General features: G+C 54.6%; 48 protein-coding genes and 1 pseudogene (1 of these 49 cut by a window edge). 24 read left to right on the top strand and 25 right to left on the bottom strand.

What is annotated here, in order from left to right:
* Positions 1–59 precede the first annotated feature (59 nt).
* From narI to ACMYSL_RS11850, 4 genes are read right to left on the bottom strand one after another with little or no spacing between them, the layout of a single operon-like run.
* Positions 60–737 carry a respiratory nitrate reductase subunit gamma gene (gene narI / locus ACMYSL_RS11865; RefSeq protein ID WP_182239430.1) on the bottom strand — a complete coding sequence of 226 codons (678 nt, stop codon included), beginning with the start codon at positions 735–737 and terminating at the stop codon, positions 60–62.
* Complete coding sequence (gene narJ / locus ACMYSL_RS11860) at positions 737–1,447, bottom strand: nitrate reductase molybdenum cofactor assembly chaperone (protein WP_304259786.1); 711 nt, start codon at positions 1,445–1,447, stop codon at positions 737–739. Before narJ ends, narI begins: the two co-directional genes overlap by 1 nt.
* Entirely contained in the window at positions 1,444–2,982 is a 1,539-nt protein-coding gene (gene narH / locus ACMYSL_RS11855; protein WP_112213388.1) for a nitrate reductase subunit beta, read from the bottom strand. Before narH ends, narJ begins: the two co-directional genes overlap by 4 nt.
* The gene (locus tag ACMYSL_RS11850; protein ID WP_434663002.1) at positions 2,979–6,722 is read right to left on the bottom strand and encodes a nitrate reductase subunit alpha; all 3,744 of its coding nucleotides are present in this window, start codon (positions 6,720–6,722) and stop codon (positions 2,979–2,981) included. Before ACMYSL_RS11850 ends, narH begins: the two co-directional genes overlap by 4 nt.
* Before the next feature lie 353 nt (positions 6,723–7,075).
* Here ACMYSL_RS11850 and ACMYSL_RS11845 point away from each other — a divergent pair, with 353 nt between their 5' ends.
* A complete protein-coding gene (locus ACMYSL_RS11845; protein ID WP_434662999.1) occupies positions 7,076–9,487 on the top strand; it encodes a patatin-like phospholipase family protein in 2,412 nt (803 codons plus the stop codon).
* Here ACMYSL_RS11845 and ACMYSL_RS11840 read toward each other — a convergent pair.
* Entirely contained in the window at positions 9,466–10,854 is a 1,389-nt protein-coding gene (locus tag ACMYSL_RS11840) for a NarK family nitrate/nitrite MFS transporter (protein WP_434662997.1), read from the bottom strand. The genes ACMYSL_RS11845 and ACMYSL_RS11840 overlap by 22 nt on opposite strands.
* A gap of 310 nt (positions 10,855–11,164) precedes the next feature.
* Here ACMYSL_RS11840 and narX point away from each other — a divergent pair, with 310 nt between their 5' ends.
* A complete protein-coding gene (narX, locus tag ACMYSL_RS11835; protein WP_182239441.1) occupies positions 11,165–12,943 on the top strand; it encodes a nitrate/nitrite two-component system sensor histidine kinase NarX in 1,779 nt (592 codons plus the stop codon).
* A gap of 10 nt (positions 12,944–12,953) precedes the next feature.
* Positions 12,954–13,604, top strand: a complete 651-nt coding sequence (gene narL, locus ACMYSL_RS11830; RefSeq protein ID WP_110274181.1) for a two-component system response regulator NarL — start codon at positions 12,954–12,956, stop codon at positions 13,602–13,604.
* Here the strand turns inward: narL and ACMYSL_RS11825 are convergent.
* From ACMYSL_RS11825 to nasR, 7 genes are all read right to left on the bottom strand, one after another.
* The gene (locus tag ACMYSL_RS11825) at positions 13,601–14,980 is read right to left on the bottom strand and encodes a YchO/YchP family invasin (RefSeq protein WP_434662993.1); all 1,380 of its coding nucleotides are present in this window, start codon (positions 14,978–14,980) and stop codon (positions 13,601–13,603) included. The genes narL and ACMYSL_RS11825 overlap by 4 nt on opposite strands.
* 101 nt (positions 14,981–15,081) lie before the next feature.
* Positions 15,082–17,682 carry a nitrate reductase gene (locus ACMYSL_RS11820; protein ID WP_434662990.1) on the bottom strand — a complete coding sequence of 867 codons (2,601 nt, stop codon included), beginning with the start codon at positions 17,680–17,682 and terminating at the stop codon, positions 15,082–15,084.
* Positions 17,682–21,752 carry a nitrite reductase large subunit NirB gene (gene nirB, locus ACMYSL_RS11815; RefSeq protein WP_434662987.1) on the bottom strand — a complete coding sequence of 1,357 codons (4,071 nt, stop codon included), beginning with the start codon at positions 21,750–21,752 and terminating at the stop codon, positions 17,682–17,684. The genes ACMYSL_RS11820 and nirB overlap by 1 nt, the downstream gene beginning before the upstream one ends.
* Positions 21,753–21,762: 10 nt before the next feature.
* Positions 21,763–22,551 carry an ABC transporter ATP-binding protein gene (locus tag ACMYSL_RS11810; protein ID WP_182239449.1) on the bottom strand — a complete coding sequence of 263 codons (789 nt, stop codon included), beginning with the start codon at positions 22,549–22,551 and terminating at the stop codon, positions 21,763–21,765.
* A gap of 10 nt (positions 22,552–22,561) precedes the next feature.
* Positions 22,562–23,446 carry a nitrate ABC transporter permease gene (gene ntrB, locus ACMYSL_RS11805; RefSeq protein ID WP_434662984.1) on the bottom strand — a complete coding sequence of 295 codons (885 nt, stop codon included), beginning with the start codon at positions 23,444–23,446 and terminating at the stop codon, positions 22,562–22,564.
* 1 nt (position 23,447) lies between these two features.
* Positions 23,448–24,704, bottom strand: a complete 1,257-nt coding sequence (locus tag ACMYSL_RS11800) for a CmpA/NrtA family ABC transporter substrate-binding protein (protein WP_434662982.1) — start codon at positions 24,702–24,704, stop codon at positions 23,448–23,450.
* A gap of 246 nt (positions 24,705–24,950) precedes the next feature.
* A complete protein-coding gene (gene nasR, locus ACMYSL_RS11795) occupies positions 24,951–26,141 on the bottom strand; it encodes a nitrate regulatory protein NasR (protein ID WP_434662979.1) in 1,191 nt (396 codons plus the stop codon).
* A 68-nt stretch (positions 26,142–26,209) separates the two neighbouring features.
* Here nasR and ACMYSL_RS11790 point away from each other — a divergent pair, with 68 nt between their 5' ends.
* On the top strand, positions 26,210–26,563 hold the full coding sequence (locus tag ACMYSL_RS11790; protein WP_110274188.1) for a DsrE/DsrF/TusD sulfur relay family protein: 354 nt from the start codon (positions 26,210–26,212) through the stop codon (positions 26,561–26,563).
* 239 nt (positions 26,564–26,802) lie between these two features.
* On the top strand, positions 26,803–27,045 hold the full coding sequence (locus tag ACMYSL_RS11785; protein ID WP_110274189.1) for a DUF1883 domain-containing protein: 243 nt from the start codon (positions 26,803–26,805) through the stop codon (positions 27,043–27,045).
* A 35-nt stretch (positions 27,046–27,080) separates the two neighbouring features.
* On the opposite strand, the gene ACMYSL_RS11780 is transcribed toward ACMYSL_RS11785, so the two are convergent.
* Together ACMYSL_RS11780 and chaB are read right to left on the bottom strand one after the other, a co-directional pair.
* Positions 27,081–27,761: a gamma-glutamylcyclotransferase gene (locus ACMYSL_RS11780; protein ID WP_181485863.1), complete on the bottom strand. Its 681-nt coding sequence runs from the start codon at positions 27,759–27,761 to the stop codon at positions 27,081–27,083.
* A 150-nt stretch (positions 27,762–27,911) separates the two neighbouring features.
* Positions 27,912–28,142, bottom strand: coding sequence for a putative cation transport regulator ChaB (chaB, locus tag ACMYSL_RS11775; RefSeq protein ID WP_112213375.1), 231 nt, complete (start codon positions 28,140–28,142; stop codon positions 27,912–27,914).
* 265 nt (positions 28,143–28,407) lie between these two features.
* On the opposite strand from chaB, the gene chaA reads away from it, so the two are divergent.
* On the top strand, positions 28,408–29,508 hold the full coding sequence (gene chaA / locus ACMYSL_RS11770; protein ID WP_110274192.1) for a sodium-potassium/proton antiporter ChaA: 1,101 nt from the start codon (positions 28,408–28,410) through the stop codon (positions 29,506–29,508).
* A gap of 86 nt (positions 29,509–29,594) precedes the next feature.
* Here chaA and kdsA read toward each other — a convergent pair whose 3' ends face one another.
* From kdsA to hemA, 6 genes are read right to left on the bottom strand one after another with little or no spacing between them, the layout of a single operon-like run.
* Positions 29,595–30,449 carry a 3-deoxy-8-phosphooctulonate synthase gene (gene kdsA / locus ACMYSL_RS11765; RefSeq protein ID WP_110274193.1) on the bottom strand — a complete coding sequence of 285 codons (855 nt, stop codon included), beginning with the start codon at positions 30,447–30,449 and terminating at the stop codon, positions 29,595–29,597.
* 39 nt (positions 30,450–30,488) lie between these two features.
* Positions 30,489–31,301, bottom strand: coding sequence for an invasion regulator SirB1 (gene sirB1, locus ACMYSL_RS11760; protein ID WP_112213372.1), 813 nt, complete (start codon positions 31,299–31,301; stop codon positions 30,489–30,491).
* A gap of 3 nt (positions 31,302–31,304) precedes the next feature.
* Entirely contained in the window at positions 31,305–31,697 is a 393-nt protein-coding gene (sirB2, locus tag ACMYSL_RS11755; protein ID WP_434662972.1) for an invasion regulator SirB2, read from the bottom strand.
* Positions 31,684–32,535 carry a peptide chain release factor N(5)-glutamine methyltransferase gene (gene prmC, locus ACMYSL_RS11750; protein WP_434664043.1) on the bottom strand — a complete coding sequence of 284 codons (852 nt, stop codon included), beginning with the start codon at positions 32,533–32,535 and terminating at the stop codon, positions 31,684–31,686. The genes sirB2 and prmC overlap by 14 nt, the downstream gene beginning before the upstream one ends.
* On the bottom strand, positions 32,535–33,617 hold the full coding sequence (prfA, locus tag ACMYSL_RS11745) for a peptide chain release factor 1 (protein ID WP_110274197.1): 1,083 nt from the start codon (positions 33,615–33,617) through the stop codon (positions 32,535–32,537). The genes prmC and prfA overlap by 1 nt, the downstream gene beginning before the upstream one ends.
* A 42-nt stretch (positions 33,618–33,659) precedes the next feature.
* Positions 33,660–34,916: a glutamyl-tRNA reductase gene (gene hemA, locus ACMYSL_RS11740; protein ID WP_304259812.1), complete on the bottom strand. Its 1,257-nt coding sequence runs from the start codon at positions 34,914–34,916 to the stop codon at positions 33,660–33,662.
* A gap of 273 nt (positions 34,917–35,189) precedes the next feature.
* Here hemA and lolB point away from each other — a divergent pair, with 273 nt between their 5' ends.
* The 4 genes from lolB (at position 35,190) to dauA (ending at position 39,710) form a co-directional block, all read left to right on the top strand.
* Positions 35,190–35,801, top strand: coding sequence for a lipoprotein insertase outer membrane protein LolB (gene lolB / locus ACMYSL_RS11735; RefSeq protein WP_182239462.1), 612 nt, complete (start codon positions 35,190–35,192; stop codon positions 35,799–35,801).
* Positions 35,801–36,649: a 4-(cytidine 5'-diphospho)-2-C-methyl-D-erythritol kinase gene (gene ispE / locus ACMYSL_RS11730; RefSeq protein WP_185930844.1), complete on the top strand. Its 849-nt coding sequence runs from the start codon at positions 35,801–35,803 to the stop codon at positions 36,647–36,649. The genes lolB and ispE overlap by 1 nt, the downstream gene beginning before the upstream one ends.
* A 183-nt stretch (positions 36,650–36,832) precedes the next feature.
* Entirely contained in the window at positions 36,833–37,780 is a 948-nt protein-coding gene (gene prs / locus ACMYSL_RS11725) for a ribose-phosphate diphosphokinase (RefSeq protein ID WP_110274385.1), read from the top strand.
* A gap of 250 nt (positions 37,781–38,030) precedes the next feature.
* Positions 38,031–39,710 (top strand): C4-dicarboxylic acid transporter DauA, encoded by a 1,680-nt coding sequence (dauA, locus tag ACMYSL_RS11720; RefSeq protein ID WP_181485859.1) that lies wholly within the window; start codon positions 38,031–38,033, stop codon positions 39,708–39,710.
* Here the strand turns inward: dauA and ACMYSL_RS11715 are convergent, their stop codons facing one another.
* Entirely contained in the window at positions 39,711–40,757 is a 1,047-nt protein-coding gene (locus ACMYSL_RS11715; protein ID WP_434662969.1) for a MerR family transcriptional regulator, read from the bottom strand.
* Positions 40,758–40,961: 204 nt separating this feature from the next.
* Positions 40,962–41,237 (bottom strand): stress-induced protein YchH, encoded by a 276-nt coding sequence (gene ychH, locus ACMYSL_RS11710; RefSeq protein WP_004103160.1) that lies wholly within the window; start codon positions 41,235–41,237, stop codon positions 40,962–40,964.
* 272 nt (positions 41,238–41,509) lie between these two features.
* On the opposite strand from ychH, the gene pth reads away from it, so the two are divergent.
* From pth to ACMYSL_RS11685, 5 genes are all read left to right on the top strand, one after another.
* Positions 41,510–42,094 carry an aminoacyl-tRNA hydrolase gene (pth, locus tag ACMYSL_RS11705; RefSeq protein ID WP_110274203.1) on the top strand — a complete coding sequence of 195 codons (585 nt, stop codon included), beginning with the start codon at positions 41,510–41,512 and terminating at the stop codon, positions 42,092–42,094.
* Between the two features lie 117 nt (positions 42,095–42,211).
* Positions 42,212–43,306 (top strand): redox-regulated ATPase YchF, encoded by a 1,095-nt coding sequence (gene ychF / locus ACMYSL_RS11700; RefSeq protein ID WP_110274204.1) that lies wholly within the window; start codon positions 42,212–42,214, stop codon positions 43,304–43,306.
* An 859-nt stretch (positions 43,307–44,165) separates the two neighbouring features.
* Complete coding sequence (locus ACMYSL_RS11695) at positions 44,166–45,605, top strand: sugar porter family MFS transporter (protein WP_304259820.1); 1,440 nt, start codon at positions 44,166–44,168, stop codon at positions 45,603–45,605.
* A complete protein-coding gene (locus ACMYSL_RS11690) occupies positions 45,602–46,036 on the top strand; it encodes a PTS sugar transporter subunit IIA (RefSeq protein ID WP_112213362.1) in 435 nt (144 codons plus the stop codon). The genes ACMYSL_RS11695 and ACMYSL_RS11690 overlap by 4 nt, the downstream gene beginning before the upstream one ends.
* Before the next feature lie 231 nt (positions 46,037–46,267).
* Positions 46,268–46,795: a lipocalin family protein gene (locus ACMYSL_RS11685; protein ID WP_434662965.1), complete on the top strand. Its 528-nt coding sequence runs from the start codon at positions 46,268–46,270 to the stop codon at positions 46,793–46,795.
* Positions 46,796–46,883: 88 nt separating this feature from the next.
* Here the strand turns inward: ACMYSL_RS11685 and ACMYSL_RS11680 are convergent, their stop codons facing one another.
* On the bottom strand, positions 46,884–48,458 hold the full coding sequence (locus ACMYSL_RS11680) for a diguanylate cyclase (protein WP_434662962.1): 1,575 nt from the start codon (positions 48,456–48,458) through the stop codon (positions 46,884–46,886).
* Positions 48,459–48,646: 188 nt separating this feature from the next.
* Between ACMYSL_RS11680 and ACMYSL_RS11675 the strand changes: the two are divergent.
* Positions 48,647–48,739 (top strand): annotated as a pseudogene (locus ACMYSL_RS11675) (LysR substrate-binding domain-containing protein); the annotation flags it as partial.
* A 154-nt stretch (positions 48,740–48,893) separates the two neighbouring features.
* Here the strand turns inward: ACMYSL_RS11675 and pckA are convergent.
* Complete coding sequence (pckA, locus tag ACMYSL_RS11670) at positions 48,894–50,534, bottom strand: phosphoenolpyruvate carboxykinase (ATP) (RefSeq protein ID WP_434662960.1); 1,641 nt, start codon at positions 50,532–50,534, stop codon at positions 48,894–48,896.
* Between the two features lie 310 nt (positions 50,535–50,844).
* On the opposite strand from pckA, the gene ACMYSL_RS11665 reads away from it, so the two are divergent.
* Together ACMYSL_RS11665 and ACMYSL_RS11660 are read left to right on the top strand one after the other, a co-directional pair.
* The gene (locus ACMYSL_RS11665; RefSeq protein ID WP_110274211.1) at positions 50,845–51,738 is read left to right on the top strand and encodes a LysR substrate-binding domain-containing protein; all 894 of its coding nucleotides are present in this window, start codon (positions 50,845–50,847) and stop codon (positions 51,736–51,738) included.
* Between the two features lie 59 nt (positions 51,739–51,797).
* Entirely contained in the window at positions 51,798–52,475 is a 678-nt protein-coding gene (locus ACMYSL_RS11660; protein WP_434662957.1) for an RluA family pseudouridine synthase, read from the top strand.
* Here the strand turns inward: ACMYSL_RS11660 and ACMYSL_RS11655 are convergent.
* Positions 52,472–53,248 carry an AraC family ligand binding domain-containing protein gene (locus tag ACMYSL_RS11655; RefSeq protein ID WP_182240816.1) on the bottom strand — a complete coding sequence of 259 codons (777 nt, stop codon included), beginning with the start codon at positions 53,246–53,248 and terminating at the stop codon, positions 52,472–52,474. The two genes, ACMYSL_RS11660 and ACMYSL_RS11655, sit on opposite strands and share 4 nt — an antisense overlap.
* A 178-nt stretch (positions 53,249–53,426) precedes the next feature.
* On the opposite strand from ACMYSL_RS11655, the gene ACMYSL_RS11650 reads away from it, so the two are divergent.
* The 6 genes from ACMYSL_RS11650 to ACMYSL_RS11625 all read left to right on the top strand — a co-directional run.
* On the top strand, positions 53,427–54,167 hold the full coding sequence (locus ACMYSL_RS11650; protein WP_434662954.1) for an AzlC family ABC transporter permease: 741 nt from the start codon (positions 53,427–53,429) through the stop codon (positions 54,165–54,167).
* Between the two features lies 1 nt (position 54,168).
* Positions 54,169–54,489 carry an AzlD domain-containing protein gene (locus ACMYSL_RS11645; protein WP_181485848.1) on the top strand — a complete coding sequence of 107 codons (321 nt, stop codon included), beginning with the start codon at positions 54,169–54,171 and terminating at the stop codon, positions 54,487–54,489.
* Positions 54,490–54,642: 153 nt separating this feature from the next.
* Entirely contained in the window at positions 54,643–55,731 is a 1,089-nt protein-coding gene (locus ACMYSL_RS11640; RefSeq protein WP_434662952.1) for an ABC transporter ATP-binding protein, read from the top strand.
* Complete coding sequence (locus tag ACMYSL_RS11635; protein WP_434662951.1) at positions 55,724–56,353, top strand: ABC transporter permease; 630 nt, start codon at positions 55,724–55,726, stop codon at positions 56,351–56,353. Before ACMYSL_RS11640 ends, ACMYSL_RS11635 begins: the two co-directional genes overlap by 8 nt.
* Entirely contained in the window at positions 56,353–57,021 is a 669-nt protein-coding gene (locus ACMYSL_RS11630; protein WP_434662948.1) for an ABC transporter permease, read from the top strand. The genes ACMYSL_RS11635 and ACMYSL_RS11630 overlap by 1 nt, the downstream gene beginning before the upstream one ends.
* Positions 57,022–57,066: 45 nt before the next feature.
* Positions 57,067–57,671 carry the 5' portion of an ABC transporter substrate-binding protein gene (locus ACMYSL_RS11625; RefSeq protein WP_434662945.1) on the top strand. 292 nt of this gene lie beyond the right edge of the window, so only the first 605 of its 897 coding nucleotides appear in the window; it begins with the start codon at positions 57,067–57,069; its stop codon lies off the right edge, out of view.

The following is a 57,671-nucleotide window of genomic DNA, read 5'->3' as shown; positions in this document are numbered from 1 at the left end:
ACAGGCCGCACAAACAAAAAACCCCGCCGAAGCAGGGTTTAGCATCACACAAAATGATATCAGTGACGCGCACGAACAATCTGATACTTGCGGGTCAGATACTCAACCGGCACGCTCCAGATGTGAACCAGTCGCGAGAACGGGAACAGCAGGAACAGCGTCATCCCCAGCACCAGGTGCATACGGAAAATAAACGCCACGCCGTCCAGGTATTGAGAAGCGCCGCCGTGGAAGGTCACCACGGACTGCGCCCAGTTCACCAGTTTCATCATCTCGCTACCGTCCATATGCTGGGCGGAGAACGGAATGGTCAACAGACCCAAAGCACACTGGATAACCAGAATCGACAGCACCAGAATATCTGCACCGGTGGTTGTCGCACGCACGCGTGGGCTGAACAGACGGCGTTTGAGCAGCAACACTCCGCCTACCAGACACATCACACCCGATGCGCCACCGGCAAACATCGCCATCTTCTGTTTCACGTCCAGCGGCAGCCACGCTTCATACATCCAGTGTGGTGTCAGCATACCCAGGAAGTGACCGGCAAAAATACCCAGAATCCCGATGTGGAACAGGTTAGACGCCAGGTTCATCCCCTTACGATCCAGCATCTGGCTGGATGCCGCGCGCCAGGTGTACTGACCGTAGTCGTAGCGCAACCAGCTGCCAATCAGGAAGACAGCACCCGCGATATACGGATAGATGTCGAAGAAGAACATATTCAGGAAGTGCATTATTGCTGTCCTCCGTTAGAGATATTCAAATATTGCGGGGCTACGGCTCCGGCAAAACGACGCTGGTGATTGGAAATTTCCGACTCACCGCAGCCCTGGTCAGCAAAGAATTTGACCTGCTCTTCTTCCCAGACCGCATCCAGCGCCTGCGGCGTGTCATCACGGGCTTCGTCCGCAATTTTCTCCGCCACTTTTGCTTCGTCTACTGCGCTATTGGCCAGCTTCAGCAACTGCTCAAACAGCACCGCATAACGACTTTCACGCTGTTGAAGACGGGCGCAGAGCAGCGCCAGAATCGGCGCGATATCCTGCAAGCCGCCAATCGCTTCGCTCTCCGGCAGCTGCGCCAGATATTCCAGATACAGCGGCAGATGATCCGGCAGCTCGCGGCTGTCGAGGACCAGACCATGCTGTTCGTACTGGTTCAGCAGATCGACCATCGCCTGACCACGGTCACGAGACTCGCCGTGCACGTGTTCGAACAGCAGCAGCGACGTTGCGCGGCCACGGTCAAACAGTTCGCTGTAGGCGGCCTGCGCATCCAGCGGATCCTGTGCGGTTAGCTCGCGCAGGAACATGCCCAGCATCTGAGCATCCCCTTTATCCAGTTTCTCTGATGAAGCCAGAACGTCGAAGAGTTCGTCCTGATGCTGCCATAAGGCAATATCAGGGTACTCGAGCAGGCGTGACACAATCACAAGTTCAATCATGCGTGCGGCTCCGTTTTGCTGCTCACATCCACAGAATCAATACGGCGGCTGTTGAACAGATTAAACTTGGTGTCAGAACCGTGGCAGCCATCGCCGAAGCTAAAGCCACAACCGTTTTTCTCCGGGAACGCTTCGCGCGCTTGTTCGCGGTGACTGCTTGGCACCACAAAGCGATCTTCGTAGTTAGCAATCGCCAGATAGCGATACATTTCCTGTGCCTGCGCTTCGGTCAGACCCACCTCTTCCAGCGCACGAGTATCGATAACGCCATCGACGGTTTCCGTACGTTTAAAGTGACGCATTGCCAGCATACGTTTCAGCGCCAGCAGTACCGGCTGAGTGTCACCCGCGGTCAGCAGGTTCGCCAGGTACTGAACCGGGATACGCAGACTTTCGACATCCGGCAGGATACCGTTGCTGCCCAGTTCACCCGCATCGGCTGCGGACTGAATTGGAGACAGCGGTGGCACGTACCAGACCATTGGCAGCGTACGATATTCCGGATGCAGCGGCAGTGCCAGCTTCCAGTCCATCGCCATTTTGTAGACCGGCGATTTCTGTGCGGCGTCAATCACGCTCAGCGGAATACCATCTTTCTGCGCCTGCTCAATCACTTTCGGATCGTTTGGATCGAGGAACACGTCCAGCTGACGCTGATACAGATCTTTCTCGTTCTCGGTGCTTGCTGCGGTTTCAATCGCATCTGCGTCATACAGCAGCACGCCGAGATAACGGATACGACCGACGCAGGTCTCGGAACACACGGTCGGCTGACCCGCTTCAATACGCGGATAGCAGAAGATGCATTTTTCAGACTTGCCGCTCTTCCAGTTGAAGTAGATTTTTTTGTACGGACAACCGGTAATGCACATACGCCAGCCACGACATTTGTCCTGGTCGATCAGCACAATACCGTCTTCTTCACGCTTGTAGATGGCACCGCTTGGGCACGTTGCAACGCACGCCGGATTCAGACAGTGCTCGCAAAGGCGCGGCAGGTACATCATGAAGGTGTTCTCGAACTGGCCGTACATCGCCTTCTGCATGTTCTCGAAGTTTTTGTCTTTCGACAGCTTCTCGAACTCGCCGCCCAGGTCATCTTCCCAGTTCGGGCCCTTGGTGATTTTGTCCATGCGCTTGCCGGTAATCAGCGAACGTGGACGAGCAATCGGCTGGGCTTTGCTATCAGCCGGTGCGTTGTGCAGCGTCTGGTAGTCGAAATCAAACGGCTCGTAATAATCATCCAGACCCGGCAGATGCGGGTTGGCGAAGATTTTACCCAGCAGCAGCGCTTTGTTACCCATGCGCGGCACCAGCTTGCCGTTGATCTTACGGATCCAACCGCCTTTGTATTTCTCCTGGTCTTCCCAGTCGGTCGGGAAACCGGTACCCGGTTTGGTTTCAACGTTGTTGAACCATGCGTACTCGGTCCCTTCACGACTGGTCCAGACGTTTTTACAGGTGACCGAGCAGGTGTGGCAACCGATGCATTTATCGAGATTCAGCACCATGCCGACTTGTGAACGAATTTTCATTTTACGCTCTCCTGTACCTGGTCATTGCCTTCGCCGTCCAACCAGTCAATGTTCTTCATCTTACGTACCACGACAAACTCATCACGGTTCGAGCCTACGGTACCGTAGTAGTTAAAGCTGTAGGCCAACTGCGCATAGCCGCCGATCATATGGGTCGGTTTTGGCGTGATGCGGGTCACCGAGTTATGGATACCGCCGCGTTGACCGGTAATTTCTGAACCCGGCAGGTTAACAATACGTTCCTGCGCGTGGTACATCATGGTCATCCCGGCCGGTACACGCTGGCTCACTACCGCACGCGCGGTCAGTGCACCGTTGTTGTTGAAGACTTCGATCCAGTCGTTATCTTCAATACCGATCTCTTTGGCGTCTTCTTCGCTCATCCACACTACCGGGCCACCGCGACCTAAGGTCAGCATCAGCAGGTTGTCGCTGTAGGTTGAGTGAATGCCCCATTTCTGGTGCGGCGTCAGGAAGTTCAGCGCCTTCTCTGGGTTGCCGTTTGATTTCTTACCCATCACCTCTTTCACCGAACGGGTATCGATCGGCGGACGGTAAACCAGCAGGCTTTCACCAAAGTCACGCATCCACTGGTGATCCTGATACAAGGACTGACGACCAGACAGCGTACGCCATGGAATCAGCTCATGAACGTTGGTATAACCGGCGTTGTAGGAGACGTGTTCATCTTCCAGACCTGACCAGGTCGGGCTTGAGATAATCTTGCGCGGCTGCGCCTGAATATCACGGAAGCGAATTTTCTCGTCTTCTTTATTGAGCGCCAGATGCGTGTGGTCGCGACCGGTAAACTCGCTCAGTGCCGCCCAGGCTTTCACCGCCACCTGACCGTTGGTTTCCGGCGCCAGAGTGAGGATCATTTCGGCTGCGTCAATCGCGGTATCCAGCATCGGCTGGCCTTTCGCCGGGCCTTCTGCTTTGGTGTAGTTGAGCTTACGCAGCAGATCCATTTCGCTCTGCGTGTTCCAGGCAATCCCTTTACCGCCGTTACCGATTTTTTCCATCAATGGCCCGATGGAGGTAAAGCGCTCGTAGGTTGCCGGATAATCACGTTGAACCGGGATAATGTGCGGTGCGGTTTTACCTGGGATCAGGTCACATTCGCCTTTTTTCCAGTCCTTCACGTCTAACGGCTGTGCGAGTTCGGCCGCGGAGTCGTGCTGGATTGGCAGCGTCACAATGTCCGTTTCCTGACCGAGGTGTCCCACGCAGACTTCAGAGAATTTCTTCGCGATGCCTTTGTAGATTTCCCAGTCGCTTTTCGATTCCCAGGCTGGGTCAACAGCAGCAGACAGCGGGTGAATAAACGGATGCATATCCGAGGTATTCATGTCGTCTTTTTCATACCAGGTTGCCGTTGGCAGCACGATATCGGAATACAGACAGGTGCTCGACAGACGGAAGTCCAGCGTCACCACCAGATCCAATTTACCGTCGAGACCGTTATCCTGCCATTCCACTTCTTCTGGCTTCAGACCGCCCTGCTTGCCGAGATCCATCCCCTGAATACCGTGTTCGGTACCCAGCAGATATTTCAGCATGTATTCATGGCCTTTACCGGAAGAGCCCAGCAGGTTAGAACGCCAGATGAACAGGTTACGCGGGTGGTTTTTGCCGTTTTCCGGCTGTTCAGCCGCGAAACGAATGGAGCCTTCTTTCAGCGCCTTAACGGTGTAATCAACCGGATCCATCCCGGCTTTCTTCGCGTCATCAGCAATACGCAGTGGGTTGGTGCCTAACTGCGGTGCAGACGGCAGCCAGCCCATACGTTCTGCGCGGACGTTAAAGTCCAGCAGGTGACCGCTGTAGCGGGATTTATCCGCCAGCGGAGACAGCAACTCCTGCGCGGTAACCGACTCATAACGCCATTGGCTGGAGTGGTTGTAGAAGTAAGACGTACTGTTCATGTGGCGCGCCGGACGCTGCCAGTCAAGGGCAAACGCCAGCGGCTGCCAGCCGGTCTGCGGACGCAGTTTTTCCTGGCCAACATAGTGGGCCCAACCGCCGCCGCTCTGACCGATACAACCGCAGAACACCAGCATATTGATCAGGCCACGATAGTTCATATCGAGGTGATACCAGTGGTTCAGGCCAGCGCCAACGATAATCATCGAACGACCGTGCGTCTTATCTGCGTTGTCGGCAAATTCACGCGCAGTGCGAATGATATGCGCACGCGGAACGCCGGTAATTTTCTCAGCCCACGCCGGAGTGTAGGCTTTAATATCTTCGTAGCTGGTTGCACAGTTTTCATCGTTCAGACCGCGTTCCAGACCGTAGTTGGCCATGGTCAGGTCATAAACGGTGGTCACCAGCGCGGTGGTGCCGTCAGCCAGCTGCAGACGTTTCACCGGCAGTTTGTGCAGCAGGATATTTTCCAGCTCGACGCTTGTGAAGTGCTCGGTGCCTTCGCCGCCAAAGTACGGGAAACCCACCTGAGCGATCTCATCCTGGCTACCCAACAGGCTCAGCTGCAGTTCGGTTTCATCACCGGATTTACCGTCGCGTTGCTCAAGGTTCCATTTACCTTTTTCGCCCCAACGGAAGCCGATAGAACCGTTCGGTGCCACCATATCGCCGTCGGTATTAACCGCGACGGTTTTCCATTCCGGATTATTTTCCTGACCCAAAGAGTCAACCAGATCAGCAGCACGCAGCATACGGCCCGCAGCATAATAACCTTCGCGCTCTTCGAGCATGACCAGCATCGGGAAGTCGGTGTAGCGACGCACGTAGTCGGTGAAGTACTGGCTTGGTTTGTCGAGGTGGAATTCACGCAGCATCACGTGGCCCATTGCCAGCGCCATTGCCGCATCGGTACCCTGTTTCGGTGCCAACCACAGGTCGCACAGTTTGGCGATTTCGGCGTAGTCCGGTGTGATAGCAACGGTTTTGGTGCCTTTATAACGAACTTCAGTAAAGAAGTGCGCATCTGGCGTACGGGTTTGTGGAACGTTAGAGCCCCAGGCGATGATGTAGCTGGAGTTGTACCAGTCCGCGGATTCCGGAACATCGGTCTGCTCACCCCAGGTCTGCGGCGACGCAGGAGGTAAGTCACAATACCAGTCATAGAAGCTCAGACAGGTGCCGCCGATCAGCGACAGATAACGTGCGCCGGAGGCGTAAGATACCATCGACATGGCCGGAATTGGCGAGAAGCCAGCGACACGATCAGGGCCGTAGGTTTTAACGGTATAGACGTTAGAGGCAGCAATCAGCTCATTCACTTCCTGCCAGGAGGAACGCACAAAACCACCGCGACCGCGCGCTTGTTTGAAGCTTTTGGCTTTATCGGTATCTTCAATAATAGAGGCCCAGGCATCAACCGGATCGCTGTGCAGTTTTTTCGCTTCGCGCCACATTTTCATCAGGCGTTTGCGCATCAGCGGATATTTCAGACGGTTGGCGCTATAGAGATACCAGGAATAGCTCGCCCCGCGCGGGCAGCCGCGTGGTTCGTGGTTTGGCAGGTCCGGGCGTGTACGCGGATAGTCGGTCTGCTGGGTTTCCCAGGTGACGAGGCCATTTTTGACATAAATCTTCCAGCTGCATGAGCCGGTGCAGTTTACACCGTGAGTGGAGCGCACAACTTTATCGTGCTGCCAACGTTGGCGGTATCCATCCTCCCAATCCCGGTTAGTGTTAAGAAGCTGGCCGTGCCCATCGGCAAAGGTCTCGCCCTTCTGTTTGAAGTAGCGAAACCGGTCCAGGAATTTACTCATCGGGTCTCTCCTGTGTGGAGCCTGACGGCTCTCTGATAAATCGACATTGCTGGATTTGCAGCGAAGGTAACGCTATGAAAGAGGGAGAGAATTGATAACGATCAACCACAGTATCCGTACGCTTTATATAGAAAATAAAAAATACCACCAAGGTGGTATATTTATCTATTTTTTATCTATCTGTTTTTATTGGTTTTTATAATAAATTTTCTTTATTTACCTCTTCATGAACTCTTAACCAGTTATTAGGTGGTATCCGCTTTTACCCAAGCGTTAAAATATATCCTCACCATTGATTCCCGGCTGGCTACACTACAAATACCGTCTCGCTAACCCCCCTCGATGGTATCCCCATGTGCAATGAAAATACTCGATTGAAATTCAATGCATTACCCGCTAATGAACAAAAGGCTATTAATCTCCGCCGCAAATTACTCCAGCCAGAGAACCAATCGGACACCGCCGCACCTCATGGTGACGAGCCAGAATTAAAACCGTGCGCCGGGATTTATGGTCTGGCGCTTTCCGGTGGCGGAATCCGCAGTGCGACGTTCAGCCTCGGGTTGCTAAGGGCACTGGCGAAAAACGAACTACTGCACAAGTTTGACTATCTCTCAACGGTCTCCGGCGGAGGATATACGGGGGGAATGCTGGGACGTTGCTATCAGAAAGGGATCGGTCCACTTGCTGTCGAAGCGGGTTTAGAAAAAGACAATTCACTGCTGCTGGGATGGCTACGCAATAACGGCCGCTATCTCACTCCTGCGGGAACACGAGATATTGCGCTTTCTTTCGGCCAGATTCTCCGCTCATTTTTCGCCTCGCTATTTTTTGTCACCTTACTCTGCATTATCTGCGCAGGCCTGGCCTTGCAATTACAACTTCTGCTTCCTCCAGATCTTAAACATTTTCCCCTCCTGGTGGCGATTCCCGCAGCACTTGCGGCCTGGTTGGCAATTTCCTATTGGTACTTTCGTCAACACCAGGACTGGCTTCTCCTTGGGCTGGGCATCAACATTCTGCTGTGCCTGGTCTTTCTCTTTTGGAGCCCAGTCCCCTGGGGACTTTCACTGCTGATCTGGCTTATTTGTATGGCTCCCTGGGTGCATATCTTTCAGCAGATAAAAGATTTAGCGGCATTTCGCCTGGCCTTAACTCAGGCTCTCACCTGGGATCTACTGATTATCACCCTCCTCGCCGCCTTATGGGGACTTAACCGAGCGGGATTTTTACTGTGGTTTTCGCTCTTTCATGGCCCAAATACCAGCATAATGTTGATTTCCAGTCCGTTAAGCATAGCGGCAGTTCGCCTGCTAAAAGAAACCCAGCTTATCAACTGGCTCCTCTCGCGAATTTCAGCCGGTAATAAGCGAATCTCGTTAAATCTGATGCTTGCCGGAAACATCGCAGGCTATCTACTGATGCTTTTTTGTCTGACAACGGTCTGCGCTGCTCTGATCGAGATTTCAACGGTTTTGAACGTTCCTCTGGCCGGGTTTAAATATTTACCTTTGATGACTGCACTGATGGCATTACTTATTCTGTGGCTGTTAGGTAAACAGCCTCGCTTTATTGAGTTTCTTAATCTCAGCTCACTACATAATCTGTATCGGGCGCGTATCGAACGCGCCTGGGTCTCAACAGGAAACTATCCCCATAAACAAAATAAAGCGACCAAACCGCGTTTCCCACAAAACCCATTGGATGACAAGTTACCTGGCGCGATGGATGCAATTGAAAAAATCACCACCACGGTGGCGGGCGATGATGTGAAAATGAATAATTACGCGCCGCACAACTACGGCGGTCCGATTCATTTAATCACCAGCTGCATTAACCAGACCATCGACGATCGCAGCGACAACTATAATGCTGACCGTAAAGGTATCGCTCTGACGGTCAGTTCGTTTGGCGTTGAAACCGGTACCCAGTTTCCTGAGTCCCCGGAGAACCTCAATGACACCACGCTATCACAGTGGCTTGCTATTTCCGGCGCAGCGGTCTCAACGGGCATGGGTTCAAAGACATCGCCAGGCCTGGCATTTATGATCTATTTAGTGGGTGGTCGGCTGGGTTTTTGGTCAAAAAACCTCTCTCCCAGTCGACAGGCGAAGCGAAAAAAAAGTGCACCTGGATTGCAATGGCCGCACACGCATTTAACCTATCTTTTTGCCGAAATGTTCGCCCGCTTCCCCGGATTGAGCAATGAGAAATGGTATTTGACGGATGGCGGTCATTTTGAAAATACGGCCGTTTACCCATTGCTGAAACGCAGGTTAGATTCAATTGTCGTCGCGGATTGTGGTGCCGACCCTCATTTTTTATTCGACGATCTTGAGAACCTGGTACGTAAAGCCAAAATCGATATGGCAATTGATATTGTGTTTAAAACCCCTATCAACAGCGACTATACCTCGCAATCGGCATTAAAAGTAAAACAACCTTCTCCGGCCTTACTCCAGGCGATCGTTCATTATCCAGAGATCAATGGCTTTGCGAAAAAAACCGGACAATTACTCATTATTAAACCGCATTTATTGCCGGGGATGGATCTTGCCACTGCCAGCTACGCCGGACGAAATGACACGTTTCCACAGCAAACAACGGGCGATCAATTTTTCGATGAGGCCCAGTGGGAGGCCTATCACCAGTTGGGATTCCTCGCCGGAAGCGTTATTTCCGAGCAGCATTTATTCGTTATAAAAAAGGCGCAACTCTGTTGCGCCCTCTCCAGAAAGAAAAATTATTTTTGCTTGCGCCCGTAAACCGCCCAGGTAATCACCACGCAGGCGATATAGAACACCAGGAAGATCTTCATCGCCCCAGCCGGGGAACCGGTCAGATCCAGCGAGATACCGAACGCCTTCGGAATAAAGAACCCGCCGATAGCGCCAATCGCGGAGATAAAGCCCAGCGCCGCCGCCGTATCGGTGGCCGCTTCGCGCATTGCCTGCGCTTCGCTACCGCCCTGCGCCTTCACGCGTTCCATGGTCATTTTACGGAAGATCAGCGAGATCATCTGGAAGGTTGAAGCACTACCCAGACCGGCAGTCAGGAACAGCACCATAAACACCGCGAAGAAGGCGATAAAGTTACCCCCCTCGCCGTGGGTCGGCAGCGTCAGGAACAGCAGGCCGCAGAAGATAGCCATCACCACGAAGTTCACCAGAGTCACGCGAGTCCCGCCCAGACGGTCAGAGATCGCCCCGCCGGTAGAGCGCGCCAGCGCACCAATAAACGGCCCAAAGAACGCGTAGTGCAGAATCTGCACATCTGGGAACTGGGTCTTCGACAGCATGGCGAAGCCTGCCGAGAAGCCGATGAACGAGCCGAAGGTGGCAAGATACAGCAGCGCCATAATCCACAGATGCGCGCGCTTAAGTACCGGCAACTGCTCGCTCAGGGAAGCTTTCGATGCCGACAGGTCGTTCATAAAGAACCACGCCGCCAGGGTGAAGATGATCAGGAACGGTACCCAAACCCACGCCGCATTTTCCAGATACAGCATTGAGCCGTCCGGCTGTTCGCTACCGGTTCCGCCAAAGACGGCGAAAATAGACAGGGATACCACCAGAGGAGCAACCAGCTGCATCACGCTAACGCCCATATTGCCGAGGCCGCCGTTGATGCCCAGCGCACCGCCCTGTTTCTGTTTCGGGAAGAAGAAGCTGATGTTCGCCATACTGGAAGCAAAGTTAGCCCCGGCGAAGCCGCACAGCAGCGAAATAATCACGAAAATGCTGAACGGAGTAGAGGTGTCCTGCACCGCGAAACCTAACCATACGCAGGGTACGATCATGATCCCGGTACTGAATGCAGTCCAGCGACGCCCGCCGAACAGTGGGACCATAAACGCATAAGGTACGCGCAAAAGCGCGCCGGACAGCGCCGGCAGTGCGGTCAGCATAAATAGCTGGTCGGTGGTGAACTGAAAGCCCACTTTATTCAGGTTGACGGCGACGGCGCTGAATAACATCCAGACGCAGAATGCCAGTAAAAGACATGGAACGGAGATCCACAGATTGCGGCTGGCGACGCGATGACCGCGCTGCTGCCAAAATTCAGGATCTTCAGGACGCCAGTCGGTAATGACTGAGCTGTTAGTCTTCTCCGGGATTGAAGAGTGACTCATAGACACCTCTGATTATTCGTATTAACCCTGGCTACCTTATGGGTTACAGCCTGCGGTAAGTTGATATAAATCAAAGGAAAAGTGGGCGTTAATTTGGCTAAAAAAAAATCATCACCCGAAGTGAGTAGCTATTTCTGCGCAAAAAAGTGTGGTTTTTCACGCGACTGCTGTCTTTACCCCTACCCCTGCCACCAACTCATCAATGACTGACAATTAAGGGGTAATCCTTTAGGGGTATGGGTATACTCCAGGGGATGTCCGAGAATAAGCGCCACTCCCGGATGATTTGCCGGTCAGGAGCACATACCTCATGTTGAAACGTCTTTTTACGCCGCTAACGCTGGTTAATCAACTCGTGTTAATCGTTCTATTGGCCACAGTGATAGGTGTCGCCGGAATGGCTATCTCCTCTCGCCTGGTGCACGGCGTTCAGGGCAGCGCGCACGCTATTAATAAAGCCGGTTCGCTGCGCATGCAGAGCTATCGACTGCTGGCAGCCATCCCGTTACGTGAAAGCGATCAAAAGCTGCTGGATGAAATGACCGCCACCGTCTTTAGTCCGGAACTCCAGTACGCCGCTCGCCATGACGATCAGCAAGAACAGCTCCAGGCTCTGCAACATTACTGGCAACTGGAGCTCGCACCCGGTATGCGTAAGGCACAAAATCAGGCTACGGTAGCCACGGATGTCGCCGGCTTCGTTGACCGCATCGACCAGCTTGTCACCGCTTTCGATCACACCACCGAGGAGCGGATAAAACACGTCGTCTGGATCCAGCGAATCATGGCGGTCATTATGGCGCTGCTGCTGGTGTTTACCATTATTTGGCTACGCGCACGTTTGTTACGCCCCTGGAAACAGCTGCTGGATATGGCCCGCGCGGTGAGCCAACGCGATTTTACCCAGCGTACCCAGATTAACGGGCGCGATGAGATGGCGACGCTCGGTATGGCGCTAAACAACATGTCCGAAGAGCTCGCCGAGAGCTATTCGGTGCTCGAACGCCGGGTGCAGGAAAAAACCGCCGGGCTGGAGCAGAAAAATGAAATCCTCGCCTTCCTGTGGCAAGCCAATCGCCGCCTGCACTCCAACGCCCCGCTCTGTGAGCGCATCTCGCCGGTGCTCAACGGTTTGCAAGGGTTAACTCTGCTGCGTGATATTGAAGTTCGGGTTTATGATCTTGAAGATGAAGACAACCACCAGGAGTTCGCCTGCCACTCCGATATTCAGTGCGATGACAAAGGTTGCTACCTGTGTCCGCGCGATCTGCCGCCGCTGCCCGATGCCGGAACCACATTGAAATGGCGACTGTCGGACGCCCATAATCAGTACGGAATTCTGCTGGCCACTCTGCCCGTTGGTCGGCATCTAAGCCACGATCAACAGCAACTGGTTGATACCCTTGTGGAACAGCTCACCGGCACCCTCGCGCTCGACCATCATCAGGAGCGCCAGCAGCAGCTTATCGTGATGGAAGAGCGAGCCACTATCGCCCGCGAGCTCCACGACTCCATTGCCCAGTCGCTCTCGTGCATGAAAATGCAGGTCAGCTGCCTGCAGATGCAGGGCGAAGACCTGCCGGATGCCAGCCGTCAGCTGCTGGGGCAAATTCGTAATGAACTCAATACTTCATGGGCGCAACTGCGCGAACTGCTAACAACCTTCCGTCTACAGTTAACCGAAACCGGTCTGCGCCCGGCGCTGGAAGCCAGCTGCCAGGAATACAGCGCTCATTTCGGCTTTACGGTACGCCTGGACTACCAGTTGCCGCCGCGTTTTGTTCCCTCGCACCAGGCAATCCACCTGCTGCAAATCGCCCGCGAGGCGCTGAGCAACGCCCTGAAGCATGCCAATGCGACGGACGTCAGCGTTACCGTAACGCTGCGGGATAATCAGGTCCGACTGGTGGTAGCCGATAACGGCCGCGGCGTGCCGGACCACGCGGAGCGCAGTAACCATTACGGCTTAATTATCATGCGCGATCGCGCCCAGAGCTTGCGCGGAGACTGCCAGGTGCGGCGTCGGGAAACCGGCGGCACGGAAGTGGTCGTCACTTTTATCCCTGAAAAATCGTTTTCAATCCAATAAGGAGAACCCTATGAGTCAACAGGAACGGGCAACCATCCTTCTCATTGACGATCACCCGATGTTGCGCACCGGCGTCAAACAGCTCGTCAGCATGGCCCCGGATATCCAGGTTATCGGCGAGGCCAGCAATGGCGAACAAGGTATCGCCCTGGCGGAGTCGCTGGATCCAGATTTGATTCTGCTGGATCTCAATATGCCGGGCATGAACGGCCTTGAAACCCTCGACAAGCTGCGCGAAAAATCGCTCTCAGGTCGGGTGGTGGTGTTTAGCGTGTCGAATCATGAAGAAGATGTGGTTACCGCCCTGAAACGCGGTGCCGATGGTTACCTGCTGAAAGATATGGAACCGGAAGATCTGCTGAAAGCACTGCAACAGGCGGCAGCGGGCGAAATGGTGCTCAGCGAAGCATTAACCCCGGTGCTGGCAGCCAGCCTGCGTGCCAACCGCGCTACGTCCGATCGCGATATCAGCCAGCTTACCCCGCGCGAGCGCGACATTCTCAAGCTGATTGCCCAGGGCCTGCCGAACAAAATGATCGCCCGCCGTCTGGATATCACCGAAAGCACCGTAAAAGTGCACGTCAAGCATATGCTGAAGAAAATGAAGCTGAAATCACGCGTGGAAGCGGCGGTTTGGGTTCATCAGGAGCGCGTATTCTAGGGCATATGCTGCAAGGATTCGCCCCCGGCCGGTAAGCTCACCAGCGGCTCGGTCAGCGCCAGTGCGATCTCATTGGATGAGACGCGCTGACCCGTTTTATCCTCTACCACCAGCGAAAGATGCCAGCGATTGCTCGCCCCGGCGTCACTGTTCCAACGCGGCATAATGATGCTCCAACCATCCGGACCGTTTGCCTCTAGCGGCGGCGTCAGGCTTAGCGCCTGAGTATCGCCCTGCCAGCTCAGCGACTTTATCCCGTGCAGGCTGCGAATTTGCAGTTTCAGCTGCACCGTTTCCCCCGGCTGAAGATCCCACGGCGGCGTCGCCAGATACACTGACAAGGTTTTGCGCTGACGATATTCAACCACCGGCAGATTATCGCGTTCCGGGCTATCGTAACGACTGCCGCGCAGCGAACGGCTTACCGCCACTTCATCGGCCGCCAGTTGCTGTTTTAACGGTACGCCAAAGCGATAGTTGAGCTTCAATCCCACATCGTTTTGGCTGACGCCGCTCTCGCCTTGTTTATGTTTAGCCGTCACCGTCACCAGCGGAACGGGGGTGTAATTCAGCCCCACCGACACCGCCACTGGATTGTGATAACCGGTACCCGAGTGGAACAGGTCAACGTTATCGCCAAAATACTGCTCCACGCTGACGCTGGTATTAATATGCTGATAAAACGGCAGCCGCGCCTGGGCGGTCACATCGTAGCCGCTGGCCATACGCTGCTGCTGGGTCACGCTACTCCTTTGCTGCCAGCCGCTAAGCGGTTGATAGTAGTTCGCCGACAGACGCATCGATTCCCCCCAGGCCTCAGCTCCAACGCTGCCTCGCGCCAGGCGATCATCCAGGACTTTGTCATAGAACGAGTTATAGCCCAGCAGCCAGGAGCCCATCCGCCAGCGCTGACCAAGGCCAATATTGCCCACCAGCCCGTTATCCCGCTGCGTGACCGAGTACTGGTTCCAGGTGAGATAGTCGCCGTTATCCTGTAACGGGACAAACCAGCTTCCTTTACTACCGGTAAATTGCCCCTCTTTATCGACCAGCAGATCGACATTGGCGTTGCCCCACGGCGAGAGCCAGTTTTCCAGCTGGTGGCTGACCTCATTCCCCAGCTTGCCGATGGCGAATACTCGCGCCTGTTCGCTGGTTGTCAGACCGTTATCGCTCATACTGGCTTCGCCAAATTTTTTCGCCATTTCGGCAAAATGCCTGGCGTCATCATCAACCTGAGGCGCCATACCGAGATCGGGTAACGTATCAGGAGGCCGGGAGAACGCCTGGTTATCCTGCAATGCGCGGGCGGGAATACCTGTCAGCAGCAGGAGAAGGGGCAAATACGGGGTTACGCGGAACAACAAAGAGCTCAAATCGGTTACGTCTACTCAGGAAGGATGACAGTAAAACGTAAGTTTATCGTTTTTTGCCATCCCTCGCAGCCTTCAGCATGATTCCAGGAATATACTGAATCTCAGGCTTGCGTTAGATTTTCCGCCAGCAGCGCCTTAAGCTCCGGGATACAGGAGCCGCAGTTGGTGCCGCATTTTAGTTGTGCGCCCAGCGCTGCAGGCGTCCGGCAGCCGCTGGCGATGGCTTCATTTATCGCCCGCTCGCCCACGCTAAAGCAGCTACAGATAATACGCCCGCGCGGCACCGTATCGCCGCCCTTTCTGCCGCTCAACAGCGCGTGGCGCTGAGCAGCATCCTGCGGCGGAGTACGAAACGCGGCGTTAATCCACTCGGCGTCAATCACCGGTTCACGGACATCGCTCCACCAGCCAAGCATCAGCTCTCCGTCCTGCCACGCCAGCAGGTTCCAGACCTTGCCGCCCTCGGCGACCTGCATTTGCCATCCCTGCTGCTGACACCAGTCGGTCAGCCACCGGCGAGGGCTGATATCCCCGGCGAGGGAAAGATGGCTTATGCCCTGCGCGGCCCGCCGTCGCCAGTGCAACGAAGCGGGTATTGGAACCGGCTGGCGGGAAAAGAGTTCACCTTTCCAGGCTGGAAGCCAGGCGGCAATTGCTACCGCCACCTGTTTACTCTCCGGCTGCCCGGAGTGAGGGTCGGTGACCGCCATCAGCAGGTTATTCACCCTTCCCTGGCGAGCAAATTGATTATTCCAGTGCATCGGCACGAACAGCGAGCCGGGGCGCTGCCCATCGCTGATAATCACTTTTGCTACCATCACCCCATTCGGTGAGCGGACCCGCGCTAATTCACCTTCCAGCAGGTGATAACGCTGCGCATCTTCTGCTGCCACCTCCACCACCGGTTCGGCGATATGCTGCATCAGCCTGGGCACCGAGCCGGTGCGGGTCATGGTGTGCCACTGATCGCGGATCCGCCCGCTGTTGAGGATCAGCGGATAAAACGCATCGGTCGCCGCCCGGGTCGGCTGCGGGGCGACGGGCACCATGCGCAGCTTGCCATCCCGGTGCCAGCCCTTATGCAAACTCCATGCTGCTGGGCTGCGACTCACTGGCCAACGCACAGGTTCCAGCGCATCCCAGGCTTCAAGGCTGAGGTTCGCCAGCCCGCCGATATCAAACGCCCGCTGGCCGTTATTTTCAAAACCCGACAGCGCGGCGTGCTCGTTGAATACGTCATGAGAATGCTGCCAGGCAAAGGCGGGGCCAAAGCCCAGCTCTTGCGCCACGCGAGCAACGATCCACCAGTCGGCTTTCGCCTCCCCAGGCGACGGCAGAAACGCGCGCTGGCGAGAGATCCGCCGCTCGGAGTTGGTCACGGTGCCGTTCTTCTCTCCCCACGCCAGCGCCGGAAAACGAATATGGGCGAAGCGTCCGGTATCGGTATCGGCAACCACATCCGAGACAATCACCAGCGGGCAGGCCGCCAGAGCTTCGCTCACCGCATGACTATCCGGCAGCGATACTACCGGATTGGTGCCCATAATCCACACCGCTTTAACTTCACCTCGACCAATGGCGGCAAACAGATCCACCGCCGTCAGCCCTGGTGTTTGCGCCAGCCGTTCAGTGCCCCAGAATCGCGCCAGGCGCTGTAAATCGTCGGCTTCAAAGTTCATATGCGCCGCCAGCATGGTCGCCAGCCCACCGACCTCGCGCCCGCCCATCGCGTTGGGTTGACCGGTCAGCGAAAACGGCCCGCAGCCCGGACGCCCATATTTTCCGCTCGCCAGATGAGCGTTAATAATGGCGTTGCATTTATCGCTGCCGCTGGCGGATTGGTTAATGCCCATCGTATAGAGCGTGATGGCGCGCGGTGCGGCAATAAACTGGTGATAGAAATCGGCGACCTGCTGCTGCGGCAAACCGCAGAACTGCGCCACTTTTTCGATGCTCCACTCCTGCGCGAGCGTCAGTGCCTGCTGCGCATCGCTGAAATCGTCGGCAATGTCGCCGCTGTCAGCAATCGCGTTAAGCAGGCCGACAAACAGCCCGCCGTCGCTGCCGGGGGCCAGCGCCAGATGCACGTCAGCAATATCGCAGGTGGCGGTACGACGCGGGTCAATAACCACCACCCACATCTGCGGATTATCGCGCTTCGCCTGCACCAGCCGCTGATAAAGTACCGGATGCGCCCAGGCGGCGTTCGAGCCGACTAACACCACCAGATCGCTGTTTTCCACATCTTCATAACTGCACGGCACTACGTCCGCTCCCAGCGCACGTTTATAGCCAGTGACCGCCGAAGACATACACAGCCGTGAGTTAGTATCGATATTCGCGCAGCCGATAAAGCCCTTCATTAGCTTGTTGGCGGCGTAGTAATCCTCGGTCAGCAACTGTCCGGAAGCGTAGAACGCCACCGCCTGCGGCCCGTACTGGTCGATGATTTCCCGCAGGCGTGAACCCGCCGCCGCCAGCGCCTGCGGCCACGAGGCGCGTTCGCCATCGACTTCAGGGAACAACATTCTTCCCTGCAGACCGACGGTTTCCCCCAGCGCCGCGCCCTTAACGCACAGACGGCCAAAGTTCGCCGGGTGCCGTTCATCGCCGCGCACGGTCACCTGACCGTTCGTCTCCACGCTGGCGATAACACCGCAGCCGACCCCGCAATAGGGGCACGTGGTTCGGGTTTCGGTCATCAGGAGGCCTCCGCGCGAACAAGCAACTGCTGGTTGCCAACCCACACCTTGCCGTTCTCAATTTTCACCGGCCAGGCGCGCACCGCCTGTTCGCTGCCGTCACACTGGCGACCGTCGCGCAGGCGGATACGCTGCTTGTACAACGGCGAAATCACAATCGGTTCACCGCCCGCATCGCCAAGCAGCCCGCGCGACAGCACGTTGGCCTCACTGCCCGGCTCCTGGTTATCAAGGGCGTAGACCTGATCGCCAAAGCGGAATAGCGCAATCTGCCGTTCGCCGAGCCGCGCGCCAATGCCCGCCTGCGGCGGAATGGCCTCAAGATCGCAAATGACCTGCCACGGACGGGACGGCAGCGTAGGTTCAGCCAGCGTAGCGAGCGGGGCCAGCTGCGGCTGACCGCGCAAGGTGTGTCGCTGTACCGCTTCGTCCGGCTCATCGCTATTAACGAACGAGCGAAACAGCGCCAGCCGCTGCGGATCGTTAAGGGTGGTTTGCCATTCGCACTGGTAGCTGTCCACCACCCGCGCCATCTCCTGCTCCAGCTCTTCGCCAATCCCGAGACTGTCTTCAAGGACAACTTCACGCAGATAGTCGACTCCGCCCTCAAGGTTATCCATCCAGGTACTGGTGCGCTGCAGGCGGTCGGCGGTACGGATATAGAACATCAGCAGGCGATCAACGGTGCGAATAAGCGTGTCTTCATCAAGGTCGCTGGCGAACAGGTCGGCATGACGCGGCTTCATGCCGCCGTTGCCGCAAACGTATAGATTCCAGCCCTTTTCGGTGGCGATAACGCCGATATCCTTCCCCTGAGCTTCCGCGCATTCGCGGGTGCAGCCGGAGACCGCCATTTTAATTTTGTGCGGTGCGCGCAACCCTTTGTAGCGGTGTTCGAGGGTGACCGCCAGGCCGGTGGAATCCTGCACGCCGTAACGGCACCAGGTCGATCCGACGCAGGATTTCACCGTGCGCAAGGATTTGCCGTAGGCATGGCCGGTTTCAAAGCCCGCCTCCGCCAGCTCGCGCCAGATCGCCGGAAGCTGCTCCAGGCGCGCGCCGAACAGGTCGATACGCTGGCCGCCGGTCACTTTGCTATACAGCTGATAGCGTTTGGCAATCTGGCCGATCGCAATCAGCCCATCCGGTGTCACTTCCCCCGCCGCCATGCGCGGCACCACCGAATAGGTACCGTCTTTCTGGATATTGGCGAAGTAGCGATCGTTCGTGTCCTGAAGCGGCAGATGCGCTGGTTTCAACAGATATTCGTTCCAGCAGGAGGCCAGCACCGAAGCCACCAGCGGTTTACAGATTTCGCAACCGTGACCCTGACCGTAGCGGCTAATCAGCTGTTCGAAGGTGCGAATATGGTTGACGCGCACCAGGTGGAAGATCTCCTGACGCGACCATGGAAAGTGCTCGCAGATATCTTTTTTGACTTCAACACCCTGCTCGGCAAGCTGGTACTCCATCACCTGTTTCACCAGCACGCTACAGCCACCGCAGCCAGTTGCCGCTTTAGTGCAGCTCTTGATCGCCGCCATGTCGCCCGCACCGCCGCTCACCGCTTGGCAGATATCGCCCTTACTGACGTTGTGACAGGAGCAAATCTGTGCGCTGTCCGGCAATGCCGCTACGCCGAGCGCTTTCGGCGCGCTGCCCTCCAGCGCCGGAAGAATCAAACTTTCCGGGCGCGCGGGCAATGCCATGCCGTTGAGCATCATCTGAAGCAGCGTGGAATAATCGCCAGCATCGCCGACCAGTACGCCGCCGAGCAGGGTTTTACCATCCTGACTGACCACGATTTTTTTGTAGATTTGCTCCGGCCCGTGGGTCCACTGGTAGCTCTGGCAGCCCGGCGTGCGTCCCTGAGCGTCGCCGAAAGAGGCCACATCGACGCCCAGCAGCTTCAGCTTGGTGCTCATATCGGCCCCAGTGAAGCTGGCCTCTTCGCCCGCCAGGGTCGCCGCGGCGGCGCGCGCCATCTGATAACCGGGGGCCACCAGACCATAAATTTTGTTCTCCCACAGGGCGCACTCGCCAATTGCCAGCACATCCGGATCGGAGGTGCGGCACTGGTTGTCGATGCAAATCCCGCCGCGTTCGCCAATTTTCAGCTCGCTGCTGCGGGCCAGCGCGTCCTGCGGGCGGATACCGGCGGAGAACACCACCATATCAGTCTTCAGCGAGCCGCCATCGGCGAAGTTCAGCATCAGTCCCTGCTCATGCTCGACAATTTCCGTCGTCGCCTTGCTGGTGTGCACCCCAACGCCCAGTTCGCTGATTTTCTCGCGCAGCATCGCCGCGCCGCCGTTATCCAGCTGTACCGCCATCAGGTTTGGCGCAAATTCCACAACGTGCGTTTCCAGTCCCAGTTGCTTGAGCGCATTAGCCGCTTCCAGCCCGAGCAGGCCACCGCCGATCACCACCCCACGGCTGGCGTTAGCCGCACGAGCGGCAATCTGGTCCAGATCGTCAAGCGTACGGTAGACAAAACAGCCTTCGAGATCATTGCCAGAGACCGGCGGAACAAACGGATAAGAGCCCGTTGCCAGCACCAGCTTATCCCAATGAGTTTCGTGGCCCTGAGCATCGCGCACCACCCGCGCTTCACGGTCAATGCTGGTGACCGATTCCCGCAAACGCAGTTCAATGCCGTACTGAGCGAAGAAGTCCCCTTCCACCAACGACAGCGATTCGGCGCTGCGTCCGGCGAAATATTCCGACAGATGTACCCGATCGTAGGCGGCATAGCGCTCTTCGCAGAACACCACAATCCGGTATTGCTGATGAAGGTTACGGCTGACGCATTGCTCAAGAAAATGGTGGCCGACCATGCCGTGTCCGACCAGCACTAAAGTAGGTTTTGTCATTGTAGTTTGTCCCGCAGCGCGCGGCTGCATCGTTGAAGAAGGATCAAAGAGCCAGTCTGCCGGTGCGGGCGCATGCGCCCCCAGCAGGGCGGTGAGCGGCGCGGCGCTGGCGCAATCGCCCAGCAACACGACGCCGCGCAGCTTGCCGTCGCGCAGCAGCAGGCGACGGTAGTGGCGGTCCAGCGGATCCCAGCTGGTACAAATTTCATCCTGTTCATCAGCCCGCAGTTCACCGGCGCTGAATAACTCGATACCGGTAACTTTCAGGCGCGTGCCGCTATCCTGCCAGTGAAAATCTTCTCCGGGATGACCGCACAGACGATCGGCCAGCACCTCGGCCTGGCGCAGGCACGGCGCCACCAGTCCCCAGGTCTGACCGTCAATTTCGCAGCATTCACCAATGGCGCTGACGCCCGGCTGCGCGGTGGCCAGCTGACTGTCGACGATAATTCCGCGACCACACGCCAGCCCGCTGCGCTCGGCCAGCAGTTTGTTGGGCTGCACGCCGGTCGCCAGTACCACCCGCGAGGCGGCAAAGGCGCGGCCATCTTCCAGCAGCACTTCGCGTTCATTAATGGCGGCGATGCGGCTCTCCATCACACAGCGGATCCCACGCTCGGCGAGCTGTATTTGCAGCTGTTCACCGGCAAAAGCATCGGTCTGTTGCTCCATCAACCAGCGCCCGCGATGCAACAAAGTGACACTGTCACCATAACGTTGTAGCGCGGCGGCCGCTTCGACGCCGAGCACCCCGCCGCCAATCACCACCGCCGGACCGTTGATTGCCAGAATGGCCTCAACGTCCGCCAGAGTGCGAAAAGCAAAAACGTGCGGCAGCTCAATACCCGACAGCGGCGGCATAAACGGCAGCGATCCTGTGGCGAATACCAGCTCATCCCAGCAAAGTTTTCCGTCGGTGGTTTGTAGAGTGCGGGCCTGAATATCTACCGCCGTTACCGACTCACCTGCACGTACCGTAACGTCATGCTGCTGGTACCACTCCTCTGACAGCAGTTGCGTCTCGGGTGCCGTTTTCTCCCCACCAAGCACCGGCGACAGCTGAATACGGTTGTAGGCCTGGCACGGTTCATCACCAATAATCGTGATGCTAAACCGCTGCGCATCGCGCTCCACCAGCGCCTGCGCCAGGCGAGTCGCCGCCATGCCGTTGCCGATAATCACCAGTTGCCGCTTCATCGCCGCCTCCCTATGCCGCTTTCGGCTGTTTTTCATAGAGGAAATGCAGGATCTGCTGGCGCAGATGGTGATAGCGGCTGTCGTCCGCCAACTGCACGCGGTTACGCGGGCGCGGCAGGTTCACATCAAGGATCTCCCCAACCGTCGCCGCCGGGCCGTTGGTCATCATCAGTACCCGGTCGGAAAGCAGCACCGCTTCATCAACGTCATGGGTAATCATCACGATAGTGGTGTTCAGCGACTGCTGGATCTGCATTACCGCGTCCTGTAAATGCGCCCGGGTCAGGGCATCGAGTGCGCCAAAGGGTTCATCCAGCAGCAGCACTTTCGGCTTCATTGCCAGCGCCCGGGCGATGCCGACGCGCTGCTTCATACCGCCGGAAATTTCCCCCGGACGCTTATGCAGGGCGTGCCCCATCTGCACGCGCTCGAGGTTGTGCTCAATCCACTCTTTGCGTTCGGCTTTGCTCATGCTGCGACGAAAGACCTGATCCACCGCCAGCGCCACGTTATCGAAGCAGGTTAACCACGGCAGCAGGGAGTGGTTCTGGAACACCACCGCGCGTTCCGGCCCCGGCCCGGCGATTTCACGGTTGTCGCACAGCAGGCCGCCTTCCGTCGGCAGGGTGATCCCGGCAATCAGATTGAGCAGGGTTGATTTGCCGCAGCCGGAGTGGCCAATCAGGCTAATGGTCTCCCCTTCATAGATGTCGAAGGAGACATTCTGCAATGCGAGGAATTCGCCGCTGGCGGTGTTAAAGCGCTGGCTGACGGCCTGGACCTGAATTAATGGTTTCATTTGCGGCTCCTTATTTTTCCTGCCAGCTAAAACGACGGGCAAGCAGCATCAGCCCTTGTTCCAGCAGTAACCCGACCACGCCGATGATGACGATGGCGATGATGATGTTTTCTACGTTGAGGTTGTTCCACTCGTTCCAGATCCAGAAACCGATCCCTAAGCCACCGGTGAGCATTTCAGCGGCGACGATCACCAGCCAGGCGATGCCGATGGAGAGACGAACCCCGGTCAGCACCGAGGGTAATACCGCCGGAAAGAGGATCTTGCGCATCACCGTCCATTCGGAAAGCTGCAGCACGCGGGCCACGTTGAGATAGTCCTCTGGGATGCGGCGCACGCCCTCGGCGGTGTTGATCACCATCGGCCAGATAGAGCAGATAAAAATGGTCCAGCTGGAAGCGGGTTCCGCTTTCTGGAACAGCAGCAGGCCAATGGGCAGCCAGGCCAGCGGACTAACCGGACGCAGCAGCGCAATCAGCGGGTTAAACATGCGGGCGAAGAATACCGAGCGGCCAATCAGGAAGCCCAGCGGAATACCCGCCAGCGCGGCGAGGCCAAACCCCACCGCCACGCGCTGCAATGACGCCAGCACGTTCCAGCCAATGCCCATGTCGTTCGGTCCGTCCTGATAAAACGGATCGGCAAAAATGGTCAACGCCGAATCCAGGGTGCTAAGCGGGGTCGGGAAACCTTTGCTGTTCATCGCCGCCAGCTGCCAGCCCAACAGTAATAACCCCAGACCGAGCAGCGGCGGCAGCAGACGTTGAGTGGTATCTCGCAGCCAGCGGCTGACGGGAGGCGTATTTTTGCGCACCTGCACCGGCGGCAAAGTAATCACTTCGCCGGGCGCTTTTTCAGCGCTGGCCTGCGGTTGCGTTTTATATGCGTGCTTCATCTCATGCCCCCTTACGTTGAATCGCGAAACTACGGGCGTAACCTTCCGGGTCGACCCCATTCCAGACTTTGCCGTCCAGCAACGTGCTGCTGCGCATCAGTTGCGTTGGTGTGCTAATACCACCCACCGCCTGTGCGGCCTCTTTCCAGACGTCAATACGATTTATGCGCTGGGCCACCGCCAGGTAATCCGGCGCCGACTTCAGCAATCCCCAACGGCGAAACTGGGTCAAAAACCACATACCGTCCGAGAGCCACGGGAAGCTCACTTCACCCTGCGCGTAGAAGCGCATCGGGTGCGCATCCTGCCAGCGGCGACCGATACCGTTGTCGTATTCGCCGAGCATGCGTCCGGTGAGGTACTGCTCTTTAGTGTTCAGCCATGCGCGCTTAGCGAGGATCCGTGCCGTTTCACGGGTGTTATCCGCCGAGGCTTCAATCCAGCGCTGAGCCTCCATCACCGCCGCCACCAGCGCGCGCGCGGTGTTGGGATTGCGCTCAACCCATTCGCTGCGAGTACCGAGAATTTTTTCCGGATGTTCCGGCCAGATATCCTGCGAGGTAGCAGCGGTAAAGCCGATGCGATCGTTAATGGCGCGCGCGTTCCACGGCTCGCCGACGCAGAAACCGCTCATATTGCCGATGCGCATATTCATCACCATTTGCGGCGGCGGCACTACCACGGTGCGCACATCCTCAAAGGGATTAATTCCGCCGCTTGCCAGCCAGTAGTAGAGCCACATCGCGTGGGTGCCGGTGGGGAAGGTATGCGCGAAGGTGTAGCTGCCCGGCGCGCTCTGGCCGATCAGTTTTTTTAGCCCGCTAAGGTCGGTGACGCCCTTCTCCTGCAGTTCGCTGGAGAGGGTAATGGCCTGGCCGTTGCGGTTAAGAGTCATCAGGTTAGCCATCGCCTGCGGTTTACTGGCGATACCCAGCTCGAGGCCGTAGAGCATGCCGTACAGAATGTGCGCCGCATCCAGCTCTCCGGCGACCAGCTTGTCGCGCACCGCCGCCCAACTTGCCTCTTTGCTCGGCACGAGGGTGATGCCGTGCTTTTTATCAAACCCCTTCAGGGAGGCAATGGCTAAGGGCGCGCAGTCGGTTAGCGGAATAAAACCCACCCGCACGGTGGTCTGTTCCGGCTTATCCGAACCTGCCGCCCACGCCGCCTGCATCATGCCGGGCAGCAGCATCGCGCCGCCCAGCGCGGCCCCCGCCTGTAATAAACGCCGCCGTGAAATCGAAAACTTATCGCCCATAACCGCTCCAGAAACGCGCAAAAAAAAGCGCCCGGCAGTGCTTACGCACTGCAGGACGCCTTTATCCATGGACACACGCACCGCCATTGGCCCGTTGCCCAAAACTTTTATTCACTCGTTTTATTTAATGCAAAGCCGATGCCAGATTTGCACAGGGCCATTTTCCGCCTTTTTCACCACGTCAGTCGTTCGGCTCGCAGCAATATTGCACCGTCGGCTGGCAGTAAATGCCCACTGATTGTGCATCTACTCCTTTGGGGTTACTTGCCATAACGACTTCACCGTCAGCAGCGCTCGGGCTATCTCCACCATGCGCTGATTTTTGTCCATCGCCATTTTGCGTAGCGCCTGCCAGGCCTGCTCCTCCTGCATTCCCTGGTGTGCCATCAGCACGCTTTTGGCTTTTTCAATCAGCTTGCGCTCTTCCAGCGCATCCTTTAACGACGCCAGTTGTCCGGAGAGCTGTTGCAGCTCGTGGGCCTGCTGACGAACCAGCGGCAACAGCTGTTTATCCAGCCGATGGGAGACGCTATCGCTGACATCCGCATCCTGCCAGTCAGTTGGCGGGGCCTGTTCTTCTTCCAGCAGGGCGTCGGTCGCGTTAAGCAGCTCAACAATCAGCAGCTCTTCCACTCCGCGCAGTTGCTCCAGGCGCTGAGTCTGGGCGCAAAACCAGCGCAATGCCGTTTCGCCATCATCCGCAGGAGGTTGGCGAGTACAGGCAATACGCCGCAGCTGTTCGATTTCCAGGCTGGCCTGACACTGTTCAGCAAACAGGGTCGTTTGCGGGGGATGAGCCAGGGCCAGGAAGCTGTCAAAGCAGGGCTGCTGACCGTCAATACGGTCCACCAGTTGCTGGCGCAGTTCACCGCTAAACTGCCCGCGAGCAAAGCCCAGCGCGCCCAGCGCACGCTCCTGCCCGACCAGCTCTTTCCCCTGCATAAAGCTGTAGAGCGCCACCATACGCCCGGCGATTTGCGGATCGTCGATGCTGTCATTGAGCTGCGGGACAATATTCAACAGATGGCGGATGATAAGGCTAAATTGCCCCGTCGCCTCCTCGGCGGCAATTTTCTGACCGCGAACGCGCTCGCGTAGGACCGTTAGCTGCGTCAAGTACCAGACCGCGCTGGCGATACGCCAGCACAGCGCGCTGCTGGCTGAGCTGCGGGCTGGGTCAAGCGCCGCATAGAATAGCGTTAATTGCTCATCCACCAGCGCCGCACCCGCCCGGCACTCCGCGGCGTAAAGTCGGCCTCCCGAGCACAACCAGATGTTTGACGCACCTCGCTCGCACTGAAGCATATGCACCAGAGCACTTATTTGACTTGCCAGTTCCCCCTGCTGCGCCAGCTGATGTAACTGCTGTCTCTGCAATCGACGCGCACGTGCAAACCAGTCGCCCGCCTCGGGCGCATTGCCAGCCATATTATTCATACCCCTCTCCCGGGTTAACGCTTTATACTTCAGCCAAGCAATAACCGTGCCTTATAGAAGGAGTCCTTATGCAACGTGTTGTGATTATCGCTAACGGTGCCGCCTACGGCAGCGAATCCCTGTTCAACAGCCTGCGTCTGGCTATCGCTCTGCGTGAGCAGCAATCCGACCTCGAACTCAAGCTATTTTTAATGTCTGATGCGGTCACCGCAGGTCTGCGCGGCCAGAAACCGGCGGAAGGCTACAACATTCAGCAGATGCTGGAGATCCTCACCGCGCAAAACGTGCCTGTGAAGCTGTGTAAGACCTGCGCCGATGGCCGGGGAATCAGCACGTTACCGCTGATTGACGGCGTGGAGATTGGTACGCTTGTTGAACTGGCGCAGTGGACGCTGGCGGCGGATAAAGTCCTGACCTTCTGAAGAATCTCTTTTAAACGGGATTAAATATCAGGCTGGCGGCGTTTATTGATGGAAAAACAATGCCAGCTGAATGCTTTCAGGAACAACGTCATTTTTGTTTAATCTTTACTCCTTTTGTTGATCAAAATCAGCATCTGCATCCCTCCCCTTTGGTGTTATGCATAGACCAAAGTGTGAACCATATCACGCGTGGAAATGGGCAGGCAGGACGCTGTAGACAGAAACGGGGTTGAGATTAAATGGCAATGGTAAAAGCAAGTTTAACGTTGTTTGGTGGTGATACGTTGGTGGTGCGTTGTTCCGAACGCTGCCACATTCACCTGATGAGCGCCAAAGTTCCTGGCGATAGTCATGCGGATATTCTGAGTGTGCAGGACAGAGATAGCGCGTATCTGACCGTACCTTACAATGGTACCTGGAACGTTCTCATCGACAGCCACAGCCAGTCGCTGGAGCACTCAATCAGCTACGTTCCCGCCTGATAGCAAACGCCCGGTTTTCCCCGGGCGCTTCATTCTTAAGCCAGCCCCGGCTGGCTATTATCCCCAAGCAGATTACGCACCTTGCTGACCAGGTCATCAAGGCAGTCATCGTGCATGCCGAGCTTGCACAGCTCCTGCTCAAGGGAGAACAGATACTGGGCATTGGTGCCAAGCGGCCCGCTAGCGCGTGCTATCAGCGGCGCAATCACCTGGGCGCTGGTATCCGCCTCAAACAGCGGATGGCGCGGGTCCATAATAAACACCAGCGCGTTCACGGTGCGCCCATCATCCAGCTCCAGTTTGCACCAGGTCGGCAGATAGCAGCCGGTGATCATTTCCCGCTTCCACAGGAGCGTCAGCTCTTCTTCCAGGGTTTCATCAGGCAGGCGGTAGGCTACGCCAGTCGTGCGTCCACCCTCTTTCAGGGCCAACATACGACCCGGCTGATTTGCGCTACCGCGCCCGGCGGTGAGCCGCAGGCAAAACGCACGGTGCCAGCCAGGCAGCGTGCCGGTACAGGATTCACTGTATTCAAGCGCCGGGTTCCACATCAGGGAACCATAGCCAAAGATCCATACCGAGCCATCGTCCGGACGACAGGCCAGGGTCGCAGCCAAAGAAGCTGCCCGTTGCTCTGCCGACCAGAGAAGCGATTCCTCAATAGCGCCAAACGCTGTTTTACAATCCGCATTCAGTAAGAAATCACGAGTTAACACTTTCTACTACCTCCACCACTGCCCGCTTCCCGGCGATTATCTGATGCCATCCATGAAATATTGCCGAATTATTATCCAGCTTTATTTGACAATAAGCAATGAACGCCCGGTGGGCAAGGGCTCAGGCAGCAGATTACGCAGTAAAAGTGATTATTTCTTCTTATGCCACTTATCATCGTCGCCTTTTTCATAATCATTTTTTACCGCCGCCCAGGCGACTTTATGCGCCGTTTCTTCACGGCTGGCGTCATCTCGTCGGTCTTCTTTGTGTTTGTACTGATCCCAAGCGCTGTTAAACGCTTCTTTATAGATCTCCTGGGCATGTGCGGGCAGGACGTGCTGAACGCTCTCGGGTAATTCACTTTTGCTGCGATAAGGCATGATAACCTCCAGATTGCGTATGAACATTAAGTCTGGAAGGTGATTTTCTGGTTGGCAAGGCGATAGATAAATGAGAAAGATACTTTAGTAATTATCTGAATAATAAATACAAAACAACAGTAACCGCAGTTTATGGCAATCTATCAGTTTTATAAGGCAAGAGTGGTAAATTTAAGTAAAAAAACAAATTACTTTCATCAATGTCTGTTATTTTATTAACTTACGCTATCTATAATTATAACACCTGCACACCTGGAGATAATTCATGACCGAAGCACATGAGGCGGTAAAAACCCGCCACAAGGAGACCACCCTCGCCTTTCCGGTTCTGGCGCTGGCGGTGCTGTTTTTTCTGGGAAGCAGCCAGTCACTGCCAGTGGTCATTGCAATAAATATTCTGGCGCTGGTCGGGATTCTGAGCAGCGCATTTAGCGTAGTACGCCACGCCGACGTTCTGGCGCATCGCCTCGGCGAACCCTATGGCTCGTTAATTTTGAGCCTCTCGGTGGTTATTCTCGAAGTTAGTCTGATTTCCGCATTAATGGCCACCGGCGACGCCGCGCCAACCCTGATGCGTGACACGCTTTATTCGATCATTATGATCGTCACCGGCGGTCTGGTGGGCTTTTCACTACTTCTTGGTGGGCGTAAATTTGCCACCCAATATATGAATCTGTTCGGCATCAAACAGTACTTAATTGCCCTGTTCCCACTGGCAATTATCGTGCTGGTTTTCCCGATGGCGCTACCGGGGGCCAACTTCACCACTGGACAGGCGCTGCTGGTCGCGCTGATATCTGCTGGAATGTATGGTGTATTTCTGCTGATTCAGACCAAAACCCACCAGAGCCTGTTTATTTACGAGCACGAAGATGACAGCGACGACGACGACCCGCATCATGGCAAGCCGTCTGCGCATAGCAGCAAGTGGCATACCGCCTGGCTGCTGGTACATCTGGTTGCGGTTATCGCCGTCACCAAAATGAACGCCAATCCACTGGAGACTCTGCTGACCAGCATGAACGCGCCTGTGGCCTTTACCGGCTTCCTGGTCGCCCTGCTGATCCTCTCCCCGGAAGGCCTTGGTGCGCTAAAAGCGGTACTGAACAACCAGGTTCAGCGGGCGATGAACCTGTTCTTCGGGTCGGTGCTGGCAACGATTTCCCTGACGGTTCCGGTGGTGACGTTAATCGCTATCCTCACCGGTAACGATCTACTCTTTGGCCTTGGCGCACCGGAGATGGTGGTGATGGTCGCCTCGTTGGTGCTATGCCATATTTCCTTCTCTACCGGGCGCACCAATGTACTCAACGGCGCGGCGCACCTGGCGCTATTTGCCGCCTACCTGATGACTATTTTTGCCTGACTCTCCCCCGGCTGCGTAAGCTTGCTGGGGACATAAAAAAGCCTGCCGGTTTTGCAACGGGCAGGCTTTTGTCATATCAGGGGCAATTACTTGCTGGTATCCAGCTCATCAAAGCCTTTGACCAGATCGTCGATGGCTTTCATTTGCTTGAGGAACGGCTCCAGTTTATCCAGCGGCAGCGCGGACGGACCGTCACATTTCGCATGTTCAGGATCCGGGTGGGCTTCGATGAACAGACCGGCGATACCTACCGCCATACCGGCACGCGCCAGTTCAGCAACCTGTGCACGACGACCGCCGGAGGCCGCGCCAAACGGGTCGCGACACTGTAGCGCGTGGGTCACATCAAAGATAACCGGTGAGTTATTGGACGATTTTTTCATCACGCCAAAGCCCAGCATATCGACAACCAGGTTGTCGTAGCCGAAGTTAGCACCGCGATCGCACAAAATAATCTGGTCGTTACCGCCTTCGATAAATTTATCGACGATGTTACCCATCTGGCCCGGGCTCACGAACTGCGGTTTCTTAACGTTAATGACCGCACCGGTTTTCGCCATCGCTTCGACCAGGTCAGTCTGGCGCGCCAGGAACGCTGGCAGCTGGATAACGTCAACCACATCAGCAACCGGCTGCGCCTGGCTGGCTTCGTGAACATCGGTGATGATTTTCACACCAAAAGTCTGTTTCAGCTCCTGGAAAATCTTCATCCCTTCTTCCAGACCCGGCCCGCGATAGGAGTGGATGGAAGAACGGTTAGCTTTATCAAAAGAGGCTTTGAACACATAGGGAATGCCCAGCTTCTGCGTGACGGTCACATAGTGTTCGCAGATACGCATCGCAAGATCGCGGGACTCCAGCACGTTCATCCCACCAAACAGAACGAATGGCAGGTCGTTTGCTACGTTGATATCACCAATGCTAACCACTTTTTGTTTCATAAGTTCGCCTTATCAGGGTGTAACCGGATTGGTTTCAGACTAATGCAATGTAATTTGTTTATGCGAAATGGTGTTGATCTGCGCACGGATCATTTCGCTGATCGGGTCTTCCGGGCACTGCTCCACGAAGTAGTTGAGATCCTGCAATGCCACATGATCGCACTCAAGCTGGGCGTAAATCAGTCCGCGATCGCGAATTTCATACGGGTCTTCTGGATTGAACTGCAAAAGCGCCTCGCTGGTGCCTAACGCCAGTTCCATCTGCCGCTCTTCCATCAGGGCTGATTTCAGAGTATCAAGCAGTTTGTGGATCACTTCCGCGTTATCAGCCTCATCAAGATCCTCATTAAACAGCTCGGCAAGCGGACTAATATTGCCCTTCAGCCAGACCTCCAGAGTGTGCTCGTTCAGGGTTTCGCCATTGAACGGGTTGATAAGCCACATCTCTTCGCTCTCTTCGGGATCGGCGCGAAGCAGCATCTGTGTTGGGAAAATCACCGGTACAACCGGCAGCGACAGACGCTGAGCAATCCACAACAGGACAGCACCTAATGACACCGCGCTGCCCTGTCGGTTGTTCAGAACCTTATCAATCCACAGGGCGTCGGACAGGCGGTAGACGCCGTGGGATGCGCTGAATCCCCAGTCCTTGTAAAAAAGTTCCAGCAAACGCTCGATCTGGCGTTCCTGATCCCAGGAAGAAGCAATCTCCTCCTGCGCCAGACCTAGCAACCGCTCCAGTTCATCCTGCACATAGTGCGTCGGAAAATCGTCGCGGATTAATTCGGAAATGAGGACCATGCCATCACATAATGGCGCTTTATTAAATTCGAAATCAGCTAACGACCTCATGACTTACCCCAGTAACGGTATTCTTGTGATGGCGAGTTGAATGATGATGAACAACACCACCAGGGCCAACAGAAAGGCGATAAACCGACTCTGCTGGCTGCGCGGGCGACGACGGCCCAACGCGATAAAACCCAATGCGATATAAATGATAACGCCAAACAGCTTTTCAGTCAGCCATGTACCGTCCTCGGTAAACGGCAGATAGTGCGTTATTGCCATTAATCCTGCGCCGCTGAGAAACAGCACGGTATCGCTACAGTGCGGCGCAATGCGTACCCAGCGCTGATTGAGCAGACGACTACCGCTCCAGCTCCACCAGTAGCGCAACACGAACAGGCTGACCGAGACCACCACGCTGGCAATATGCAGATACAGCACGGCGCTAAACAGGTTCATGCGTCCCTCCCGGTATCAGCCCCAACGTCAGACGTTCGTTATCTCCGTAATCGCGGCAGGTGGAGACACCGAGGTACCCGGCCTCGCGAAATAACTCGCGCACCGCTTCACCCTGCGTCCAGCCATGCTCCAGCAGCATAACGCCGCCGGGGACAAGGAAACGACGGCCTTCACGGATAATATGCGCCAAATCGGCAAACCCACTGTCGGCAGCAACCAGCGCCGTTTTTGGCTCAAAGCGCACATCGCCCTGTTCAAGATGCGGGTCGGTTTCGTCGATATAGGGGGGATTGCTGACTATCATGTCGAATTGCTGCCCGGCGAGCGCGCTGAACCAGTTGCTTTGCCGCACGGAGACGTTATCGATAGCGAGATGAGCGACGTTGCGCTCGGCCAGCGCAACCGCATCAGGCATAAAGTCGACGGCTGTCAGCAGACAGTCCGGGCGTTCGCTGGCTAACGCCAGAGCGATAGCGCCAGTGCCGGTGCCGAGATCGAGGATCCGGCACGGTGCCCCAGGCAATCGCTCCAGGGCCTGCTCAACCAGACATTCGGTGTCCGGGCGCGGAATAAGCGTCGCCGGGGAGACAAACAGCGGCAGCGACCAGAACTCACGCTGACCGACCAGGTGAGCCACCGGCTCACCCTGCGAGCGACGGCTGAGCAGCGTTTCCAGCTCAGCTAACTGTTGCTCCGTCAGCGTCGTTTCGTCAAACGCGAGAATATAAGTCCGCGCTTTGCCGGTCACGTGGCCGAGCAAGATTTCGGCATCCCGGCGCGGACTTTCGCTTTGGCTCAGGCGGGTTATGGCCTGGGTCAACCACTGCTGAAATGTCATCATTCCTGCTCGGAAAGCGCTGCCAGCTGATCGGCTTGATATTCCTGCACGATCGGCTCAATGAGCATATCAAGTTTTCCTTCCATCACCTCATCCAGACGGTAAAGCGTCAGGTTGATGCGGTGGTCGGTGACGCGCCCCTGCGGATAGTTATAGGTGCGATTACGATCGCTGCGATCGCCGCTGCCCAACAGGTTACGGCGTTCGGAGGCTTCCGCCTGATGGCGTTTAGCCACTTCCGCAGCGCGAATACGCGCGCCCAGCACCGACAAGGCTTTGGCTTTGTTTTTGTGCTGTGAACGTTCGTCCTGGCACTCGACGACAATACCGGTTGGCAAGTGGGTAATACGAATAGCCGAATCGGTGGTGTTAACGTGCTGACCGCCAGCACCCGAAGAGCGGAAGGTGTCAATACGCAGATCGCCCGCGTTAATTTCCGGCATTTCGGCTTCCGGCAGCTCCGGCATCACCGCCACGGTGCAGGCAGAAGTATGGATACGCCCCTGAGACTCGGTTGCCGGTACGCGTTGAACGCGATGACCGCCAGATTCGAACTTCAGGCGACCATAGACACCATCGCCGCTGATCTTAGCAATTACTTCTTTAAAACCACCATGTTCGCCTTCGTTAGCGCTCATGATTTCAACACGCCAGCGGCGGGCTTCGGCATAACGGCTGTACATACGGAACAGATCGCCGGCAAACAACGCTGCTTCATCACCGCCGGTACCGGCGCGCACTTCGACAAAAGCGTTGCGTTCGTCATCCGGATCTTTTGGCAGCAGCAGAACCTGCAGCTGCTGTTCCATCTGCTCGCCTTTTTCTTTCGCTTCACGCAGCTCTTCCTGCGCCATTTCGCGCATTTCCGGGTCGTCGAGCATCATCTGCGCAGTTTCAATATCATCCTGCAGCTGACGCCAGTCGGTATAGCAACGAGCCACGTCGCTCAGCTGTGCGTACTCTCGCGATAATGCGCGAAATTTATCTTGATCGGCGATGGTCGCAGCATCGCCGAGTAGCGCCTGAACTTCCTCGTGGCGCTCGTAAAGAGCTTCCAGTTTGGCAACAATAGAAGGCTTCATAGGCGTGAAATCACCCTGTCCTAAAAAAGAGAGAAAGGTGCGCTATTCCAGCCCGAGGCTGTTGCGCAGAATATGCAGGCGTTCATCATCCCCGTCACGGGCAGCCTGCTGAAGAGATTTGGTTGGCGAGTGGATCAGGCGGTTAGTCAACTTACGCGCCAGGTCCTGCATGATTTCCTGCGCATCGCCGCCCTGGCTCAGCGCAGCAAGCGCCTTCGCCGTCAGCTCGTCGCGGACCAGCTCAGCCTGGGAACGATATTCGCGGATAGTCTCGCTGGCGCTCTGGGCACGCAGCCAGGCCATAAATTCGCTGGTTTCCTGCTCGACAATGGTTTCAGCCTGCACCGCCGCGGCTTTTCGCTGCGCCAGATTATGCTGAATGATGTTTTGTAGATCGTCCACGCTATAGAGATAGGCGTTCGCCAGCTTGCCAACTTCGGGTTCAACATCACGTGGTACCGCGATATCTACCAGCAGCATCGGCTGATTGCGGCGCGCCTTCAACGCGCGCTCCACCATCCCTTTGCCGATAATGGGCAGCGGGCTGGCGGTAGAGCTAATAATAATGTCGGCTTCTTTCAAACGTTCGTCGATATCACTCAGGGAGATGACCTCTGCGCCGACTTCTTCGGCCAGCGCCTGAGCACGCTCACGGGTACGGTTGGCAATCACCATCTTGCGCACCTTGTGCTCACGCAAATGGCGGGCCACCAGTTCGATGGTTTCCCCGGCGCCGACCAGCAGCACCGTGACGCTTGACAGTGATTCAAAGATTTGACGCGCCAGAGTACAGGCAGCAAACGCGACGGAGACCGCGCTGGCACCAATATCGGTTTCGGTACGCACGCGTTTGGCCACCGAGAACGACTTCTGGAACATGCGCTCCAGTTCGCTGACGTTCAGATGCCCGCGGCTGGAATCGGCAAAGGCTTTTTTCACTTGTCCGAGGATCTGTGGTTCGCCAAGCACCAGCGAGTCCAGCCCGCTGGCAACGCGCATCAAATGGCTGACCGCATCGTTATCCTGGTGCCAATAGAGGCTTTTACGCAGTTCGTCTTCATTCAGGCCGTGATAGTCACACAGCCAGCGGATCAGGACTTCCTGGAGGTTATCCTGCTCTTCAACGCTGAGGTAAAGTTCCGTACGGTTGCAGGTCGACAGCACCACCCCGCCCTGCACCATTGGCTGAGCCAGCAAGCTCTCCAGCGCCTGGTCGAGCGTATCCGGCGAAAACGTTACGCGTTCTCGCAGCGCTACCGGGGCTGTTTTGTGATTAATGCCAAGAGCTAAAAGGGTCATTGTGAGGGAGTAGTACCAGCGTTGCTAAGGTTAGTCTGGGGGCATCATACAGGATGCGCGTAATCAATAAAAGAGAGCCTCCCCTTTTGGAGTAATAGCTAATCAGTAATAGCCATTAACGGTAATTTTTTGATTTCAGACAACTTGAACGTAGACGCTACCGCCCGGCGACGCTAGCATTAAAGGTTATTATTGTAACCCGCTACACAAATCGGCCGCGACTTTATCCCATTCGCCGTATTTCACTGTAGACATCAAGGATTTGTCATCATTATGAATCGACTGTTCCGCCTGTTGCCGCTGGCAAGCCTCGTTCTGACCGCCTGTACGATTAACGCTCCGCAAGGACCAGGTAAAAGCCCTGACGCTCCGCAGTGGCGTCAGCACCAGCAAGATGTCCGCAATCTCAATCAGTTCCAGACGCGCGGCGCTTTTGCTTACCTCTCAGATGAACAAAAAGTGTATGCCCGCTTCTTCTGGCAGCAGACTGGCCAGGACCGCTATCGTCTGCTGCTGACTAACCCGCTCGGCAGCACAGAACTGTCGTTGACCGCGCAGCCGGGCAGCGTGCAGATGATCGACAATAAAGGACAGACCTACACTGCGACCGATGCAGAAGAGATGATTGGCCGCCTGACCGGGATGCCGATTCCGCTCAACAGCCTGCGCCAGTGGATTATCGGTCTGCCGGGTGAGGCGACCGATTACGCTCTTGATGACCAGTACCGTCTACGCGAGCTGAACTACACGCAAAATGGCAAGACCTGGCATGTCACCTATAGCGGCTACACCACTGATACGAAACCCTCACTTCCGGCCAATATGGAACTCAACAACGGCAGTCAGCGCATCAAGCTGAAAATGGATAACTGGATTGTGAAATGATGACCCGCTGGCCCTCTCCTGCGAAGCTGAATCTGTTTTTGTACATTACCGGACAGCGCGCCGATGGTTATCACACGCTGCAGACGCTGTTTCAGTTCCTTGATTACGGCGACACGTTGACCATCGAACCGCGTGATGATGGTCAACTGCGCCTGCTGACGCCGGTGGACGGCGTGCCGGATGATGAGAACCTGATTATTCGCGCGGCAAGGTTATTAATGCAGGCAGCCTCTGAGCGCGGGACCCTGCCCGCAGGCAGCGGTGCCGACATCAGCATCGATAAGATTCTCCCCATGGGCGGCGGTCTCGGCGGCGGATCGTCCAATGCCGCCACCGTGCTGGTGGCGCTTAATCATCTATGGGGCTGCCATCTTTCAGAAGATGAACTGGCCGCTTTAGGTTTGCAGCTAGGTGCTGACGTGCCGGTGTTCGTTCGCGGTCATGCGGCTTTTGCCGAAGGCGTGGGTGAAATCCTGACGCCGGTCGAACCAGAAGAAAAGTGGTATCTGGTCGCCCATCCTGGGGTCAGTATTCCAACACCGATTATTTTTCGCGATCCGGAACTTCCTCGTGATACCCCGAGCAGGTCAATTAATACGTTATTAAAATGTAAATTCGGCAATGATTGCGAGGTTATCGCAAGAAAACGTTTTCGCGAGGTTGATGCGGCGCTTTCCTGGCTGCTAGAATATGCGCCGTCGCGCCTGACTGGTACCGGTGCATGTGTGTTTGCTGAATTTGACACTGAATCCGCCGCTCGTCAGGTGCTTAAAAAAGCCCCGGCATGGCTGCATGGCTTTGTAGCGCGAGGTGTTAACATCTCTCCGCTCAAGCAATCGCTGCTCTAAGTCCTGCTGAATTTAGCAAAAAACGGCGAGTACGCCGGGGATACTGAGTTACGGTGACAACGTCACCCTGTTCCAGACGTTGCATCGAGCTCTTTAAATACACCGCCTGGATGGAATCGTGCCGACCCGCACAGTTCTTGGCCCGTTTCATCCACCACTGGACGCATGCCTGAGGTTCTTCTCGTGCCTGATATGAAGCTTTTTGCTGGTAACGCTACCCCGGAACTAGCACAACGTATTGCCAACCGCCTGTACACTTCTCTTGGCGACGCCGCTGTAGGTCGTTTTAGCGACGGCGAAGTCAGCGTACAAATCAATGAAAACGTACGCGGTGGTGATATTTTCATCATCCAGTCCACTTGTGCTCCCACCAATGACAACCTGATGGAATTGGTTGTTATGGTTGATGCTCTGCGTCGTGCTTCGGCAGGTCGTATCACCGCTGTTATCCCTTACTTCGGTTATGCTCGCCAGGACCGTCGTGTTCGTTCTGCTCGCGTACCTATCACCGCAAAAGTGGTTGCCGACTTCCTGTCCAGCGTTGGCGTCGACCGTGTCCTGACCGTTGATCTGCATGCAGAACAAATTCAGGGCTTCTTTGATGTTCCGGTTGATAACGTATTCGGCAGCCCAATCCTGCTGGAAGACATGTTGCAGCTGAATCTGGATAACCCGATTGTGGTTTCTCCGGACATCGGCGGCGTCGTTCGTGCTCGTGCTATTGCCAAGCTGCTGCACGATACCGACATGGCTATTATCGACAAACGTCGCCCGCGCGCTAACGTCTCTCAGGTGATGCACATCATCGGTGACGTCGCTGGTCGTGACTGCGTGATGGTTGACGATATGATTGATACCGGCGGTACCCTGTGTAAAGCAGCAGAAGCACTGAAAGAACGTGGCGCTAAACGCGTATTCGCTTACGCAACGCACCCGATCTTCTCAGGTAATGCTATCCAGAATATCCAAAACTCTGTGATTGACGAATTCGTCGTCTGCGATACCATTCCACTGGCACCAGAAATCAAAGCGCTGGCAAAAGTTCGTACTCTGACGCTGTCTGGCATGCTGGCCGAAGCGATTCGTCGTATCAGCAACGAAGAATCCATCTCTGCCATGTTCGAACACTAATCGAGCCCGGCATAAAAACCCGCTGCGGCGGGTTTTTTTGTCTCTAAACCTTTTATTTAGCCACAAAATCATTCGGTATGCGTCAAGGCGGCAAGTGAATGAATCCCCAGGAGCGTACAGGTAGTACGTGACTGGGGTAAATGAGCGCAGCCAACAAAGAGGCATCCCGAAGGATGACGTGGAAATGATTAATGCCTCCTTCACCTGCCATTCAGTTGACAGATGATGCGCTCATGGATGAAACATTATTGTGAATAGATTATTTTCCTCACATGTGATGCCTTTCCGCGCCCTCATCGACGCTTGCTGGAAAGAAAAATATACCGCATCGCGATTTACCCGCGATGTCATTGCCGGGATTACCGTCGGGATCATCGCCATTCCGCTGGCGATGGCGCTGGCAATAGGCAGCGGCGTAGCGCCACAGTACGGACTTTATACCTCCGCTGTCGCCGGGATCGTCATCGCACTATCCGGTGGGTCGCGCTTCAGCGTCTCAGGACCAACCGCTGCCTTCGTGGTCATTTTATACCCGGTTTCGCAGCAGTTTGGCCTTGCGGGGCTGCTGGTGGCGACGTTAATGTCGGGGGTGTTTTTAATTCTTTTCGGCCTGGCACGCTTTGGTCGCCTGATTGAGTACATCCCGCTGTCGGTCACGCTCGGTTTTACCTCCGGGATTGGTATCACCATTGGTACCATGCAGATTAAAGATTTTCTCGGCCTGCAGATGGCCCACGTGCCTGAACATTATTTGCAGAAAGTCGGCGCACTGTTTATGGCCCTGCCGACGATTAACCTCGGTGATGCGGCGATTGGCGTGGTCACGCTAGGGATCTTAATTTTCTGGCCGCGCCTCGGGATCCGCCTTCCTGGCCACCTTCCAGCTCTATTGGCAGGCTGTGCGGTGATGGGCGTAGTCAACCTGGTTGGCGGCCACGTCGCCACTATCGGCTCTCAGTTCCACTATATTCTCGCCGACGGCAGCCAGGGCAACGGTATTCCGCAACTGCTGCCGCAGTTGGTTCTGCCGTGGGATATGCCCGGTTCGGACTTTACGCTCAGTTGGGCCTCGCTGCAGGCACTGCTCCCGGCGGCGTTTTCGATGGCTATGCTGGGGGCGATTGAATCGCTGCTCTGCGCCGTGGTACTGGATGGCATGACCGGCACCAAGCATAAAGCCAATAGCGAACTGATTGGCCAGGGCCTTGGCAACATCGTTGCACCGTTCTTCGGCGGTATTACCGCCACTGCCGCCATTGCTCGTTCAGCAGCAAACGTCCGTGCTGGCGCAACCTCACCGGTTTCCGCCGTGATCCACGCCCTGCTGGTGATCATGGCGCTACTGGTCCTCGCGCCGCTGCTTTCCTGGCTGCCGCTTTCCGCGATGGCGGCGCTGCTGCTGATGGTGGCATGGAATATGAGCGAGGCGCATAAGGTTGTGAACTTACTGCGTCACGGCCCGAAAGACGACATTATCGTGCTGCTGATGTGTATGTCGCTGACCGTGCTGTTTGATATGGTTATCGCCATCAGCGTGGGTATCGTGCTGGCCTCACTGCTGTTTATGCGCCGGATTGCGCGCATGACTCGCCTCGCGCCGGTCAACGTTGAAGTGCCTGACGATGTGTTGGTGCTACGCGTGATAGGGCCACTGTTCTTCGCTGCCGCTGAGGGGCTGTTTACCGATCTGGAAACGCGGGTTGAAGGTAAACGTATCGTTGTGCTGAAGTGGGATGCTGTGCCGGTGCTGGATGCCGGTGGGCTTGATGCCTTCCAGCGCTTTGTCAGTAAGCTGCCGGAAGGCTGTGAGCTGCGCGTCTCTAACCTCGAGTTTCAACCGCTGCGCACTTTGGCGCGCGCAGGCGTTAAACCGATTGCGGGTCGCCTGAGCTTTTACCCGGATCGTAACGCCGCGCTGGCGGACATTTAATTAGCTGGCGGCAGGCCCCTGTGCCTGCCGCATCATCACCCCTATAGCCTGCTGAAGCCAGGCAAGCACCTCCGGGGTCATCCACGTTCCCTTCATCAAATGCGCCTCCTGCTCCATCGCGTAGCGAAACTTCTGCTGAGTTTGCGGGTTATCTCCGGCGTAAGATTGAAACAACGCCAGCCAGCGTTGTGCAAGCTGCTGTCCTTGCGATGAAGCCGGTGTCAGCTGTTCGCGACACGCATAATGCAGTTCCGCCACTAACGCCGGCCATTCCATCAGCCGATCGAAATAGTGCTGCCGGGTGAACGCCAGCTCCTCGGCGTTCAGATAGCGCGCCCAGATCTCCAGTTTACTTTCCGCAAAAGCGTGAGTGATAAAGTCAATGATCTGCGGGGTAACGCCGGTTTGTTCGCACATCTGTGGTTCGGCGGCATGCATTTCATTCAGCCGGGTCAAAAATTCAGGTCGTCCAGCGGTATCCTGCTCTAACTGTTCCATCCAGCGGGTCGCCAGACTCATCGCCTGAGGGGCATCTGCCGGGCATTGCTTGCGCATTAATCCCTGAATTTCATTAACCAGCGCCCGCCAGGCTTGATTACGTTGCTCATCCTGTTCCGCGAACGGCAGCACCTGTAGTTCCTGTTGACTAAACCAGCGATCGTACATTTTCATTAGCTCCAGCATCTGTAGCCAGGACTCCAGATCGGGGTCACTTCCCCTGTCTAACTCATCGCGCAGCAGCGCCAGCCGTTCGCGTAGCGTTGAGATGGTTTGTAGCTGCCGATCAAGAGTGGTTATCTGCTTGACCAGCAGGTCAGACAGCGAGAAAGCATCCCTGGCGAGATAATCCTTAATAGTGGCGAGTTCCAGCCCGGCCTGAGCCAACACCTTGATCGTATGCAGCCGCTGAACGGCCGCCAGATTGTATAGCCGGTAACCCGCCGCGCTTCTGGCTGAAGGGGTCAGCAATCCTGTTTGTTCATAGTGATGTAGCGTGCGAACGGTTATTCCGGCACGCTTCGCCAGTTCTCCCACCTGAATTAACATGACTGCTCCTTTCGTTTACCAGTGACGCCACTCTGCTGTCTGACGTTACGTCAGGGTCAAGTGCTAAGTATACGAATTTGGATCGCCCCGTAATATTCGAAAAGGGTAACGAAAGGGAAATTTAGACGACAATAGAGGGATAGCCTGCCCAGGCTATGATAGAACGCACCAGCCGTACTGAACGGCTGGTGGAATGGAATTCACTCAGCTGTGGCGATGCTGATCGCGGCGGCAGCGTTTGTCGTAATGACGAACCCACCAGTATCTGTCGCTGACCTGTTCATGGCCGCCGATACGCGCACCTGCCAGCCACAGAACCGCGCCGACAAAAATGCTTAAGATTGCGCCATGCGCAAAAAACTGCGGCAGGTCAAGCTGCGGAAGCTGGTTCAGAATAGAGTAACCAACGCCGACAACCATGACGACCAACCCCAACCCCATCAGCACATTACCGAGTAACGAAGCGTTTCTGCGTTTCATATGTCACCTCCGGAACCTTGGGTTGCATGGGAATATCCCCAAATCTTGTAGGTATAGTATAGACAATGACCAATAAAGCGATTGCGTGGACGATCACATAAGCGAACATCAAACCAACAAAAGTTTACAAATAACCTACTGAACTACATCAAATTCTAATTGTTCAAACACGAAACCATCATGACACGCAGCGTTTCGCTGGCAGAATTTTGTCAACCGCGCGCGCAGACAGTACACTACGCGCCAGAGAACGACCCACTCAGGATAGAAAAGTGACCATAAAATTGATTGTCGGCCTGGCCAATCCCGGCGCTGAATACGCCGCGACCCGACATAACGCCGGTGCCTGGTATGTAGATTTATTAGCTGAGCGCAACCGCGCACCGCTGCGCGAAGAGAGCAAATTCTTCGGCTACACCTCACGGATTAACCTTGCTGGCGAAGATGTTCGTCTGCTGGTACCCACCACCTTTATGAATCTTAGCGGTAAAGCCGTATCGGCTATGGCAACCTTCTTTCGCATCAATCCAGATGAAATTCTGGTGGCCCATGATGAGCTCGACCTGCCGCCCGGCGTAGCTAAATTCAAACTTGGCGGCGGCCATGGCGGCCATAATGGCCTGAAAGACATCATCAACAAACTGGGTAATAACCCGAACTTTCACCGCTTACGTGTGGGAATCGGTCATCCGGGCGATAAAAATAAAGTTGTCGGTTTTGTTTTGGGAAAACCGCCCGTTAGCGAACAGAAACTCATTGATGAAGCTGTTGACGAAGCGGTGCGTTGTACCGAAGTTTGGCTGAAAGAAGGTCTCACCAAAGCAACCAACCGATTACACGCTTTTAAAGCGCAATAAACGGTCGACGTGCGGAATTTTTGCCGCGCACGGTGTATAATAGGCAAAGCTATTTACTTTTCTACAATCTGCTCACTGTAACAGGTTGATTATCCAAAGATTAAGGTGATTTAAATCATGGGATTCAAATGCGGTATCGTCGGTTTGCCCAACGTCGGCAAATCCACCCTGTTCAATGCGCTCACCAAAGCGGGTATTGAAGCGGCCAACTTCCCCTTCTGTACCATCGAGCCGAACACCGGTGTCGTTCCGATGCCCGATCCGCGTCTGGACAAACTGGCTGAAATCGTCAAACCGCAGCGTATTCTGCCAACCACCATGGAATTCGTCGATATCGCAGGTCTGGTAAAAGGCGCGTCTAAAGGCGAAGGTCTGGGTAACCAGTTTCTGACCAACATTCGTGAAACCGAAGCTATCGGTCACGTGGTGCGCTGCTTTGAAAACGACAACATTATCCACGTTAACAATAAAGTGGATCCGGCTGACGATATCGAAGTTATCAACACCGAACTGGCGCTGTCCGATCTGGACACCTGTGAGCGCGCCCTGCACCGCGTACAGAAAAAGGCCAAAGGCGGCGATAAAGACGCTAAAGCTGAACAGGCGGCTCTGGAAAAATGCCTGCCGCAGCTGGAAAACGCCGGTATGCTGCGTGCGCTGAAAAACCTGACCGAAGAAGACAAAGCAGCGATTAAATACCTGAGCTTCCTGACCCTGAAGCCAACCATGTATATCGCTAACGTCAACGAAGACGGTTTTGAGAATAACCCGTACCTCGATAAAGTGCGCGAAATCGCGGCTGCGGAAGGTTCTGTCGTGGTTGCCGTTTGCGCCGCTGTTGAATCCGATATCGCTGAACTCGACGATGCCGATCGCGAGGAGTTCATGGCTGAACTGGGAATTGAAGAACCGGGTCTGAACCGCGTTATCCGCGCTGGTTACGAACTGTTGAACCTGCAAACCTACTTCACCGCTGGCGTGAAAGAAGTTCGTGCGTGGACCATCCCAGTCGGTGCAACCGCACCGCAGGCGGCAGGTAAAATCCACACCGACTTCGAGAAAGGCTTTATCCGCGCCCAAACCATCGCCTTTGAAGACTTTATTACCTATAAAGGCGAGCAAGGTGCTAAAGAAGCCGGGAAAATGCGTGCTGAAGGTAAAGATTATATTGTGAAAGATGGCGATATCATGAACTTCCTGTTCAACGTCTAATCTCTTTTTATCACTAAAAAATCCACGCAGATGCGTGGATTTTTTTATGCCCCGACTCATACAAGATACATTTGAATTAGCGGTCACAAGTCAAACAGTAAAGATCCGTGCCCCTGTCCTTTACCACTTCTCTTGCCAACCCAGACTTACCATCCAGGTGCTGCCGGGAGTGGCTTTCAACCCATCAAATTTCGAATAAAATATAAAATAAATACAAAAATAGAATTTTAATTTCATTAATGAGCTTTAATAACAAATGTGATACATATCATAAATTTAACATTAGATCCCAAAAAACCATAATCCACAATCTTTGAAATGTTAAAAAATAACATTCAATATCAATATGTTATAAAAACCACATTGTATCTGACACCATGAGTACTCATTCGAACCCATCACAATCGAAATGAAATTTCCAAAATGTGATCTATTTGCATTTTCATTTCAAAATTAAATGCCATAATCTCACCTCACTAAACGCACTTTGATTACGCTAAGGTGCAGCAGAAATCCTAACCCCCCGGAGGATTCCATGAGAGAAGTGAGATCAGAATTTATTGGTACCGTCTATGTTGGCGGTTGCCATACCACCACCAGTTCACACGAAAATGCTACCGGGGACATTCTGTACGCCAACGACCCCGGAGGAAAAAACCCTACATATACTAATGATTCATCATTAATCAAAAGAAGCCTCTTTGACCGGATTTATTTAGCGAATAACTAAAAGAGCTAAGTAGCACAAAGAACAAAAATCATTTCATGCCCGTCATATGCCAGCGAACTAAAAGATCGGCCGTGGCTGGGGGTGATTTATTTTTATCTTGTGCCGTTAATCAAAACAAAAGGTATAAAAATGTCTCTTATAATGAATCTGAACCTACAACAGAGAAAACGACTACACCAAATAACTTTAGTAGCAACATTTGGCGGCCTGCTATTCGGTTACGACACCGGAGTTATTAATGGTGCATTTTCCTCACTGAAACAATATATGGCTCTGACACCAACCACAGAAGGTCTGGTAATGAGCGTGTTGCTGATCGGTGCCGCCTTAGGTAGCGTTTTCGGAGGGAAGTTCGCCGATTTCTTTGGCAGAAGAAAGTACCTGCTCTTTTTATCATTTGTTTTTTTCATCGGCGCACTAATGTCCGCACTTGCTCCAGATATCACGGTTCTTCTTATTTCTCGTTTTATTCTGGGTTATGCTGTCGGTGGCGCCTCAGTAACCGCGCCAACATTTATTTCTGAAGTCGCACCAACGGAAATGCGCGGTAAACTGACTGGCTTAAACGAAGTGGCGATTGTTATCGGACAGTTGGCCGCATTTGCCATCAACGCCATTATAGGCATTGTCTGGGGCCACCTCCCCGAAGTCTGGCGATATATGCTAATGGTACAAACCATACCCGCCATCTGCCTGTTTGTCGGTATGTTGCGCTCGCCTGAAAGCCCCCGCTGGCTGATCAGTAAAAACCGCCATGAAGAAGCCCTCGAAATATTAAAACAAATCCGCCCGCTCGAACGTGCGATGAAAGAATTCAATGACATCACAACGTTAATTAAAATCGAAGCGGATAAAAAACTGGCTAATAAAAACTCTTTCGTAACGATTCTTCAGACACCGTGGATTCTCAAATTACTCATCGTTGGCATCGTTTGGGCCGCCTTGCAGCAAACCACCGGCGTCAACGTCATTATGTACTACGGCACGGAAATCCTGAGTACTGCAGGGTTCTCGGAAAGAACTTCATTGATATGCAACGTGCTCAATGGCGTATTTTCAGTAGGTGGCATGATATTCGGCGTGATGTACCTCGTTGACCGTTTTAAACGCAAGACCATCATCATCTACGGCTTTGCTCTCATGGCGACCCTTCACCTGATTATCGCTGGCGTAGACTACACCCTCGTCGGCGATATTAAAGCCACGGCAATCTGGCTGCTGGGCGCGATGTTCGTTGGGGTTATGCAGGGGACGATGGGCTTTATTACATGGGTGGTTTTAGCCGAACTCTTCCCACTGAAATTCCGCGGATTATCGATGGGTATCTCGGTATTTTTCATGTGGGTAATGAATGCGATAGTCAGCTATCTGTTCCCTTTATTACAGGCCAAGCTCGGATTAGGCCCGGTGTTCCTTATCTTCGCTGCCATTAACTATTTAGCTATCGTCTTTGTCATAACAGCGTTGCCAGAAACATCGAACAAATCGCTGGAACAGTTAGAAGAAGAACTTTCATCGAATAAATACGATGCACGACTCAACACAGCGACAAAGGAAAGCGGATTATGATCGATAATATTACGCTGGATAATTTGCACTTATCATGTCAGGCTAAAAATAAAGCCGAAGTTCTTTCCATGATTGGTGCTGACTTCAGAAAAAAGGGATATGTCAGCGAGGATTGCGTTGTTTTCCTCAACGAGAGAGAACGTCAGGTCTCTACTTTTTTAGGTAACGGCATTACGCTGCCGCATCTTCCTAAGTCAGCAACCAATATCATTGTTAAAAGCGGAGTGGAAATCTTTCAGTTTCCTGATGGTGTAATCTGGGATAGAAGCAACGTCATGTTCATTGCTATCGGCGTTATTGCTAAAGAGAGCGAGCATATCGATGTCCTGAGAGAGATCGCCTCTATTTTTAGCGATGAAATTATTGCCAGGGCGTTGTCACTCATCTCCAACAAGCAAGACTTCCTGAAAATACTGCAGCAGCATCAATAGTCCTCGAATGACCAGGCCTGCTTACTCGCAGGCCTGGTCCTCATCGCTTGCTGAGCATCCCTTCTTTTCAGCCATAGTATCTCTGATCATAACTCCATATACCTTCCATGACGCGGGACGATGAGCAAGAAATAGATTTCTCCTAATATACAGCGATTATTACCACAGCGAATGAAACGCCGAAAGCCTGGGCTACACTTAATTTTCACCGAGTTGATAAAAGGACTTCCGATGAAAATATGGCCCGTCCTGACCGGCGTCGCTATTGCACTGACGTTGGTTGCTTGTAAATCCCCAACCCCTCCGAAGGGGGTCCAGCCCATCACAGGGTTTGACGCTGGACGCTACCTTGGCAAATGGTACGAAATCGCACGCCTGGAGAATCGTTTTGAACGCGGTCTTGAACAAGTGACCGCTACTTACGGTAAACGCGATGATGGAGGGATCAGCGTTCTCAACCGGGGTTTTGATCCGCAGAAACAAAAATGGAATGAGAGCCAAGGCAAAGCCTTTTTTACCGGCGCACCAACCACTGCAGCGCTTAAAGTTTCATTCTTTGGGCCGTTTTATGGTGGCTACAATGTGATCGCGCTGGATGATAAATATCAATACGCGTTAGTCAGCGGCCCAAATCGTGATTACCTGTGGATCCTGGCGCGCACGCCGACGATCCCCGATGCCGTCAAGCAAGAGTATCTCGGCATTGCTCGCGAACTGGGTTTCCCGGTAGAAAAATTACTCTGGGTTAAGCACGGATAAAAAGCCGCCAGCAGGCTAACAACATTGATGCGATAATTTTGTGAGAATCCGAGTCTTCAGCAAGACAGGTGATACGGCTCCCGTCTGCTCAATTTTTGTAAAGCGTAAATCCTTGCTTATCACTAACCCACACCTGATTCCTCCCGGCTCCTTTGGCTTGATACATTGCCAGATCCGCCTGCCTCAGGAGTTGGCCGATATCATCACAATCAGCGAGTGCTGCCACCCCGGCCGAAAGAGTCACTTTGGCGCCATTTGGAAACTGCGTCTCGGATACCGCAACCCTTATGCGTTCCACGGCAGAAGCCGCTGTCTCAAGAGTGCAATCCGGTAGGAAGAGGATAAATTCTTCCCCACCAAACCGGCAAACAATATCATTTTGCCGCGCCAGCGATCGAAGCAGTTTGCCAAAGCTAACCAGAACCGCATCCCCCCCATCATGACCCAGGCGATCGTTGATGTCCTTGAAGTGGTCAATATCAATAGCAATGACGCAGTGTTCACCGACCAAAAAACGCTCTTCAACCAAAGAGCTGAACCCTTTACGGTTATAAAGACCCGTTAGCGGATCCGTCATTGCCTCATCGCTTAGTAAATTAACCTGTCGCGACATCGTTTCCAGATGATGGCTGACGGCTTCCCTCAGACGCTCCGCCTCCTGATAGCCAGGATTGAGCTGAGCCAGTTGCTTAAGCGCTTTATCGCTATCTTCAGTGCGGGTAAATTTGGCCAGTTTTTCCAGAGGCATAGAGATACGCCCGGCAAAAAATATCACTATAGCGATAGTCAGAATAAGAATGCCCAGAGTGAACCAGAAAGCATTAATGATGGTCTTCATCAAAATACGAGAGACGTTTTCAGAAGTGCCTGAAATGAAAATCTTCCAGTCGGCCTGCTGCAGGCTTGCGAAGCCGATAAGGTTGGCACCACTTTTTTGTTTATCTACGAAGTGACCGCTACCCGCGTGCGCCAGCCTGGCTTTGATGGCCGAATCAGTACTCACATCAGTACCAATCAACACGGGATCGTCGCTAAAAAGAATCCGCCCTTCAGCCGTGACGATACTGACATCCGCCTGGTTTGCATAAAAATGCTGACCCAGAATTTCACTCAGCATGCTGTGTTTTTTTAGATAGATAGTACCGCCGATAAAGCCAATGTAGTGGCCTTCGGGTGAGAATAATGGTTGCGAAATAAAGACAACATAGTTACCCGTCGCGGAGGTGAATGGCGGTGATATATAAGCTTTTTGGCTGCGAATGGCATGCTTGCTGGCTTCAGAATGCAGCGTCAACCCAACCAAATTGAGGCTCTCCGGGGAGGTTGCAGCAATCACCGCATCAGCCGTCACTATCACCACTGAATTGAAAAAACCGGACTGCATCCGCAGCCTGTCAGCCTCTTCTCTCAACTGCTTACGATCGTGAAGCCCGATGATCAGGCGGGCGCTGTATGCCAGTTCTTGCTGTGCAACGCCCAGATAGCGATCGGTGGTATCAGCAAGCTTGCGTGCGTAGGCAATATTGCCTTGCAACAGGCTATTCTCAATATTTCCTTTCTGAAACACCGTCAATGCGCTCAGCAGAAGCACAGAGGTCAACACTATCCCGCCAACTGACAGAAATAGCATAAGGGTTCGTAACCGGTAACGTTTTTTGTTCATGAATAAAATAGGGCAGCAAATGCGTGAGGCTAGTGTAGCGAGTCTGCTCAATTTTGCGCACAACTATCAACACGACATAATCTTTTTTAACAGATGCACTGAACGGACGTGGTCAGGTATTTCCCTGCCATAAGCACGCCAACCGGTAAATCGCGATCCCAACGATTGCGGCGGCGACCATATTCGATCCGCCGGTTTATCTTTACTATCCGAAAAGCGCGGGGAAAACGAAGCGGGTGAAAGCCTTGGTCGATTTTTTGCTGACCAAAACGGCACAATAAAAAACCCGAGCGGATGCCCGGGTTCACATTGCTGTCAAAAAGCCACTCAGGGAATTGCCAGGTGACGGATTTGGTTTTCGTAGGCCGGTAAGGCGCTAGCCGCCACCCGGCAGAAATACGAACACAATGTCTAATCAGCTTTTAGCTATCAGGATTAAGCCGTAACCGCTGATTTATCCAACGTTGGACCGGCTAAGGCTAAACGGGCTCCCGCCTCGGTATCGCTATACTGTTTAAAGTTATCCATAAACAGCTGCGCCAGGCTTTCCGCTTTCTCCTGCCACTTATCCGCAGATGACCAGCCGCTGCGCGGGTCGAGCAGCGCGCTCTCTACGCCAGGAACGCTTTCAGGAATCGACAGACCAAAGATCGGAACCGCCTCTTCACGCAGCTCACCGATGGTGCCGTTTAAAATGGCGTTGATGATATTACGCGTATCGCGCAGCGACAGGCGTTTGCCCTCCCCGTTCCAGCCAGTATTCACCAGCCAGGCTTCGGCCCCCGATTCCGCTATTTTTGCCGCCAGAACGCTGGCGTACTGCGTCGGGTGCAGCAGCAGGAACGCCGCGCCGTAGCAGGCTGAGAAGGTTGGCGTGGGCTGAGTAATGCCGCGCTCGGTACCGGCCAGCTTTGAGGTAAAGCCAGACAGGAAGTGATATTGCATCTGTTCAGTCGTTAAACGAGAAACCGGCGGCAGTACGCCAAAAGCATCGGCGGCGAGGAAAATCACCTTCGACGGATGGCCCGCACGGGATACCGGCTTAACGATATTTTCGATATGCGCTAAAGGATACGAGACCCGGGTGTTTTCAGTCTTACTGCCATCGGCGTAATCGACGCTGCCGTCAGCTCTGACCACCACGTTTTCCAGTAATGCATTGCGGCGAATCGCACGATAAATTTCCGGCTCAGCCTGCGGGTCAAGATTGATAGTCTTGGCGTAACAGCCGCCTTCAAAGTTGAATACGCCGTCGTCATCCCAGCCGTGCTCATCATCGCCGATGAGCTGGCGCAACGGGTCAGTGGAAAGCGTCGTTTTACCGGTACCAGAAAGGCCGAAGAACAGCGCGACGTCGCCCGCTTCCCCGCGGTTAGCCGAGCAGTGCATTGAGGCAATCCCCTGCTGAGGCAGCAGATAGTTCATTACCGAGAAGAGTCCTTTCTTCATCTCGCCGCCGTACCAGGTACCGCCGATCAGCTGAATGTTCTCGCTAAGATTAAAGGCGACAAAGTTCTCAGAGTTAAGCCCTTGTTCCTGCCATTTTTCGTTGGTGCATCCCGCACCGTTGAGCACCACGAAGTCCGGCGTAAATTCAGCCAGCTCTTCGGCGCTGGGAGCAATAAACATGTTTTTGACGAAATGCGCCTGCCACGCCACCTCGGTGACAAAGCGTACACCCAGGCGTGTCGCCGGACTGGCACCGCACCAGGCATCAACGACATACAGTTTTTTGCCGCTAAGCTGTCCGGCCACCAGCGCCTTCAGGTCAGCCCAGATTTCCGTTGTTAACGGTTTATTATCGTTACGACCGAGACCGGAGTCGGCCCACCAGACGGTATCGCGCGTTAGGGAATCTCTGACAATATATTTGTCGCGCGGGGAGCGTCCGGTAAAAATGCCGGTATCCACGGCAACCGCGCCGGACTCGGTCATGACGCCACGCGCCGCGCCGGTTAATTCCGCGCTGGTTTCATGCGCAATCAGCAGATCGTAATCGGGGTTGTAAAACAGCTCGCTGCTTTCCTGAATACCAAGCTCAAGAAGAGCGTCTTTTACTGATTCAATACGTGACATGGAACTCCTGACAAACTATTGGCTGGATAAGATGCATCGGTTATTTCAGCCTGTTTAATCTGGCGGATTATTTTTAGCAGATAAATCCTGGCAGAAAATAAATAAACAGGATGAGCAGACCGGAGCTACGATTTAAAATCGTGCTCGTGTAGGGTGTCGCCTGTACTTTTGAAAATGCCGCTTTTACCGCTAAGTAATAAGCTGAACTCCAGAAAATGTTAACACCTGTGACTGATTGTGTTAATTGCATAGTTTCTATGCGTTATGCTAAAATTGCATAGCTATTAATGCAGTGTTGAGGATCGGGTCTGTGCTGGCGAATCTTGAAGTAAAATGGCTTTACGATGTGATTGCTCTGGAAGAGTCCAGAAGCTTTACGCTCGCGGCCAAAAGTAGAAATATTTCACAGTCTTCCTTTAGCCGCCGCATCCAGGCACTCGAGGCCTCGCTGGGTTTCAGCATCTTTGACCGCGCGGCAAACCCGCTACAGTTGACCAACCGTGGAAAAATTTTCATCGGCTACGCGCGAAATATGCTCGACGATATGGATTTTCAAATCAGTCGAATAAAAGGGCTGAATAACACCACCCAGAAAATAAGAATTGACGCCGCGCCTTCGCTTTCCGTTTTATTACTCCCCGAAATTATCGCCGGTTATACCGACCGCAAGAATAAGACTTTCCATGTTGAATCGATTAACGTCAACGACGCGGTATTCAATCTTAAAGAGGGAAAAAGCGATTTTATTCTGTCGTTTTATAATGAAGAGCTGATGAACTATCCGTTTATCAATCACAAAATTTTCGACTCGGCGCTGCATCTCGTCTCACCTTGCGATAAACACGGTAGACCGCTTTTTAATTTACATCGCGGCGTGCTGCCGCTGATGAAATACGCCAACGATAGCTATATGGGTCGCCAGGTGAATCAGGTTATCGACCGCAAACCGGAGATTACCTTTTCGCTGACCTTTGTTTCATCGATGAGCGAACTGCTCAAACGCATGATCCTCAACGGCGACGGCGTGGGCTGGCTGCCGCAGTACTCTATCAAGCGCGAGCTTGAGGAAGGCCGGCTGGCGATAATGGATGAGAGCCTGTCGTTGCCGATCGGCGCTTATATCTACCGCTCCGGTGCGCGGCTCAATCAATCCGCCGAGCGTTTCTGGCAGCACATTAAGGCCAGCAACACTGTTAGCGCGTAATTCGCCTGGCGGCAGAAAATTCGCTATTATCCGCATCCACCCTCTACCCGTGCAGCCTGATGTCTACGATTATCGATACCTTTGTCGCTCCGCCGTGCCACGCCGAAATCGACATCCTCTATCAGGATGAGCATCTGCTGCTGATCGATAAACCCTCGGGGCTGCTCAGCCTGTCCGGGAAAAACCCGCTTAATCTCGACTCGGTGCATCATCGCCTGGTGCAACAATTTCCCGGCTGCACGCTGGTCCATCGCCTTGATTTCGGTACATCGGGTCTGATGGTGATTGCCCTCAATAAGGCTATCAATGCGGCCCTTTGCCAGCAGTTTAGCCAGCGCGCGGTAACCAAGGTGTACAGCGCGCTGCTGTGCGGTCATCTGGCCAATGACGATGGGATAATTGACGCGCCCATTGCCAAAGATCCGGCGCTGTTTCCCCTGATGACGATTTGCGCGCTCAGTGGTAAACCTGCCCGCTCACGCTATCGGGTTATTGAGCGCTTCTACTCTGAAAGTGAATTACCGCTGACCCGGGTACAGCTGACTCCGGAAACCGGGCGCACCCATCAACTGCGCATCCACTGCCAGCAGTTGGGTCACCCCATTTTAGGCTGCGATCTCTACGGCGGTCTGGGCAGCGAAGGGGCAACGCGCCTGATGCTGCACGCCAGCGAACTGCATTTTGCGCATCCCATCAGCGGTGAGAGGATCGACGCACGTCATCCCAGCCCTTTTTAAAGTGAGGCCGCCGCGAAGAGACCCGGCGTGGTGCCAAAGTGCATGCGGAAAGATTTAATCAGATGGCTTTGATCGTAGAACCCGACCTCTGTCGCCACCTGCGCCGCCTCAGCGCCTTTAGCCAGGAGTCCTTTTGCCCTGACAAGCCTTAGCTGGGTGAGATACTGGTGAACAGATAAACCGGTCTGCGCCTGAAAAGTACGCATAAAATAGAACTCGCTCAGCCCGGCTACCGCCGCAATATCCTTAACCGACAGCGGCTGCTGATAGGCGCAGTGCAGAAACTCTATTGCCCGGCGAATATCGGCCCTGATGACTGGCCGTCGACCTCCGCGAACGCTGCGCTCGGCATAACGCCCCACCAGCAGATTAAGCACCTGATACATCAGACACTCTTTTTCCAGCGGATCGTGACTGGCGCCCAGCACGGCGGAAGCCTGGAGCATGCTTCGCGCTATCATCGGGTCATGGCGCATCCCCTCTCCACCGAAATTCACCTCACCTTTGCCGCCGAGCAGCGTTTCCGCCACTTCGTTAATCAGGCCAGCAGAAGGATAAAAAGCACAGTAATCCCAGCCTTCATCACGTTGCACCGCTTCGCCGGTATGCACCTCACCGGGCATGATCACCATCACCGTGCCTGCCGCTGCCACGCCCCGCTCGCGGCAAATACGCGTGCGCTGGGCACCACGGGCAAAAGCGGCTATCACATATTCGTCATGAAAATGCGGCGGATAGCTATGCTCATAGCAGGATGCACGCAGGATCTCCATTCCACCGTGTAATTCACTATCCCGCCAGAGCTTGATGTCGTCGCGAACCTCTTTTCCCACTTTGATGCCCTTTAATCCCCGAAGCGGGATGTTTGCGTAAATGCGCAGGATTTTACTATAACGTTTCCAGCAATTTTTTAAGATTACCATTCAGCAACGCACTCTATGGGACTATTTGATGTTGATAAATAACAAGACCTCATCAAGAGATGAGGCTATGGCGGAATTTCGCGCCGGGGTCATCGCCTGTTTGCCCACTATTCCCGGCTACTGGAGCATTGGTTTCGCCGCCGGTGCTATCGGAACCTTATCCGGGTTTACCACGCTGCAAACGGCGCTACTGGCAGGCGCGCTGTACGCAGGCTCGGCGCAGTTTTTGTTTTATTCTCTGTGGGCAACCGGCGCGGAAATGGCCTCGGTGGTGCTCAGCGTGCTGTTGGTTAACCTGCGCTATCTGTTGATGAGTTCGGCCATGAGCGTGTTCTTTCGCCAATATAGTCTATTGCAAAAGATTGTTAGCGGGCTGCTGCTGACGGACGAAACCTTTGGCGTGGCGGTACAGCGCGGCAGCGTGCACAACGGTGTTCCTTACTCGTGGATGCTCGGGCTAAACCTTGCCGCCTGGCTGAACTGGATCCTCGCCTGTATCGTGGGCGCAGGGCTGGCCTCCGCGCTTCCGCCATCGCTGATGGAGGGGTTAAGTTTTAGCCTGGTATCGATGTTTATCGGGCTGGTTCTGGCGCTGTGGTTTGCCAGCCAGCGTAAGATGCTGGAAACCTTCAGCATTGCCGTGGCGGTGCTGATTACGCTGTTCACCGCCGGGCACACTGATATGAGCATCGTGGTCATCGTCGCGGCCTCAGTTGCGGCGACGCTGGCAACAACAGGATTACGTCTGTTCTGCAAGGAGGCTAAATAAGATGGAACGCAATATCATTCTGGCCATTCTTGCCTCAGCGCTGGTCACCGCACTGATGCGCACGGTACCGATTTTACTGCTTTCGCGATTTCGCCTGGCTCCGGCCCTGCAGCAATGGCTCAGTTTTATTCCTTCCGCCATTATGGCGGCCATTATTGCCGCGGAGCTGTTGGGTAAACCGGCATTGACCAGCTCGGGTATCAGTATTTCTCTACTGGCCGCTCTTGCCGCCACCATTGCCGGCGTTGTGACGCGCAGTCTGTTCGCCACGGTGATTGTCGGCATGATCGCATTTTCCGCCCTTAACTATTTCCTGATATAACTCTTACGATAAAGGCCGTACACGAGTGCGGCCTTTAATTCAAATCACGGCATTGCAAATGCAAATATCATATTTGCTCGTTAATCACCGCCTCTGTAGCTTGTGCTCTATTCATGTTTTCCATGAAAAGAACATTCAGGGCGCGACGGCGATATGATTAAACTCGACAATATTCACAAGACCTACCCCGGAAGCGCGCATGCGGCCATTCGCGGCCTTAATCTGGTGATTAATAATGGCGAACTGTGCACTTTCGTTGGCCCCAGCGGCTGCGGAAAAACAACTATCCTACGGATGATTAATCAGCTGGATATTCCGGACTCCGGCGATGTCTATGTTCAGGGAGTTAAAATTGCCGCCGCCGATATTATTCAGGTACGGCGCAAAATTGGCTTTGTGATGCAAAGCGCCGCGCTATTCCCGCATCGTACGGTGGCGCAAAATATCGCCACGGTTCCGCGCCTTCTCGGCTGGAGCAAAAAGCACATTCAGACGCGAATCGACGAATTAGTCGATTTAATGTCACTCGACCGCAACGTGCTGTCCCGCTACCCGCATCAGCTCTCCGGCGGCCAGCAGGGTCGTGTAGCGATAGCCAGAGCGCTGGCCGCTGACCCGCCAATTTTGCTGATGGACGAACCTTTTGCCGCCATCGACCCGGTAGTGCGCGAGCGTCTTCAGGATGAGCTACTGCTGCTGCAACAGCGCTTGCATAAAACCATTGTCCTGGTGACCCACGACATTAATGAGGCCATCCGCCTCGGCGATAGAATCGCCATCTTCCAGGAGGGCGGCGTGCTGGCGCAGTTCGATACGCCGGACCATATTTTGTCGCATCCTGCCAGCGACTTTGTGCGCCGTTTTATCGGCCCAGAGCCTAATCTGCAACGGCTGGGGAGGATTCAGGTCAGACAGCTCCCGCGCCATGACGTACCGCTCATTGATGAAAATCTTTCCCCCATCGCCAGTCAGCATCCGCCGGTCGCCAGCCCGCTGCGCCTGATGCTGGATAGAAAACGGCGGCCGCTGAACTGGTTCGATCCCATTAAACACCGCACGCTACCGCTCGATGCGCCGCTGGCGGCAATCAACACGCTACGCTTTGCCTACAGCGCGCTGCTGGATGCGCCCGGCGGCGTCGTGGTTCATGTTGATGCCGACGGGGCGTATCAGGGCAGTATCTCCCACGCCCTGTTGCAGAATGTGCTGGAAGGCCACGTGGATCTTCACCGCTATGATTGATTGGTCGTGGGTCTTCGACAATAAAAACATGATTGCCGAGCTGCTGTGGCAGCACGTGCAGCTGGTCGCCATTTCGCTGTTTTTCGGTACCGTATTGACTGGCGTATTGATTAGCCTGACGCTGCGCTGGCCCCTGGTCGCCCAACCGCTGATCTACCTTTGCGGAATACTGTTTACCATCCCATCGCTGGCATTGTTTATTTTATTGCTGCCGTTTACCGGGCTGTCGCTGACGACGTCTATCATCGGGCTGACGCTCTACTCGCTGCTCATCCTGCTGCGTAACGTCATCGCCGGAATTGAGAAACTCCCCGCAGCCGTGCTGGAGTCGGCGCGCGCGCTGGGTTATACCCGCTGGTTTCGGTTTGTGGATGTTGAGTTGCATCTGTTGGTGCCATCGCTATTCGCCGGGTTACGCATCGCATCGGTGACGCTGGTCGGGCTGGTGACGGTTACCGCTTTAATTGGTCAGGGCGGCCTCGGGCAGCTCCTGCTCGCCGGGTTTAACCAGGATTATGTGACTCCGATTGTGGTCAGCCTGGCACTCAGCCTTATGCTATCCCTGCTGTTTGATTCGCTTATTGCCCACGTCGGCTATTGGCTTACTCCCTGGACTCGTTAATGGATATTATACTGGCAACCTTGCACTGGTTTTTACAACCGCAGCACTGGACCGGCGATGCAGGAATATTACTCCGCCTGCGCGAGCATCTTTATTATGTGCTGATCAGCATGATTATTTCTTCAGCCATTGCGTTACCGTTAGGCATTATTCTTGGATACTGGCGCAAAGGCGCATTTTTAATTATCAACCTGTTTAACATTGGCCGCGCCATTCCATCTTTAGGCTTAATTCTCTTATGCATTATTATCTTTGGCTTTAATGATATTCCGGTCTTTGCCGCTCTGGTGGCGATGTCGATTCCACCGATCCTGACTAACGCCTGGGTGGGAATTTATCATGCCGACCGCCAGCTGTGCGATGCGGCAAAAGCGCTGGGCATGACGCCGTTTCAAAGCCTGTGGCAGCTGCGAATACCGCTCGCCGCGCCGCTGATACTCGCCGGAATGCGGACCGCGCTGGTGCAACTGATCGCCACCGCCGTCGTCGCCGCCTACGCAGGACTTGGAGGCCTCGGACGCTTTCTGATTGACGGGCTCGGACAGCGCGACATTCCCCAGGTCATTGCCGGATCTCTGGTGGTATCGCTGCTGGCTATCGGCTGCGAAATGCTTTTTTCATTAATTACCCGGCGCGTCACCCACGCCCCAATCGCGCAAATAAATTAATTCTTTTCCCCACAACAATAAACCACCTGCAGGTAAAGAGGCATTATGAAGCAGCTATTTGGCATTCCCGCACGTCGTCACTTCCGTCTTTCGGTTTTCGCCGCAGGATTATTAAGTTTAAGTTTTAGCTCTCTGGCTCAGAGCATCACAATTGGCGGCGCGAATTTTACCGAAAGTTCAATTCTCGCCAATATTTACGCCAGCGCCCTAAAGAAAAATGATATTGAAGTAAAAACCCGTCTTAACCTTGGCAATCGCGAGATTATTATTCCGGCTTTGCAGAGCGGCGAAATTGATATCGTTCCGGAATATCTCGGCGCCCTGCTGAACTATTACGACGGCAAAACGCTGGCCACCAGCCAGAGCGACGTTAGCGCGGAGTTAGCCAAAGCGCTGCCTGCTGATTTTACGCTACTGGATCCCTCTCCGGCGTCGTCCATTACCGCCTGGGCCGTGCGGGCAGAAACGGCGAAAAAATATCATCTCAGCAAGCTTTCCGACCTTCAGCCTATCGCGCCGCAACTGGTCATCGGCGGACCACCGGAATTCCCGGTGCGCGCCCTTGGCCTGCCGGGCCTGAAGCGCGTCTATGGGCTTGAGTTTAAAGCAGTGAAATCTCTGGATATGGGCGGTCCGCTGACCCGTCTGGC

Source organism: Klebsiella sp. MISC125, from assembly GCF_051131775.1.
In the GTDB taxonomy this organism is placed as follows: domain Bacteria; phylum Pseudomonadota; class Gammaproteobacteria; order Enterobacterales; family Enterobacteriaceae; genus Klebsiella.
The sequence above is the reverse complement of the archived record's forward strand: the minus strand, read 5'-3'. Positions and strand labels throughout refer to the sequence as shown.

Coding starts and splice junctions, on each gene's coding strand:
- narL (WP_110274181.1), top strand. CDS start 12,954: ATGAGTCAACAGGAACGGGCAACCATCCTTCTCATTGACGATCACCCG.
- ACMYSL_RS11845 (WP_434662999.1), top strand. CDS start 7,076: ATGTGCAATGAAAATACTCGATTGAAATTCAATGCATTACCCGCTAAT.
- ACMYSL_RS11650 (WP_434662954.1), top strand. CDS start 53,427: ATGTTGATAAATAACAAGACCTCATCAAGAGATGAGGCTATGGCGGAA.
- ACMYSL_RS11660 (WP_434662957.1), top strand. CDS start 51,798: ATGTCTACGATTATCGATACCTTTGTCGCTCCGCCGTGCCACGCCGAA.
- ACMYSL_RS11820 (WP_434662990.1), bottom strand. CDS start 17,682: ATGACCGAAACCCGAACCACGTGCCCCTATTGCGGGGTCGGCTGCGGT.
- prfA (WP_110274197.1), bottom strand. CDS start 33,617: ATGAAGCCTTCTATTGTTGCCAAACTGGAAGCTCTTTACGAGCGCCAC.
- kdsA (WP_110274193.1), bottom strand. CDS start 30,449: ATGAAACAAAAAGTGGTTAGCATTGGTGATATCAACGTAGCAAACGAC.
- ychH (WP_004103160.1), bottom strand. CDS start 41,237: ATGAAACGCAGAAACGCTTCGTTACTCGGTAATGTGCTGATGGGGTTG.
- narX (WP_182239441.1), top strand. CDS start 11,165: ATGTTGAAACGTCTTTTTACGCCGCTAACGCTGGTTAATCAACTCGTG.
- lolB (WP_182239462.1), top strand. CDS start 35,190: ATGAATCGACTGTTCCGCCTGTTGCCGCTGGCAAGCCTCGTTCTGACC.
- ACMYSL_RS11655 (WP_182240816.1), bottom strand. CDS start 53,248: ATGGAGATCCTGCGTGCATCCTGCTATGAGCATAGCTATCCGCCGCAT.
- ACMYSL_RS11635 (WP_434662951.1), top strand. CDS start 55,724: ATGATTGATTGGTCGTGGGTCTTCGACAATAAAAACATGATTGCCGAG.
- ACMYSL_RS11685 (WP_434662965.1), top strand. CDS start 46,268: ATGAAAATATGGCCCGTCCTGACCGGCGTCGCTATTGCACTGACGTTG.
- ACMYSL_RS11695 (WP_304259820.1), top strand. CDS start 44,166: ATGTCTCTTATAATGAATCTGAACCTACAACAGAGAAAACGACTACAC.
- nasR (WP_434662979.1), bottom strand. CDS start 26,141: ATGAATAATATGGCTGGCAATGCGCCCGAGGCGGGCGACTGGTTTGCA.
- sirB1 (WP_112213372.1), bottom strand. CDS start 31,301: ATGAGGTCGTTAGCTGATTTCGAATTTAATAAAGCGCCATTATGTGAT.
- ACMYSL_RS11810 (WP_182239449.1), bottom strand. CDS start 22,551: ATGAAACCATTAATTCAGGTCCAGGCCGTCAGCCAGCGCTTTAACACC.
- prmC (WP_434664043.1), bottom strand. CDS start 32,535: ATGACATTTCAGCAGTGGTTGACCCAGGCCATAACCCGCCTGAGCCAA.
- ispE (WP_185930844.1), top strand. CDS start 35,801: ATGACCCGCTGGCCCTCTCCTGCGAAGCTGAATCTGTTTTTGTACATT.
- narI (WP_182239430.1), bottom strand. CDS start 737: ATGCACTTCCTGAATATGTTCTTCTTCGACATCTATCCGTATATCGCG.
- ACMYSL_RS11645 (WP_181485848.1), top strand. CDS start 54,169: ATGGAACGCAATATCATTCTGGCCATTCTTGCCTCAGCGCTGGTCACC.
- ACMYSL_RS11785 (WP_110274189.1), top strand. CDS start 26,803: ATGGCAATGGTAAAAGCAAGTTTAACGTTGTTTGGTGGTGATACGTTG.
- ntrB (WP_434662984.1), bottom strand. CDS start 23,446: ATGAAGCACGCATATAAAACGCAACCGCAGGCCAGCGCTGAAAAAGCG.
- chaA (WP_110274192.1), top strand. CDS start 28,408: ATGACCGAAGCACATGAGGCGGTAAAAACCCGCCACAAGGAGACCACC.
- ACMYSL_RS11640 (WP_434662952.1), top strand. CDS start 54,643: ATGATTAAACTCGACAATATTCACAAGACCTACCCCGGAAGCGCGCAT.
- ychF (WP_110274204.1), top strand. CDS start 42,212: ATGGGATTCAAATGCGGTATCGTCGGTTTGCCCAACGTCGGCAAATCC.
- ACMYSL_RS11630 (WP_434662948.1), top strand. CDS start 56,353: ATGGATATTATACTGGCAACCTTGCACTGGTTTTTACAACCGCAGCAC.
- ACMYSL_RS11850 (WP_434663002.1), bottom strand. CDS start 6,722: ATGAGTAAATTCCTGGACCGGTTTCGCTACTTCAAACAGAAGGGCGAG.
- ACMYSL_RS11790 (WP_110274188.1), top strand. CDS start 26,210: ATGCAACGTGTTGTGATTATCGCTAACGGTGCCGCCTACGGCAGCGAA.
- sirB2 (WP_434662972.1), bottom strand. CDS start 31,697: ATGAACCTGTTTAGCGCCGTGCTGTATCTGCATATTGCCAGCGTGGTG.
- ACMYSL_RS11840 (WP_434662997.1), bottom strand. CDS start 10,854: ATGAGTCACTCTTCAATCCCGGAGAAGACTAACAGCTCAGTCATTACC.
- pckA (WP_434662960.1), bottom strand. CDS start 50,534: ATGTCACGTATTGAATCAGTAAAAGACGCTCTTCTTGAGCTTGGTATT.
- narJ (WP_304259786.1), bottom strand. CDS start 1,447: ATGATTGAACTTGTGATTGTGTCACGCCTGCTCGAGTACCCTGATATT.
- ACMYSL_RS11715 (WP_434662969.1), bottom strand. CDS start 40,757: ATGTTAATTCAGGTGGGAGAACTGGCGAAGCGTGCCGGAATAACCGTT.
- ACMYSL_RS11690 (WP_112213362.1), top strand. CDS start 45,602: ATGATCGATAATATTACGCTGGATAATTTGCACTTATCATGTCAGGCT.
- chaB (WP_112213375.1), bottom strand. CDS start 28,142: ATGCCTTATCGCAGCAAAAGTGAATTACCCGAGAGCGTTCAGCACGTC.
- narH (WP_112213388.1), bottom strand. CDS start 2,982: ATGAAAATTCGTTCACAAGTCGGCATGGTGCTGAATCTCGATAAATGC.
- ACMYSL_RS11800 (WP_434662982.1), bottom strand. CDS start 24,704: ATGGGCGATAAGTTTTCGATTTCACGGCGGCGTTTATTACAGGCGGGG.
- nirB (WP_434662987.1), bottom strand. CDS start 21,752: ATGAAGCGGCAACTGGTGATTATCGGCAACGGCATGGCGGCGACTCGC.
- hemA (WP_304259812.1), bottom strand. CDS start 34,916: ATGACCCTTTTAGCTCTTGGCATTAATCACAAAACAGCCCCGGTAGCG.
- ACMYSL_RS11680 (WP_434662962.1), bottom strand. CDS start 48,458: ATGAACAAAAAACGTTACCGGTTACGAACCCTTATGCTATTTCTGTCA.